Source organism: Empedobacter sp. UBA2044, assembly GCF_002333005.1.
GTDB classification, from domain to species: Bacteria; Bacteroidota; Bacteroidia; order Flavobacteriales; family Weeksellaceae; genus Empedobacter; species Empedobacter falsenii_B.
On the sequence record NZ_DDBA01000068.1, the window covers coordinates 1 to 41,745 of the forward strand.

A 41,745-nucleotide genomic window follows, 5' to 3' on the forward strand; every position below is an offset into this window, starting at 1 on the left:
CATATGAAAGAAAATAATTAAAATAGATAAGGAACTAATAAAAAAGTGACATGAAATAAAAGGAATACCTATGCCATACTAGCGCTCCACCTTTTAATTCCAATTTTTTTTTTGGATGAGCTTCCCCGAAGGGCATATGAATTCAATATTCGTAAAATAAAAAAGAGGATGACTTTTAATAAAGATCTAAATAAAAGATTAAAAAAATTACGCAAATAAATAACTGTATGATAATAATTTATAGTATTTTTATCTCAAATAATACTATAAAATTAATATTTGAACAGCGATGAATAAACTATTTATTGTAGCGATTGCAGCTACTTTGATTGTTTCTTGTAACAACAAAACAGAAGAAAAGAAAACGGATAATGTTATAGTAGATACTAATCAAAAACAAGAAAATACGGTTGCTAATAATGGATTTGACATCAGCAAAATTCCATTTTCAACAGCTGATATTGGAGATTTTCCTTTCATAAATCTTCCGCAAGGTTTAAAAGAAATGAACAAACCTTTGGTAAAACAATTTGACATATGTTTTTTTCCTATTAACGGTGTTATGACACCTTTTGAAGGAAAGTTGTATAAAACTTTTGTTTCACCTAAACAAGGAGAAGAATTTTCGCAAAATTTCTTTGAAAAAAGTATGGCTGATTATTTACAATCTATCGGGGCTGTTAAAGTGTTTGATGGTGAAATAACCAAAGAAGAATATGAGCGTTACAATAAACAAGATCCGAATAAAGGAGGCGAAGGTGATATGGGATACGCTGGACAAAATATGAAGTTTTGGGTATTACGTACAAAAGATAAAGGAAATGTATATATACAATACCTTTCTAACAATGCTGGTGCTTCGCTTAATGTACTACAAGAAACAGACTTTAAGCAAACTATCACCAAAGTAATGGCAGACGAAATTGCTGAGGATTTGACTAAGAATGGAAAATCTATTTTATATATTAATTTTGATGTTGATCAAGCAAAAATCACGCAAGAAGGTGATGAGATTGTAACTGAAATTGCAAATGCCTTAAAGAAAGATAACGCATTAAAAATATCAATTGAAGGGCATACTGATAATTCTGGCGACGCTAAGCATAACAAAAAACTATCTAATGATCGTGCAAATGCTGTAATGCAAAAACTAATTGCTTTAGGTATTGATAAAACACGTTTATCTGCTATAGGATACGGAGCTGAAAAACCATTGGTAGCAAATGATACAGAAGAAAATAAAGCTAAAAATAGACGTGTAGAGTTGGTTAAAGTAAAGTAAAATCTATATATGTTTTAATTTTATTAAACATGAAAAATATTGATACTAATCCGTAGTACATTATTAAAAAAAGTTGCTCCAAACATTATAGAAACTAAAGAACTAGATTCTGTACCAAAGAATGTTTAATTCTGATGATTCTTTAAAATCATTTAATCAAAAATGATACAAATTCATATCTACCAAAAAAAACCTTGAATAATTCAAGGTTTTTTTTATGTTTATACAATCAGTAAAACTGTTTCTTTTAATTTTTCTGCTTGTTTTGAATAAATAAAAATCTCAAAATCAGTTTGTATTTTTTCTTCAAAACTTTGTTTCATTTGTTGATAAGAAACTGCTTTTGGACTTTCTTTCAAGTATTGAACAAAATCAACCAACCATTCGCTAATCTCTTTGTCTACAACAATTTCAAGATAATCTTGTTTGGTATGAAATTGTAAAACAGCATTATCAAAAGTTTTTCCTTTTTTGGTTTTCGTTACAAATTCTATTTGTGGCTTACCTCCTAACCAAACCACTTTTTGCGTTGGTTTATACGTTACAAAAGTTTCATTATTCAAAACTGTTTCGATATAATTTGGTTGAATTGAGGTTCTCGGAACTTTAAAATCAAACCATTCATTCAGTGATAATTCAAAACCAACACCATGCATATAGTTAAACAATGATTTCTTTAATCCATACGAGAACTGATCATGAATTAAACCTGATTTTTCCTCGTGAATCATATCATTATTCGCAAAAGTTCCTAATTCAGTACTATGGTTAATTACTTCATATTTTTCTGGGTTCAACCCAACTGGGCTATGCGCTGTCATCGCAAATTGATGCCAAAATCCTGATTGAAGAATTCCTAATTCGAACATTTGACGCACCATTTCCAAACTATCAATCGTTTCTTGCTTTGTTTGTGTCGGAAAACCATACATCAAATATGCATGTACCATAATTCCAGCTTCGGTAAAATTTCGATTTACAACCGCAACTTGCTCCACTGTTACACCTTTATCAATCAATTTCAACAATCGATCCGAAGCGACTTCTAAACCTCCAGAAACCGCAATACAACCCGAAGCTTTCAACAATCGACACAAATCATATGTAAAACTTTTCTCGAATCTTATATTTGTCCACCATGTTACGGTCAATTTTCTTCGAAGAATTTCTAACGCAACTTCTCGCATTAATGCTGGTGGAGCAGCTTCGTCCACAAAATGGAAACCTGTATTTTGAGTTGTTTCAATCAACTCTTCCATTCGGTCAACAATTTGTTTTGCAGCAATTGGTTCATAAATTTTGATATAATCTAACGAAATATCGCAAAACGTACATTTCCCCCAATAACAACCATGCGCCATTGTCAGCTTATTCCAACGCCCATCACTCCACAAACGATGCATTGGATTAACCACTTCGATGACAGAAATATATTGATCTAATTTGATATCCGTATAATCTGGTGTTCCCACTTCGCTAAATTTATAATCGCGAACAGTTTGATTATTGATATAAGAAACTTGATTATTTTGAAGTGTAAAAGTTCTTTTTAACTCTGAAACTTCAACTTCATTGTTGATATATTTTAACAATTGCTCAGTTGGTGCTTCACCATCATCTAATGTAATAAAATCGAAGAACTCAAATACTCGTGAATCGCTTAAAGAGCGCAATTCTGTATTTGGAAAACCTCCACCCATGTCCACAACAATTTCAGGATAATTTGCTTTAATATATTGCGCACAACGGAAAGCCGAATATAAATTTCCTGGAAAAGGAACCGAAAAACCAATCATTTTTGGAATCGTTTTCTGAATTAATTTCTCTAATTCCGAAAGTGTAATTTTATCAATATAAGTTGGGTCTTTCTGTAATTCTTGATACAATTCATCAAAAGAATTTGCCGATCTTCCTAAACGTTCAGCATAACGAGAAAAACCAAAATTTTCATCAACAGCCTCAATGATTAAATCCGATAAATCTTCTAAATATAGCGTTGCCAAATGCTTCGCTTTATCTTGAAAAGACATCGAACCAAAAGCCCATTCCAAATCTTCAACTTCTGCAAAACGAGAAGCTTCTGGTAAATATCCATCTTGAATAATTGAATCAGCTAAGGTCGAATTTTTTCCTTGTAAAAATCGGATAACAGGATCAATAGTTGCGATATATTCGTCGCTTAACATCACCATTCTTTTACTATTATCACCTAATTCAATCTCTTGATTTTGAATAAATTCAAATAAATTAATTAAACCTTTTCTTGAAAATAATTGTAAGATAACATCTAAACCTAAATCAGCTTGAAAAGTTGAATATGAAAGTGTGTTTAGAAATCCTTTTAAATAAACTGTTCCAGGATATGGTGTATTTAATTGCGTAAAAGGTGGTGTGATTAATAAAAGATCCGTTTTCAATCGTTGAAATTTGTTGCAAAAATACGGATTGAAAAAAAATAATTTTAGATTTTCATCAATTATTTTTCAGTTTTATCAGTGCTTCTAAACGGCATCGTTTCAATTTTGAAACTTCCTTCAATCACAGCTTTTTCGAGATTAAGAATTCCTTTCAACGATTCATAATCTACTTTATCTGCATCGTCAGTTGGTTTATGATAATCGTCGTGACCGCCTGTATGGAAAAATAAAACTGGAATATCTTTCTCATAAAACGAAGTTTGATCCGAACCGCCTCTACCTTCATAACCTGTATAAAATTTAACAAAATCAGTCGGATTAATTTCATTAAAAATTATTTCGAAAGTTGGAGAAGTTCCATAACCTATAATTGAAACGCCAGATTCTTTGTTCAAACGACCAATCATATCCATGTTTAACATCCAATGCACTTTCGATAAATCATACGTTGGATGTTTCACAAAATAACGTGACCCTACCAAACCTAATTCCTCTGCACCAAAAGCAATGAATAGAAAATTAACAGGTTCTGTCACTTTATTTTTACTGTAAAATCTTGCCAATTCTAACAAACCAGCAACGCCAGAAACGTTATCATCAGCACCATTGTGAATCATTCCATAACTATCTTTCGCCAAAGAACTTCCTTGCTTTCCTTCTCCCAAATGGTCGTAATGTGCACCAATCACAATCGTTTTCTCCGCTTTATTATCTAAAAAAGCAATCACATTTTTTGCAGAACGAATACTGTCAACAACTTTTACTTTTTTTACCTTCGCCTCAAATCCTTGAAAATATCCATCTTCTCCTAAAGGTTGAAGTTTATATTTTTTGAATTCTTTTGCAATATATTTTGCAGCTTTCAAATTTTCTTCACTTCCAGTTCCTCTTCCTTTCATTTTGTCATCAGCCAAAAAATAAACGTGTTTTTTAAGATTTTTGACTTCAATTTCTTGCGCAAAAGACTTGGCTCCTACAACCAAAGATAAGATGATAACTATTTTTTTCATATTCAATTTCGACTAACTCTGTGTCTAACAAAAATAGAAAAATAATCAAGAATATAGATGAATAGGATAATTTTAGAAATTTAATTTTACTTATTATCACTGAAAATCAGGGTGAATAATTCAATAATTGTTAAATTTCAAAAACTTTTTTAAAAATTGATGCAACATTCAAAAACTTGCTGCGTCTATACAATAGAAACAACAATGAAACCTTGAAAATTTTGGAGAAAGAAAATTTTTCAATAAATGATAAACAACTATTAGATTGGTGCGAATCTGGTGTAGAGGCTGGCTATACTCAGCTCTATCATCGCTATTCGAAATCAGTTTACAATTCTGTTTATCGTTTGGTCACAGAAGTTTCTGATGCGGAAGATTTAACACAAGAAATTTTTATTTCACTTTTCTCTGATATTCAAAAGTTGAAAAACATCGAAAATTTAGGTGCTTGGTTCAGTAGGGTTGCGATTAATAAATCAATTTCACATTTACGAAAAAACAAAGTTTATTTTTCTGATGTTGATGGAGCAAATATTATTGATGACAGCGAAGAAAGCATGGAAGAAAAACAAATGTTGGATGGTAAAATTGAAGAATTGCAACAAGCAATTGAAGAATTACCAACGGATACAAGAACAATTGTGAATCTATTTCTGTTCGAAGACATGCCGCAAGAAGACATTGCTCAACTTTTGGGATTGAGCCACAACACGGTGAGAAGTAAATATCATCGTGCAAAAAAGAAAATTTACGAAACCTTACAACAAACCGTTTGCAATGAATGATTCTTTAAAAAAACATATCGAAAAAAACAGAGAAGCCTTTGAAAACAAAGAACCTTCTGCAGAATTATGGAAAAGAATTCAGGCTGAGATTCCTAAACAGGAAGAAAAAACTTTGGTAATTGAACAGCCTAAGAAATGGAGAATTCAAAATTGGAGTATTGCTGCTTCTGCGCTTGTTTTATTGAGTGTTGGTGGATATTTTTTATTAAAAAATGATCAAGTAAATTCACCAAAAACAATTGAAATTGTAAAAGAAAAGCAGGTTAAAAAAGTAGAAGAAATTCAACCAGAAATTGTTCATCCAACTGAAATTAAAACTGAACAAAATAAAAAAGAAATTCAGTTTGTAACAATTCAGAAAGAGAAAAAAGTTGAAAAAATTGTTCAACCAAAAGAAGAACTAATTGGTATAGATGAAGCACTTAAAAATGAAATTTTAAGTTCATTAAATGATCAAGAATCAACAAGTAATCGTATTGATGCAATTGCAAAAATAACTGATTTACCAAGTATTGATCACAATTTGAAAGAGAGTTTATACCACTTAGCTTTAAATGACAACAATACAATTGTGCGACTAAATGCACTCGAAGCGCTTGCTTCAAAATTACCTAAATCGGACGTTTCAAAAGAGTTAACAGACATTTTTATGAAACAAGATGATCCGATGGTACAAATGGAATTAATAGGAATGATTGCGCATATCAATAACGATCAAATCGGTTTGAAATTAACAAATAAATTACAAGAAATGGTGTTGGATCCTACAACAAAACCGTTTGTGAAAGACGAAGCGTACGCGGTTCTTTTTAGAAAATAATAATTAACAAAAAAATCAAAAAATGATAAGAAAAATATTTTTGGTAGCTGCATCTTTTATGATGATGTCTACGTACACTTTTGCACAAAATGAATCGAAAAGTGCGAATGAAGATAATTCGAAAACGTACAAATTAGCTGTAAGTAAAGGAAAAATGAACCTTGATCTTGGACGAGTAACAGTAGAAGGTTACAACGGAAACGAAATTGTTTTTTCTACAAAAACAAGATCGCGAGATAATGACGAAAGAGCAAAAGGATTGCGCTCGATCAACTCATTAGGACTTGAGGACAACACTGATTTAGGAATAAATGTTGTAGAAAAAAATGGTATAATCGAGGTAAAACAACTACAACAAATGACACCTCCAAATATCAAAATTTTAGTTCCAAAAGGTGTAACAATTTCATTTAATCATCAATCTCAATTTGGAAGTACCATTACATTCAAAAATATCGAAAACGAAGTTGAAGCAACTGCAAGTTACAACAATGTAGTGTTAGAAAATGTAACAGGACCTGCAACAATCAACACGATTTATGGTTCTATCGATGCTAAATTTAGTCAAAATGTAAAAGGTCCTTTGTCGCTTGTATCTATCTATGGTCACGTGGATGCTTCAATTCCGAAATCATCTAAAGCAAATGTAAAATTAACAACTTCGTTTGGTGATATTTTGATTGCACCTGAATTATCGTTAAAATTAGAAACAGTTGATAAATCATCTGAAATGATAAAAATTAACAATCAAGCAACAGGAACATTAAATGGCGGAGGAACAAGTTTCCTTTTCAGATCAGATTATAGTAAAATATATTTGAGAGCGTTATGAGAACAGTAATTTTATCTTTAGCAGTGGGCTTATTGGCAAATTTATCAATCGCTCAAACAAAAATTCAGAAGAATTTTTCAGTTGAAAAAGGTCAAGAATTAACATTAAAATTTGATTATCCACAAATCGTTAAAATCACAACATGGAAACAAAACGAAGTGAGTATCTCTGGAAATGTTAATATCAATAATGGTAAAAATGACTTGAATTTCAACTTAACTGAAAGCAAAAACAGTCAAGGAAAAACCATCGAAGGTAAAGTTGTAAAACTAGAAGATATTCCACATCAGGTGACAGCGACTTTTGGTAATGAGAAAAAACAATTTCAAACCAAAGAGGACTATCAAAAATATATTGATGCAAATGACATTAAATCCTCTTCGGTTTCTACAGGTGTACAAATGGATATTACATTGGAAATCAAAGTTCCTGAACATATGAAAACGACTATCGAATCAACGTATGGAACAATTGAAGTTATCAATTTTGATGCACCGATTATTGCACAATCAACATATGGAAGTGTAGATGCAACAATGAATGCAAAACAAATTGGAGAAATAAAAGTGGAAACTTTTTTTGGGAAGATGTACACGAATCTAGATTTTGGAATCAAAACTATAAAATCAGATAATTTTCATTCTGTAATTGCAGCAAACGTAGGTAAACAGCCATTGCAAGAATTTTCTTCGAAATATGGAAATGTCTATTTAAGAAAGTAAATAGTAGATAAATTATAACATTTTTTGAAAACACAATTGAGGATTCTCAGTTGTGTTTTTCTTTTAGAAAAGATTATTTTTGATAAAAATTAAGCCTTGAATCATTTATTTAAAGTTGCCCTAAATTGGATTAAGAAAGAGCCTCAAACAGATTCTTCAACCAGAATTTATACAAAAAGTCATCACATTTCGATTGAAGGAAAACCTGATTTAGAAGTTTCTGCTGCGAAAACTTTCAAAGGTGATCCAAACTTATACAATCCCGAAGATTTGCTTTTGAGTAGTTTGACCTCTTGTCACATGATGTCGTATTTATATTGTTGTACACAACATAAAATCGAAGTAATTTCTTACCAAGATCATTCGGAGGCCACATTGCAAGTGAATCCTGATGGAAGTGGAAAAATTATAAAAGTAGATTTATTTCCTGAAATCATTATTTCTAATTCATCACAAATCGAGTTGGCGCTTTCACTTCATAAAAAAGCAAACGAATTGTGTTTTATTGCGAATTCGTGCAATTTCCCTGTTTATCATCACCCAAAATGTAACGCAAAATAAAACCGAACTAAACTCGGTTTTAATAATTTATTTTATTTCTGTTATAATTTCTCTTTTAAGAATTGAGCTGTGTAGGACTCTTTTACTTTGACAATCTCTTCTGGCGTACCTTCGGCAACCAAATAACCGCCTTTCTTCCCTCCTTCTGGACCAAGATCAATCACCCAATCGGCAACTTTGATAATATCCATATTATGTTCGATTACAAAAACCGAATGTCCCAAATCAATCAAAGCACGTAATGCTTTAATCAACTTCTGAATATCATGGAAATGCAGACCTGTAGAAGGCTCATCAAAAATAAACAAGGTTTTATTTGTCGTTTCTCCTTTCGTCAAGAAAAAAGCCAGCTTCACACGTTGTGCCTCTCCACCAGAAAGCGTATTCGACGATTGCCCAAGTTTTACATAACCCAAACCAACATCTTGTAATGGTTTCAGCTTTTCGACAATTTTATTTTGTTGATGCGTTGCAAAAAAGTCAATTGCTTCATCAATTGTTAGATTTAAAATATCTGAAATCGATTTTCCTTCGAATTTAACTTCTAAGATTTCTTTCTTGAAACGTTCGCCATGGCAATCTTCACAAACCAGCTCTACATCAGCCATAAACTGCATTTCGATGGTAATTGTCCCTTCTCCTTTACATGCATCACAACGTCCGCCATCTACATTAAACGAAAAATGTTTTGGTTGAAATCCCATCACTTTACTTGCTTTCTGATTGGCAAATAAATTTCGGATATCATCGTAAGCTTTTACATACGTCACAGGATTAGAACGCGAAGATTTCCCGATTGGATTTTGATCGATTAACTCAATTCCTTCCAATTGTTTCAGATCTCCAACTAACTCATCAAAATCACCGATTTTATTTCCAAAAATCTCGAAATGACGCTGAACAGCTGGTGCTAAAATATCTTTCATTAAGGTAGATTTCCCTGAACCCGAAACACCTGTAATAACGGTTAATTGGTTCAGAGGAAATTTAACATCAATATTTTTTAGATTATTTTCTCTTGCTCCAATAATTTTCAAATAATTAGGAGATTTTAGACGTTTTTTAGGAACTTCAATTTCTAATTTTCCGTTCAAATATTTAGATGTTAATGTATCACCTTTTAATAATTCATCATAGGTTCCTTCAAAAACTACTTCACCTCCATTTGTTCCTGCTTCTGGACCAATATCGATGATATAATCAGCAGCTTTCATGATATCTTCATCATGCTCTACCACAATCACTGTATTGCCTAAATCGCGTAAACGATGTAAAATCGTAATAAATTTAGCTGTATCACGCGAATGTAAACCAATCGAAGGCTCGTCTAACACATACATCGAACCAACCAAACTACTTCCCAAAGAAGTTGCTAAATTGATACGTTGCGATTCTCCTCCAGACAACGTATTCGAAGCACGATTTAGCGTTAAATATTCTAAACCAACATCTAACAAAAACGTTAAACGCGACTTAATTTCGTATATAATTCGACCCGCAATTTGCTGATCATATTCGTTAAATGTAATACTTGTAAAGAAATCATTCAACTCATTCAAAGGTAAATCAACCAAATCATTAATCGATTTATCCGCAATTTTCACGTAATTCGTTTCCTTACGCAAACGCTTTCCTTTACAAGTTGGACAAGTTGTTTTACCACGATAACGAGACAACATTACACGATATTGAATTTTGTATGTATTCTCCTCAACCATTTTGAAAAAACCGTCTAATCCTTCCCAGTCGTTATCTCCGTGCCACAAATAGTCTTTTTGCTCTTCGGATAACTCAAAATATGGTTTATGAATTGGAAAATCTACTTTTTGAGAAAGTTTGATAAAATGATTTTTCCACTCGCCCATTTTCTCACCTTTCCAAGCTACAACTGCATCTTCGTAGATTGACAACGATTTATTTGGAACGACAAGATTCTCCTCAACTCCAATTACTTTCCCGTAACCTTCGCAAGTTGGACAAGCTCCATAAGGATTATTGAAACTAAAGAAATGAATAGTTGGTTCATTAAAAATCAAACCATCTGATTCAAATTTATTTGAGAAATATTTTACCGTATTATCTTCTACATTTACAATCGCTATTTCTCCTTTTCCTTCGAAAAAAGCCGTCTCGATAGAATCTGCCAAACGATGATAAAAAGATTCTTCGTCCTCTGTTGGCAAAGCGATACGATCAATGACAAGATGAATATCATTTTCGGGTTGAGGTTCAAAATTAAATGAAATTAAATCTTCAATTTTCACTTGATTTCCATCGACACTCAAACGTGTAAACCCTTGCTGTTGAAGAATATTCAAATGTTCTGCAAACGAACGCTCTTCTGGCACAACCAATTTTATTTGAAGAATAAATTTAGTTTCAGCCACAAAAGTTTTTAGATAATCAATTACATCTGTCACCGAATCTTTTTGAACTAATTCTCCCGTAATCGGTGAATATGTTTTCCCAATTCGTGCGTACAACAACTTTAGATAATCGTAAACTTCTGTCGTTGTTCCAACTGTAGAACGCGGATTCGTAGAATTTACTTTTTGTTGAATCGCTATTGCAGGCGCTATTCCTTTGATATAATCAACTTGAGGTTTATCCAATTTTCCTAAAAACTGACGTGCATAAGACGATAAACTTTCGACATAACGACGCTGACCTTCCGCATACAACGTATCAAAAGCCAAAGTAGATTTCCCAGAACCAGACATCCCAGTAATCACGACTAATTTATTTTTTGGAATCGCTAAATCAATGTTTTTTAAGTTGTGCAATTTTGCACCTTTAATCAGAATAAATTCTTTCGGATCAAGTTGATTGATATCTTTTTTCATCGTGGCGCAAAGTTAAGTTATTTTAGAAAGTTAAACTTAATCGCAACAAAAATTAGTCATAAAATATAACGTATAAAAAAGAACAGATTTAGTTAAAATATAAAAGCGCATCAACATGTTGACGCGCTTTTTTCAATAAAAAAATAAAAATTTATTCCTGAAATAATAAATAATTTTCTTCGTTTAACTCTTGATATCCAACATCGTACACATAAAAAATTGTGCCATTTTTTGATTCATCTACATTTGTAATGTACTTAAAATCAAAGTTTCTCAAACTCAATTCGTTTTTATTTACCGAACGAGCTCCTTCTTCTAATAAAGTTTTTAAGATACGATTATTTTTTCTTAATCTGTTGTTAATATTTCGTACAATTTCTACTTTATCACGATTAAGATTATTATTATAAGAATTTCGACAAAAATCGTTACAAAACTTTTTGTCTTTTCGACCAAATAAAGTTTGGTTACATTGAAGACACGTATTCATAAGATAGATTTTAGGTTATTTAAATACAAATATAAAAAAAAGTTAATCAATTTACAAATACTTAACATTATACCCTTTTCTACTTTAAAACGAAAGTATTAAATATTTAGTAAATGTTTATCATCTTATTTATTATTTTTGTTTAAATTTTATTGATTTTGAAAATTCTAAATAAATTACCCGACCCTTTTATTCTGTTTTTATTCGTTGCCATTGTTGTCGCATATTTTTTCCCAGATATTAGTTTGTGGTCTTACAAGGATTTCAATCTGAATACAATAATTGATATTGGAGTTATCTTAGTATTCTTTTTTTATGGATTAAAACTTAATTGGAAAGAAGTTTTTAAAGATTTAGCAAATTGGAAAATGCATGTCTTGATTCAATCCATCACATTTATATTTTTTCCATTATTAGTCTTGTGTTTCTATCCTTTCATAAAAAATTACCCAATTTATTTTACTCTGTATGTCGCAATATTTTATTTAGCCGCGTTACCAAGTACAGTTTCTTCGTCAGTTGTAATGGTTTCTATTGCGAAAGGAAATATACCAAGTGCTATCTTTAACGCAAGTATTTCTGGACTAATAGGTATTGTTGTTACACCGCTTTGGATGAGTTTGTTTTTATCAAAAAGTAATGGTGAATTTGATTTATTAGGAACTTTTTTGGATTTAGTTCTTAAAATTATTTTACCTGTTTTTATCGGAGCTCTTCTTCAACCTTATTTAGGGTTCTTTTACAATAAATATAAAAAGCAATTCGGTAATTTAGATAAACTAACCATTGTACTTATTGTTTACAACAGTTTTAGTCATACTTTTTTGGATGGATTATTTATAAAATTAGGCGTTCTTCCGTTGTTGGCAGTTTTCATAATTGTAGTTGCGTTATTCTTTTTCTTTTTCAAACTTTCAAAATGGATTGGTAAGAAAATGAATTTTAATCGAGAAGATGATATCACAATTCAATTTTGTTCGACTAAAAAATCATTGGTTCATGGCTCGGTAATTGCAGCAGTTATTTTTACGGGAGATATCGGTATTTATTTGATTCCGGTTATGCTTTACCACACTTTTCAGTTAATTTATATCAGTTATATCGCTAATCAATATGCTAAAGAAGTTGAATAAAACTTATCGAAGTATCCTTATTTTTCTATTTCAAATTATTTTATTTTCGATACTATTTTCAATCGAAAGCGTTGATGATTTCATCGTCAATCATCTTACATTTCCAATTTCAGGATTTATTGCAAAAATTACGAATTCAGTTCATTTTCCTGTTGGAGAATTGTTTTATTTAATCATTGGAATAATCGGTTTTGTATTGATTTTTAAATTGATTCGAAGTTTTTTCAAATCGAAAGAAAAAGTTTCGCATTCAATTTATTGCATTATGATTTTTGTAAACTGTATCTATTTTATTTACACGTTTGCTTGGAGCGTGATGTACAAAAAACAAACATTAACTATTGACAAAGAAAAAATCGTTATTCAACCTAAAATTCTGAAAGAAATCTATTGCTACGAACTTGATAAAGCAATATCAGCAAGAAATTTAATCGAACACAATGATTCAACAACAACGATAAAATTCAAATCTAATTTAAAAGATTATAATCAAGAATTTTTTGCTTTACAACACCAAGTAAATAATGTAAAATGGTTAAAAAATTATCGATTATTAAAAGATACACAATACAAATTATCTTGGATTTCGGAAATGCAAAATTATATGGGTATTTTGGGATACTATAACCCTTTTACGGCAGAAGCAAATCTGAACAGATACAATACAAATTTGAAACAACCTGCAACACTTTTCCACGAATATGGACACCAAATGGGATTTGCATCAGAAAGTGAAGCTAATTTTTTAGCTTATTATTTAGGTACAAAATCTAGAAATCCTGAAATTAATTATTCGTTTTATTACAAAAGTATTTACACACTGTTAGGCGCTATTTACAAATCTGATCCGTATTTTGTGAAAATGGAATTGGATAATATGCATTCTAAAATAAAGCAAGACAGAAAAGCCGAATTAAAACATTATTTGAAATATGAAGGCGCTACGAGCGATACTTTTTCTGAATTAAATAATCAGTTTTTGAAGGCAAATAATCAAGAAGGAACGATAAGTTATAGCAAATATGTCGAATTGATTTACTTGTTGTATCAAACAAAAAAAGCAACGAATTAATCGTTGCTTTTCTATTATTGTTAAAGTTCTAAATCATTTAAAATTAATTTTTCCACCAGCTAATTTTTTCTGATTACGTTGCGTTGGATTACCATAAATATCAATCACTCCTCCTGCTCTAGTTTTTGCATCTACAGATTTCTCCGCTCTCGCTTCTATTACTCCTCCTGCATTTGTTGTTAAACTTGCTGTATCAGAATTTAATGTTTTCGAATAATATTTCCCTCCAGAATTTGCAATTACAGTCTGAAATTCAGTATCACCAGTTAAAATTACTTCAGCACCAGAATTTATTTTGACTTCTAATTTTGATGTTTCGATTGGTAATTTGATAGATGAACCTTCGTTAGATGTCAAATACAATGCTTGTGATTTTACAACATCATCAGAATAAATGCGAGAACCTTGACTTGCCTGAATTCCGTATAATGATTTGTAATAAACCTTAACCGTTGCTTCTCCTCCTTGCATCAATTTGGTTCCTGTCATTTTCAATTTCAGTTCACCTTTGTTATTTTCAACTTGAACATCGCTCGCATTAACTCCATCTACTTTCACTAGGTTTTCGTTTGATGAAATTAATTCAACTGGAATTTTATCATAAACTTTTAAGATATTAAAATCTCCAACATTTATCTCTTCTTGCGCAAATGCAAAAGTTGAACAAAATATAGCGGCTGCTGATAATACGATATTTTTCATAAAAAAAGTTTTCTAATTTGATTTGAAATTATGCAAAATTTAAACCAAAAAAGAAAACTTAAGTTATTTTTAAGATATATTGTAAGAATTATTTCGCTCCTTCAGCTGTTAATTCTGCAATACGTACAATAATTTCTGTTGCTTTTTCCATAGATTCTACCGGAACATATTCGTAAGGTCCGTGGAAATTATGACCTCCAGCAAAGATATTAGGACAAGGTAATCCCATAAAAGATAAACGAGCACCATCTGTACCTCCACGAATTGGTTTGATGTTTGGCGTAACTCCACAATCTTTCAAAGCTTGTTCAGCAATTTCAACAGATTGGAATTTCTCTTTTACTTTCTCAATCATATTAAAATATTGATCAGAAACTTCTGCTGTAATTACTTCATGATCAAAACGCTCTTGAATATCAGCAGCAATTTGTAAAAATAAAGCTTTACGCGCTTCATATTGCTCCATATCGTGGTCACGGATAATGTAAACCATTTTTGCTTCAGATACATTTCCTGTAATTTTAGCTAAATGAAAGAATCCTTCGCGACCATCAGTTAATTCAGGAACTTCGTCGTTTGGTAATTGCGCAGCAAACTCCATTGCAATATTAGATGCATTAATCATCTTATCTTTTGCATAACCTGGGTGAACAGATTTACCTTTGATTGTAACAATTCCAGATGCAGCATTAAAGTTTTCGTACTCTAATTCTCCAATTTCAGAACCATCCATTGTGTAACCCCATTCAGCACCAAATTTCTCTACATTAAAGAAATCTGCACCGCGACCAACCTCTTCGTCAGGTGTAAATCCAATAGCAATACGTCCATGTTTAATTTCTGGATGAGCAATCAAATATTCTGCAGCTGTTACAATTTCAGCAACACCAGCTTTATCATCAGCACCTAATAATGTTGTACCATCAGTTGTAATGATTGTTTGACCTTTATATTGAGATAATTCAGGGAACTCGTTTGGTGATAAAATCATTGATTCGTTCAATTTGATATCTCCACCATCGTAATTTTCCCAAATTTGAGGTTGTACATTTTCTCCAGAAAAATCTGGCGATGTATCCATATGAGAAACAAAACCAATAGTAGGCACTTCGTGATCAACTGTAGAAGGAACATATCCAAAAACATACCCGTTTTCATCTATTGAAACATCTTCTAAACCGATTTGTTTTAACTCTTCAACCAAATAATTTGCTAAATCCCATTGACGGTCTGTACTTGGAAATTTATCTAAAAAAGCTTCACTTTCAGTGTAAGTTTTAACATATTTCAAAAAGCGTGTTACCAACTTTTCTCTCCATTCTGTTTGCATTGCGTTTTAATTTTTGTCAAAATTACTAAATTATCTACCTTTAAGGCGCAAATAAACCAAAAAAATGAGTGAGCTAACTTTTAAAATTATTGAATGTCCTCGTGATGCAATGCAAGGACGCAAAGATTTTATTCCGACTGATAAGAAAATCGATTACTTAAATCGTTTATTGACTGTTGGTTTTGAAGCGATAGATTGTGGAAGTTTTGTTTCGCCAAAAGCGATTCCACAGATGGCGGACACAAAAGAAGTTTTAGATAATATTGATAAAACCAATTCAAAATCGAAATTATCTGTTGTTGTTGCCAATAAAAGTGGCGCAATGAAAGCTGCAGAACACGAAAAAGTGGATATTATTGGATTTCCTTTTTCTATTTCAGAGAATTTTCAACAATTCAACACGAATAAAAGTCGTGAAGAAGCGTTTGAAATGGTGAAAGAAATCAACCAAATCTCAAATGATAATGGTAAACATATGTTAATTTATCTTTCGATGGCGTTTGGAAACCCTTATGGAGAAACTTGGAATGAAGAAATCGTAAAAGAATGGTCTAAAAAAATGGCGGATATCGGAATTTCTTCAATCAATCTATCAGATACAATTGGTGTTGCAGACGAAAAAACAATTGTTGATTTGTTCCAAAATTTGATTCCTCATTATCCAGAAATTGAATTTGGCGCACATTTTCATACCGTTTATACCGAATGGCATTCCAAAGTACAAGCCGCTTATGATAATGGTTGTCGTCGTTTTGATGGCGCTATAAAAGGTTTGGGCGGATGTCCAATGTCAAAAAGTGATATGGTCGGAAATATGCCAACCGAGAAATTAATTAGTTTCGCAAATGAGCACAAAGAAAAACATGGTTTGAATCTTTTTGATTTCGAATCTGCTTGGAATGTTTCTTTGCGTACATTTGGCTTAGTTTAATCTTAACAATAAACTAAAAAATCAATTCTTTTGTTAAAGGAAATTAAAATATGTTGGACTTTAACAAAAAAAGTTAAATTTGCTCATCGGTAAGTTTTTTTATCGAGCTTAGAATATTAAAATGAAATTAAAGTATATGAAATTTAAATCGAGTATGATGTTGCTAATTGCAGCATTATTTACGGTAAATACTTTTGCACAAACAGCAAAACCAACACCAAAACGTCTTGCTAAAGTAGATGGTATAGCTGCTGTTGTCGGAGATCAGATTGTTTTAGAGTCTGATGTAGATCGAGATTATTTAATGTCAAAACAACAAGGGATGCAAGTCGAAGACAAATGTGATTTCCTAAATGACATTATGTTAGACAAAATGTTGGTTGATCGTGCAAAACAAGATACTTTAATCAAAGTGACACAAGATGAGGTAACTCGTCAATTAAACAACCAAATCGAAGGTTGGATTGCTCAAGCTGGAGGAGAAAAACAAATTTTAGACTATTTCGGATTCCGTACAATGGCGGAAATGAAAAACGAAACTAAATATATCGTAGAAGATAATATTTATGCACGTAACAAAAGAGAAATGGTTGTAAAAGGTGCTGATGCTACGCCAGAAGAAGTTCGTTTGTTTTTCGAAAAACACCAAGGTGAGTTACCAGACGTAAAAGACGAAGTTTCGATTAGCCATATTGTAACTTATCCTGAAGTTTCGCAAGAAAATCAACAAAAGATTATTGATCAATTAAAAGAAATCAAAAAAGAAATTGAAGAAGGTGCTTCTTTTGCAACGAAAGCAATTTTATATTCAGAAGATCCAGGTTCTGCAAGTAACGGAGGTGAATACAAAAAAGTTTCTCGTGGTAAAATGGTAAAAGAGTTTGATGCGGTGGCGTTTAACTTACAAGAAGGTGAAATTTCTGATCCATTCAAAACTGATTTTGGATATCATATTATTAAGTTAGAAAAACGTCGTGGACAAGAATTAGATTTGCGCCATATCTTGATTACGTTGAAACCAACAGAAGACGAAATAAAAAAGGCTTATAATAAATTAGATTCAATTCGAGTTTTAATTAACGACGGAAAAATGACATTTAAAGATGCTGCATTAAGATTTTCTGATGATAAATACACAAAATTTAACTCAGGAAATATCATGAACCAAAATTCTGGTGACGATCGTTTCGAGAAAATGGCTTTGCCTCTACCAATGTTTACAGCAATTGCAACATTAAATGAAGGAGATATTTCTCAAGTTTTCGAAGATGATTTTGATAACAGAAAAGCTTTAAGAATCTTAAAAATCAATAAATTTTATCCAGAGCATAAAATCAATTATCAAGATGATTACTATAGAATTCAGAAATTTGCGGTTCAAGATAAAGAACGTACATTGTTGATGGATTGGGTAAAACGTCAAGTTGGTGATGCTTACATTAAAATTGGAAAAGAATACCAAAGTTGTAATTTCCCGATCGATTGGGAAAAGAAAAACCAAAAATAATAAAACAAAAAACCTCGAGAAATTCTCGAGGTTTTTTTTATGTCTTAAAAATAAATAATCTTATTTCGCAATCGGAACTTGAGAAGGCCAAATTAACTTACTTGGATCAAATCCTACTTTCTTTGCCGAATCAAAAAATCTGTCTTTTACCTTATCCGAAATCTCTTTCTTACGCGATAGAATCCATAACTTTTTATAATCTTCACTTGCAACTAATACATTATTGTAATCTTTATCAAAATCAATTACATATAATTTTTTTGCTAAAATTGGTAAAAACGTTGTCGAGAACAACCCAACATTTTCGATATCTTGTGCTGCAATTCCTTCAATCTTTTCCCACCCTTTTTTCTTCGCATTGTAGCCGCGCACAATCACTTCCAATTGCCCATTTTCTTCGTTCAAATTAAAACGATGCGTCACATTTGTTTGTCCTTTTTGTGCTTTATTTTCCAAACGTGCAATCTCGTACCAACGCCCTAAAAATCCACCTAAATCAAAATTTTGAGCAGGTTTATATTTTACATTTTTCTTATTGTGATTAACGATATATGCTGTTGTCCCTAACGCCAATGCTGCAAGGGCTAATTTCTTAAAATTCATTTTACTAAAACTTAGGTTGCAAATGTATCAATAATATTAAAGTTGAAAAAATATGATTTCAAATTTTGAATTAATTAAACTTTCATTTAACTTTATTAAAATTAATTTTAATATTATTTAACCAAATGAAAAAACTTCCTGTTATATGTCCCAGCTGTGCCGAAGAATTAGCGGTCGAAAAATTAATTTGCAACCATTGCGAAACACAAGTTGTAGGAAACTATGAACTTCCTTTATTTCTGAAACTTACAAATGAAGAACAAGCATTTATTATGCAATTCTTTGTCAACTCAGGAAGTTTAAAAGACATGGCAAAAGAATTTGAAGTCAGCTATCCAACCATGCGAAATAAAGTAGATGATTTGATTAATAAAATAAAAACAATGTCCGATGAATAAAGAATTTTCAGTATCGATGTCGCTATTTTTTAAGGTTACAACTGCTATTTTAATTGTATTATTAATCTTAATTGGAGGAATATTGTTTAAAGAAACAGAAGTATATGTTGCGGTGATTTATGCAATCATTATTTATCCGTTGTTTGCGTATTATTTTTTAATCTCTTTAAATAAAATTAAAGTTGATTTGAATAATATTTATCTTATTTCAAAAGTCAAAACGAGTATTATTCCGATAAATGAAGTGAAAATTATTACAAGAAAATCTCAAAATAATTTGATGATTATAGGTGCACGAGGCATTTATGGTTTGATAGGAAGATCTATGGACAATTATCGATGCAATATAAAAAATCGTACAAAACTTGTTGCTATTGAATTAGAAAATGTAAAATATTTGGTGAGCTGCGATCAGCCAGATGAATTTGTTAACACAATAAATACACTAAAAAATGATAAAGAAACTCCTTAATCCATTTGCATATTTCGATGAAAAAATACTGTTCATTATTGGACTATTTTCGCATTTCCTTTTCACTTATATCGCCAATATTACTGAATCTTTTTTCCCTGATTTTTTAAGCATTAAGAAAAATGGAATTTCTTATTCTTATCTCGATTTGTTGTATCAAAATACGAGAAATTTAGTAATTGCAATCCTCATATTTTACATTTTAGGAAAAATCATCAATAACAGAACACGAATTATAGACATTGTAAACGTTGTTTTAATCTCAAGAATCGCTTATTACATTGTATTCATAACGGATTTTATTCCAATTGTCAACAAAAGTATGGACAAGGTTTTGAAAGGAGTTACAACAAATAATCTCGAAGTTTTGCACGAAGCTCCAACAATGATTGTACTTGTAATTGTAGCTTTTATCGCGATATTTTTCTTGTGTATAATGCTCTATTTTTTATACATAGGTTTCAAAACTGTTACAAACATGAAAAATACAAAACAAGTTTTTGCTTTCATTGCTACCTTGTTATTTATCATTGTTTTAACCACAATATTATCATTATTAATACCACAAAAAATATGAAAAAAGTTTTATTTTTCTTTATACTTATTTGTTCTACAGTTTTTGGTCAATCAAAAAATGATTTCACAGAATCAGATATTCAACTTAACGAAAATCAAGTTAAATTATTTGGAACATTATGTTTACCTCAAAATGCAAAATCTAAAATACCAATTGTTTTATTAATTTCTGGTTCTGGACCAACAGATAGAAATGGAAACAATAATATGATGATTAATAACTCTTTGAAATATTTAGCTCATAGTTTAGCTGAAAAAGGAATTGCATCTATTCGCTATGACAAAAGAGGAATCGGAGAAAGTTCTATTGCTAATTTGGACGAGTCTAAACTTACATTTGATGATTACGTTGAGGACGCAAGGAATTGGATAACTTTCATAAAAAAAGATAAAAGATTTGGTTCTATTTCAATAGCTGGACACAGCGAAGGTTCATTAATTGGAATGCTTGCATCTTCAAAAAATGTCGACAAATTCATCTCGATTTCTGGTGCAGGAGAATCTATTGACCAAATACTTAAAAAACAATTAAATCTACTTCCTGAACAATTAAAAACCGAATCGTATGCTATTATAGATTCTTTGAAAAATGGAAATACTGTAAATAATATTAATCCTAATTTATCTTCATTATTTCGTAAAAGTGTACAACCTTATTTAATTTCTTGGATTAAATATAATCCTGTAAATGAAATCAATAAATTAACTATTCCTTTTTTAGTGATTCAAGGTGATATGGATATTCAAGTTGATACGGAGAACGCTAAAAACCTATCTCCTAAATCTGCTGTTATTATCAAAGGGATGAATCACGTTTTAAAAAATGTTACTTCAAAAGATGATTTATCTTCTTACAACAACCCAGAACTTCCAATAAATATAGAATTAGTAGAAGTCATTTCTAATTTTATCCTCAAAAACTAACTATAAAAGACAAAGCAAATTGCTTTGTCTTTTTATTTAAGAATTAACAAGCTGTTCCTCCTTCAAAATTTATCACTGTAGTTTTTTTTATCAGATTTTCGAGTGATTGTCATTGTTCCATTAGCTAAAACTGAATCAGATTCTACATTTTGTTTAATTATTATTTCTTGATCTACATCAATTTAAAACAATAATTGTATTTCTAAATTTACAATTCTTATTTGTGATTCGTAACAAAGGAGTTTAAAGATTATACAGATTTTTCATAGTATAAAGTTGGTTAGGTTATTTAACAAAGAGCAGAAGAAATTTTGCTCTTTGTTTGTTTTATATTTATAATCATTAAATAATTTATCATGTACTTATATTTTTATTAGTCAACAATTATTCGATTATTTACTTTTTTATTTCCAATTATTGATTGATTAATAAAATTGAAAACTTCGTCTAAATATTGCTTTCTTAATCCAGACCATTCATGTTTTCCTGAATTAGAGAAAATAGCAAAAGATGCCTGACTATATTTTCTATTCAAATCTTCTAAAGTAGCAGAACCATTTAAAGGAAAAAACCCTTGTTGATTATCCAAACAACTTCTGTGTGGCGCATTGTAAGCTGGTACAACATCATCGCTTAAACCATGTACATAAACTGTTGGCAAAACACTCGATTTTGTAACATAACGATTGTCTACAATCGCTCCTGCATAACTTACTAATCCATCAATTTTAACTTGATTGAATTGATTTCCGTACCATAAATCTCTCAAATAATAAGCATTTAGAATAGTCTCCGCTCCTGCACTACTTCCTCCTAAAATTAATTTATTAATCGAGAATTTAAGTTCTTTTGAATTATTTTGAATAAAATTTAGCGCAGTTAAAACATCAAAAGAGGCTTCTTTAAAAATCATCAACTTTTCTTGTTTTGGCAAATCACACCCAAAACCAGCCGAAGAATTTGCCAATAATCTATACGAGATAGAAACAGCTACGAAACCTCTTTCTTGAGCATCTTTCATTCGTTCAATTTCTTCTTTATCCGCTCTTGTTCCTCCTGAAAATCCGCCTCCGTGTACCCAAGCAAATACATTATAGGTTTGATTCTCTTTATAGTTTTTCGGATAATAAATATCAAACGCTAAATTATTTTTTTTATCATATACTATCGTTTTCTGCGCATATGTATAACTTATCATTAAAAATAAGGCAACTAAATATTTCATTTTCTTCTATTTTAAATAAAAATTGCTTGACTTTAACTTCTTACGTTGTCAATTTGTCAAGCAATTTACTATAAATAATTTTCCCTTTAATTATTCTATTTTTTTACGAAATAATGATTGTGCTAATCGAATGTTCTTGCGAATTCACCTCAACAGCTTCTCCTTCTATCCATAAATTATATTGATAAGGTTTATCTGTTTGATTCATCACAACCACCACAACTTTTCCGTCTTTGTTTATAAAAGAAGTCGTCATTAAATCTGAACGATTAGACGATGCTGCAATTCTTTGCGCACCTGGACGAATAAATTTTGAGAATTGACCAATGTAGTAAAACGAATTTGTATACGTAACTTGTCCATTTCTAGTATCACCATGAATTGGTGCAAAACAGAAATTTCCTACGTGATTTGGTCCTCCTTTTTCATCCAACAAAACATTCCAATCTGTCCAAGCAACTGTTCCGGAGTTAAAATCGTTGATCATATTGTAACCATATTTTTCACCCAATGCCCAATTTCCCATTTGATTGTAATCAAATTGTTCTTTACAACCTTCTGTAAAAATTAGATTAACATTCGGGAAAGCTTCGTGAGTTAACGCTACATTATTGAATAAATTCACGCTTCCGTTCCATGTTTCGTACCAGTGAAAACCAACTCCCCAAACATATTTAGCAGCTTCAGGATCATTCAAAATAGTTGAAGCACGCTGGTAAATTAAATCACGGTTATGATCCCACACAATAATTTTTTTGTCTTTTAATCCTTTTTGGTGAAAAGTCGGACCTAAATTATTTTTCAAGAAATCACGTTCTTCTTCAGCTGTATAAATACACGATTCCCATGTTTGCGTTGCCATTGGTTCGTTCTGAATAGAAACTCCCCAAATTGGTAAACCAATTTTCTCATAATTCTCGATAAATTTCACAAAATAGTTAGCCCAAGTTTGGTAATATTCAGGTTTCAAAGAACCTCCTTTTAACATACTGTTATTCGTTTTCATCCAAGCTGGCGGACTCCAAGGACTTGCATATAAACGATAAGCATCTTTCATTTCTGCTTTTGCCATTTTAATCATCGGAATTTTATAATTCAAATCATGTGCAATGTCAAAAGTTTTTAACTCATTATCATTATCTTTTACATACGTGTAACTATCGCTCGAAAAATCACTCGAATTTATTGTTGTTCTAATCAACGAATAACCAATTCCTTCTTTTTCGCTATAATAAGCTTTGATAATTTCTTGTTGCGCTTTCTTTGGCAATTTTGCTAAAACTTCTGCTGAAGCATCTGTGATAGCTCCTCCAATTCCTTCAAATTTTTGGAATTTACGTTTTGGATCAATAAAAATTGCAATATCTGTTTCTTTTGGTTGTGGAAACTTTTTTACAGCTAACTTATCTGTCCATTTTGCGATACGTTGATTCGTATTTTTAGCAGTTGTATATATTTCGATTTTCTTGTTCGAAAGTTTAAAATCTTGCGCATTTACGGCAAAATAATTTAACAATAAAGCTGCAATAAGAGGATATTTCAAATGTGATTTTGTCATAATTATTATTGAATTAAAAATTTGGCTAAAATTGGTAAATGATCTGATGGATATTTGAAATCGTAGAAATCATCAATCGTATTGAAACTTTTACACGTTACTTTTGAATTCTTTTTGTAAAAAATGTAATCTAAAATTTCTGTTCCTTTTACATTGAATTTAAAATCTTCCCATGTAAAATCTGGTCCATAAACCATTTGCGCATTTAGACGAGTATCTAAATATTTGTTTTGAATATATTTAACAGATTCATCGTTTTGATTCATATTAAAATCTCCCATAAAAAATGCTGGAACGTTTTTCTTTTCAGTTAACTTTTGAATTAAATTATCAATCATTTCTAACGATTTTTGACGCGCAATTTTTCCATCATTATCAAAATGTGTATTGATTATCCAAAATGTATTTTCGTTTTTTTATCTTGAAATAATCCGTAAGTGATAATTCTATAATAAGAAGCATCCCAACCTTTCGACATTTTTTCTGGCGTTTCTGATAACCAAAAAGTATGTTGTTCTAAAACTTTATATTGATCTTTTTTGTAGAAAATAGCAGAATATTCAGCATTTTTATCATCATTTCGAGGAGATCCAATAAAATCTAAACTCGAATTATTTTGTTTGATAAAATCTAACTGAGGAACTTGCGCTTCTTGTACACCAACAAAATCAGCATCATAATACTTGATTAAATCAACCAATTTTTGTTTGCGAATATTCCAGTGATTTGCGCCATCATCAACAGACGCTAATCTAATATTGTAAGACATAATTGATAAATTTTGTTGTGCAAAACCTATCATTGTCATGATTAAAACTAAACTTAAACTAATATATTTTTTCATGTGTGTGATGTTAAAAAATTCCAAGTAAGCACAACAATACTTACTTGGATGAGAAATAAATTAAATTTCTAACTAAAACTATAAATGAGGAATTTAATCAACTAAAGTAAAACTTGTTTTAAGCGTTGCGTCTGAATTTCCTCCAACAAAAATGTCGAAATCTCCAGCTTCAGCAACATAATTCATATTGATATCGTGGAATTTTAAATCTTCTGGAGTTAATGTAAACGTAATTGTTTTTGTTTCTCCTTTCTTAATCATCACTTTATCAAAACCTTTCAATTCTCGAACTGGACGCGTCACACTTCCTACTAAATCGCGAACATATAATTGTACTACTTCTTCTCCATCGTAGTTTCCTGTATTTTTAACATTTACAGTGACTTTTATTTCATCTTTTCCATTCTTCATCGTTGATTTATTCACTTTTAAGTTACTATAATCAAACGTTGTATAACTTAAACCATAACCAAATGGATATAAAGGCGAATTCGGAGAATCTGTATAACGAGATTTATATTTTTGCTCTGCATCACTTTCTCCTAAATAAGGTCTACCTGTATTTTTTTGATTGTAATGAATTGGAATTTGACCTACAGAACGAGGAAATGTCATCGGTGTTTTGGCCGAAGGATTGTATTTTCCATACAACACATCTGTAATCGCTAAACCTCCCATTGTTCCTGGATACCATGCGTATAAAATTGCATCCATATTATCATTTTCCCACGAAATTGTCATTGGACGACCAGCCATTAAAACTAAAACAATTGGCTTACCAAGTTTCTTTAATTCTTTTAATAATTCTTTCTGATTTCCTGGTAAATCTATATTTGTTTGAGAAGCAGCTTCACCTGTTTGATTCTCGTTTTCTCCCATAACCGCAACAATTACATCCGAGTTTTTCGCTAAATTAATTGCTTCTTGAAAACCATCAGTTTTAGACGAATTAAGTTCTGTTCCTTGTGCGTAAGTAATTTTTGCATTTTTACCTAAAACATCGTTCAAACCTTCCCAAACAGACCACGCTTTTCCGTATCGATCTCCACGTGCAGCCCAGTTTCCGATGATGTTTTTTTCATCTTTAACTAAAGGTCCAATTACCGCAACTTTTTGAGATTCTTTTAATGGTAAAATTTGTTTCTCATTCTTTAATAAAACCATTGATTTACGCGCAACATCACGAGCTTCATTTAAAAACTCTTGTTTCATTACCGTTTCTTTCTCTCGTTTTGCATTTGAATAACGATATGGATCTTCAAAAAGTCCTAAGTCATATTTTGCTTCCAAAATTCTATGAACCGCAGTATCAATCACATCTTGCTTTACTTTTCCTTCTTTTACCAATTTTGATAAATGATTAAGAAAAGCACCACTCATCATATCCATTTCAATTCCTGCTTCAACCGATTTTAGAGTTGCTTCTTCCAAATCTTTTGCAATTCCATGAGGAACTAATTCCTGAATCGCCGTATAATCTGTTACAACAAACCCTTTATAATTCCACTCTTTACGCAAAATTTGATCGTACAAATATTTACTTGCTGTAGAAGGAACTCCTCCAATTTCGTTGAAAGACGTCATGAAAGATCCAGCACCTGCATCAACAGTCGCTTTGAAAGGCGGCAAAATATAATCTCTTAAGAAACGATCAGAAATTTCTACCGAACCATAATCGCGACCAGCCTGCGCTAAAGCATATCCTGCAAAGTGTTTTGTACACGCTAAAACGGTATTTAAATCATATAAACTTTTACCTTGAAAACCATTAACACGCGCTATTGCAATTTTACTTCCTAAGAAAGTATCTTCACCTGCACCTTCAGAAACACGTCCCCAACGAGGATCAAAACCGATATCAACCATCGGAGCAAAAGTCCAATGAACTCCGCCAGCAGCTGTTTCTTCAGCAGCAATTCGAGCCGATTTTTCAATTGCTTTTAAATCCCAAGAAGAAGCTTCACCAAGTGGAATTGGAAAAATAGTTTCATAACCATGAATTACATCGTATCCAAAAATTAATGGAATTCCAAGACGTGTTTCTTCAACAGCAATTTTTTGTAATTTTTTGGTAATATCTGTTGTCGTAGCGTTAAATACAGACCCCATCATACCTTGTTTCGTGTATTTTATATAATTTTTATCAATTGCAGAGCCTGTAACATCACCTCCATCATAGGTATATTGTACCATCTGACCCACTTTGTCATCAATCGTCATTTGACTCATCACATAATCAATAAACTCTGATTTCGATTTCGATTTATCAAACTTTATTTTTTGCGCATAAGTATTGAATGCTAATCCTAAGAAAGCAATTGAATAAATTAGTTTTTTCATTTTTTTGATTTTAATTCGAGGCTGTTGTTTTGAATTTCAATTTGTCTAAACCTCTTTGTACATCTTCATTTTGCATAAACAATTTCCACAATAATCCAGAGCGATAATTCTCTATCATTGGTGTAATTGTTCCTTGATCTATCGCCAAATATTTCGTAATCACTCGATCATTTTTTACATCAACCGCATCATACGGACCTGCTACTCCAATCAAGCTTTTGTTTTGTTTTTCGTAAATAAACTTCAAGAAATCCATAGATTCTTTCGGTGCATATGGGAAAGACGATAACGCAGCTGTAGGCGTAATTACATTATTGTCATTTAATGGAGAGTGTGCTGTATAACCTTCTGTTCCATCTCGATTGAAGGTATAACTTGCCGTTAATCCCCACATATTTTTTTTGTACTTCTTGAAACTTTCCGTTTTTTGTTGATTGTAGATGTAATGAATCTTTGCTTGATTTTTCACTACTTTTCCATAATCAATACCAATTCCATCTATTAAATTGTTCGGATTAAGTCCAATAAATGAATATTGTGCCCAAAATAAAGGTCCAACATTTTTATTAGCTCCGTTATGCTTTACAATCAATGGAACTCCGTATGCAGAATCATTTGATTTTATATCACCATTTCTCGTCCAACCATTGTAATAAACTTCTGAATTGATAGAATGTTTTGGAGAAGCCGCAGCAATAACATACGTAATCATGGTTTCATCAAATCCTTTTAAAGGAAAATTGATTTTCCATTCGTAATTTGGAGACCAATGCCAGTACAACACATTTTCTCCTCGTGTATAAAAATTGAAATCGATTTCTTTCCAAAGTTGATCAGCTAATTGCGAAATCTCTATTTCTTTCTCATTTTTAGAATCTTTGAAATACTCTTTCAAACAAATTAAACCCTGAGCAAGAAATGCAGTTTCTACCAAATCACCTCCGTTATCGTATGTACTAAAAGCTTTTACTTTTCCTGTTTCGCCATTTAACCAATGTGGCCAAGCTCCATGAAAACGATTTGCATTTTGTAAAAATTTCAATCCTGTTAAAATTCGTTCAGTTGCTTCTTTTCTTGGAATAAATTCGCGATCAATACCAACAATTAAACTCATTAATCCAAATCCTGTTCCTCCTGTTGTAATGATATTTGAATCATTTTCTGGATAAAAACCATCAGGATGAAAACGTTCACGAGCTAATTTTGAATGAGGTTCAGCGTAATCCCAAAAATATTGAATCGTCTGTTTTTGAACTTTATCTAACAGCTTATTTTCTTGTTTTGTTTGAGCAAAAGCACTTGCGCCACATAAAAAAGCGCAAGTAACTATTGTTTTATTTAATTTAATCATTACCAACCTGGGTTTTGAGTCATTGTTGGAGTTTGAATAATTTGTCCATTTGGAATTGGGAACAATTCATGTTTTCCAGTAACGAAAGTTTTACCATTTTTCGCCATCATCTCTTTTGCTTGACCAGTACGAACTAAATCAAACCAACGATCATGCTCAAATGCTAACTCCAAACGTCTTTCATTCCAAATTTTTAATCGTAATTGATCTTTAGACATACTTGCTATTGGAGCTAATTTTACACGTGTTCTAACACGATTAAGAGGTGTTAAAGCATCTTGCCCAATTTCATTTGCTGCTTCAGCTTGAATTAATAAAACTTCAGAAAAACGAATTACACGAATGTTTTTGTCTCCATCCGCAGAACCAAGATTCGCACTTGAATACGCTTTTTCGTTATACATCGGGTTTTCTACAGAAGTTGGAACTAAACGACCGTCATATAAAGTTTCACCTCTAAAAATGATTGTTGCATCACGACGAATAGCATCTCCTTCAGCATTAAAAGCATCTAATAAATTTTGAGAAGGAACATTGAATCCCCATCCCCAACCTCCAGTACCACGAGCTCCTTGAGTTTCTGAATATTGTTGAACGCCATGCGCAACAGCATCTCCACGAGCTTGGATTTCAAATAAAGACTCTTTACCATTCTCAGTTTCTTTTCTCCAAGTTGTTGCGTAATCACTTTCTAAATCATAAATACCAGAATTAACAACGGTTGTAGCCATATCGTACGCTTGTTGATTTTTTCCTTGGTATAAATATACCTTTGCCAATAAAGCTTGAGCAGCTCCTTTTGTTGCACGTCCTAAATCTTTTGCAGCATATTCATTTTTAGTAGGAAGTTTTGATATTGCATCTAATAAATCTGCTTCAATGTATGCATAAACTTCTGCTTTTGGTTTACGTACTGAATAAGACGCCGGAACATCTAACTCCTGTATCACAGTATCTCCAAACATACGAACCAAATAGAAATAAGAAACAGCTCTCAAAAATTTTGCTTCCCCAATTAATCTATTTTTTTCTGCATCTGTGATTGATGATTCTGTCGTATATTTTATAGAATATGACGCTCTACCAATTGTTTTATAAAAACGTTTCCACATAGCTTCGATAGAACCAGTTGTAGAACTATGTAATAATTCGTCTAAATCTCTTTTATCTCCACCATTATCTGTAGAGGAACTTCCTTTATCTGCATTATCAGAAATCATTTCAGTAACTCCTAACCAAGAGAATGCATAATCCCAATCTGTAAACATTCCGTAAATACCATTCACATATTTTTCTGGAGATTGAGAAGCTTGATCATCAATAGCTATATTTTCTTGAGAATCTACATTCAAAAAATCACTTGTACATGAACTTAATGTTCCGATTGAAAGAATAGAAGCTAATGTTACTATTTTAAATATATTTTTTTTCATTTTTTTAAAATTTTCTAGATTAGAATTCTACGTTTAATCCAACTAAAAATGTTCTAACATTTGGATATGCAGAGAAATCCATACCTGTCGTTCCATAAGGACTTCCATCATAACGTTTTCCTTTTACATTATCTAAAGTTAATTCCGGTGTAAATCCTGAATACTTCGTAATCATGAATACATTTTGTGCACTAACATATAATCTTAGGTTTCTGATAAAATCAATTTTATCTCTAAAATTATATCCTATTGTCATGTTACTTAATTTGAAATAATTACCTTTTTCTAAATAGTAAGAAGAAGCAACTTGATCACGCTCCGCTCCTGGATGAGAATTTGTACTACCAGCTCCTGTCCAACGATCGTTAAACATATCAACTGTTATATTTTCCCCTCCTAAACGTGTATTTTTGATACCATTGTAAATCTTGTTACCTCCAGCTCCGTAACCGCTAATCGTTAAATCGAAATTTTTATATTCTAAACTAACATTGATTCCGTAGTTATATTTTGGAATATATGATCCCATGAATTTTTTATCACGATCATCAATAACTCCATCTCCATTTTGGTCTTTGTAGCGTAAATGTCCTGGACGAGCACTTGATAAATGAGCATTGCTATTTATTTCATCTTGTGTTTGCCAAACACCTTCTACTTCATATAACCAGAAAGAACCAAGTGGTTGACCAGCTTCTAAACGTTTTGCAATTTGTCCATTTCCTAAAGAACCTCCTGTCATTCCAGAATATCCTTCTTTCACAGACTTCACTTCATTTTCATTGTAGTTAAAGTTACCACCTATCGAATATCTAAATCCTCCAGCTGTTTCATTACGATAATTCAAAGCAATTTCAAAACCTTGATTTACTACTTTTGCAGCATGGTCATAAAAATCTTTTTCATAAGGAGACGATCCTATTTGTTTAATATTTAAGATGGCATTTTTCGTGGTCTTGTTGTAGTAATCTAAACTTCCTGATAATTTACCTTTCAATAACTCGAAATCTAGACCAGCACTCCATTCATCTACAATTTCCCATGAAATATCATAAGCTGGAGATCCGATATAAGCTCCATAAATTAAATCTTGACCTGGTCCAAAAACATAATTCGCATTATCACTACCTGTTGAAGTAGAAATTGTTGTATAATTGTATGGCACATCTGCATTACCTAAGCGTCCCCAACCTCCGCGAAGTTTTAAGAAAGAAATTACATTACTATCTTTTAAGAACTCTTCGTTAGAAATATTCCAAGCAGCAGAAACTGATGGGAAAGTTCCCCAATATTTTTCGTTTTGTTTAAATTGACTTGAGCCATCTCTACGAATAATTCCAGAAACGTAGTATTTATTTGCGTAATTATATTGTAAACGCGCAAAATAAGAAGCATAAGCAATTGGAGTGTAATTATTTTGATCCATTGCAGCCTTGTATTGTCCAGAAGCATGATGAGCTGACCAATATTGTTCTTTATCAGGAACATCATATACTGTGATATCTGAATATTGACCAATACCCATTTTTTCAGCAGAAACTCCCGCAACAACATTGAACGAATGATCTCCAAATTTGCGATCAAATGTTACAAAATTTTCCCATGACCATCTAAATGTTTCTACATTATTTAGATTTAGAGAGTTATTCATATAAGTTGAACTTGCTGGATTTTTCGCTTTTAAATCTTCAAATTCAGCAGCAGTTCTAATTGGATTACCTGCAATCCATCTTTCTTTAATTGGATTAAATTCTCTGTATTTGTACCAATATTTTGTTCCTCCAGCACGAGAAGTTACAGTTAAACCTTTTGCTAATTTTAGTTCAGCTTCAATATTTCCTTGAAGCGTAGTAGAATTAGCTTTTTGATTATCATAGAATAAAGTAGACATTGGATTACCATGAGAGTTCAAATTACTTGTCACCTCTCCTGGTTTTGCAACGTATGTTACTTCTCCTGTAGTTGTATTAAAAATAGGTAAACCCCATCTTCCGTTATCATATTTTACAGGAACTAATGGTGACTGACGGTAAGCTGTATCAAATGCTCCATATGGTTTAGGAACTTCTCTAGAAAATGTAGCGCTAACGTTTTGTTTAATCTTTAAAACTCCATCAAACAATTTGTAATCGTTGTTACTACGAACAGTTGTTCTTTTGAAGTTATTTCCTTCTAAAATTCCTTTCTCTTCGAAATTATTAATACTGAACATGTAATTAATATTTTCTCCAGCACCAGCCAACGAAACATTATTACTAACTAACTGTCCTGTGGTTAACATTTCATCAAACCAATTCGTGTTATATTGTTGATTTGTAGAAATCAAAGAACCTCCTGTTGCTTTTCTTTGCTCGTTAAAATAAGTTATGTACTGATTAGCATCAGCCATATCTACCATATTCATAGTATTTCTTACTCCAATATATGAATCATAGTTAACTCTTATCTTTCCTGTTTTACCACGTTTAGTTGTTACAACAACAACACCGTTTGCACCACGAACTCCATAAATAGCTGAAGATCCTGCATCTTTTAAAACATCAATTTTTTCAATGTCATTTGGATTAATATTATTAATATTTGGAACAATTAACCCATCCACAACATACAAAGGAGCTTTACCTCCCAAAGCTGTACCCATTCCACGAACCAAAACAGTTGGTGTACCTCCTGGAGTATCCGTATTAATAATATTAACACCAGCTAATTTACCCTGCAAAGACTGCATGGCAGTTGTACTTGCAATTTGCGTAATGTCTTTAGCATTAGCTGATGAAACAGCTGATGTAAGATCTGATTTCTTAACAGTACCATATCCAACCACAACGGCTTGATCTAGTATAATAGAATCACTTTCAAAAGGATCTCCTATCTGTATAGAATCGTTAGTAACTTGGGCATTTACACAGAAAGACCCGAGAATAAATAATGGAAGAAAATATTTTTTCATTCTATTTCAATAAATGGTTATTTCAAAAATAGAATGTTTTAACACTTGATTAACAAGTAATAATTTTAGTTAGAATAATTTTCTAAAAAAATAAAATATATAATACTAAATACCAAATAATTATAAATCATTACATTTACAACATGATGTAGTTATGATGTAATTTATTTTCCGATATTTAAAAATTAATCATATACTTATTTAGGTTTATTTCAGAAGGAATTTGCATTTTTTTGCGTAATCTATATCGTTGTAGTTCTACTGATCGATAATTAAGGTGCATTAAAGGAGCAATCTCTTTGGTTGATAAATTCATTCGAAGGAATACACACAGTTTTAAGTCTTTCGCAGTTAAATTAGAATACTTGTCAGCTAATCTCTTAATAAAATCTTGGTGAATTTCCTGAATATTTAATTCGAAATTTTGCCATTCATTTCTGTTGTAACTATATTCCGAAAACGTTTTCTCAAATTTCTTTTTTAACTTTTTATTGATTTCATTCATTTCCAATTGAGAAAACAATTGATTAATTTCTAGGATCATAGCACGTTGATTAGCTAATTTCAAAGCTTGTCCTGCCAATTCTGTAGATTTTGTTTGTAAAGAAGTTTCTAAATGTTGTTTTTCTTTATGATGATTCAATTCTTTCAACTCTTGTTGATGTTTCATTTCCATCAAATTCAATTCATATTCAAATTGCTTTTGTTTAATTCTGAAACTTTGTTTCAACTTCATTCTGTTATACTTATAAATAGCCAAAATCGATCCAACAATTAATAAAATATAAAATAATATCATCAAATTTGATAAATACCAAATCTTTTTAACCCGAAAATCAAAATGATTCAACTCAACAAAATTTCCATCTTTTAAAGCATAAATTGACAATTGATATGAACCACTTTCTAATTGTTTATAATTAATTATTGGCTGATTAAGTGGTTGAATTTTAGAGTTATTTAATTGATAATATAATTGATAATTCGCAAAATCATCATTCAAAATTGAAACATAAAAATCTATATAATTATTTGAATACTCTATATTAGGTTCATTATTCAAAACCGTTTGATTGATTTTTGCTTTAATTTTAATCTTTGGTAATTCACGACGTATAGATTTTAAATCATATTTCAATAATCCGTTTTCGAGGTTAATATATAAAAACTGATCGTTGATTTTAGCCGTTAAATCGTCATCAACCAATTTTCCATCATACAATTTTTTTGGAATTAAATAATGAATCAATTTATTCTGTTCCACTTTAGAATAATACAGAATATTATCCGCTTCAACTAAATAACGATTCTCCTTTAAATAACGAATTCGATTAATATTCTTTAATTTTGAATCTAAATTCTCATCAGAAAATAAATTTTTATTTATATCATAACGGACTAAATGTTGATCGTCAATCAGTACAAAAACCTTGTTATCTTCGAGAATAGTTTGCGGATTAACTAATTTTTTATGTTGGTAAAATATCTCCTTACCTGTTCTATTTTTAAGATCAAATAAATATAAACCACCATTTTTTCCAGTTCCTAAAATTTTATTTTCGACAATAACAAAATCAATAATAGGAATAGTTAAACTAGAAACTTTAGTAGATTCTTTATGAGAACCTTGTATATATTCATTGATTCCCGTAAAAGATGATTGATATAATTTATTTCCATTTTTGATCAATTTAAAACCTCCATTTGTAGAAGAAATCTTATTCAATAGTCCTGAATAAATGTAAGTTCCCCAACTATCCGAAACATAAATTGTATTATCAATATTTGTTATATTCCAAATTAAACCTTTTTCGAGAACTGAATTTGTTTGGTTTGAAGTATTTGAATAATTATAAAATCCATGATTTGTTCCCAGCAAAATATTATCCTTATAAAAGTCGAACGAAAAAACATTTCCTAAATGACCATTGTAATCATATAAAAGTTGAGTTTTGTTTTTCAATTCTATTTTCGAAATACCTTTGTCCGTTCCAAGCCAAGCATTTCCTTTAGAATCTATTCTTATATTTTGGATTGTATTACTGATTAACCCAGAGTTTTGATTGTAATTTTTGTAAGAATTAGTTTTTAAATCATATACATAAATCCCATTATTTGATGTTCCAATGATTAATTTATCTTCTAATCGAATCATTTTTAACACTAAATAATTCTTTAGCATTTTATTGAATTCCACATTGAACTCTTGTAAACCAGCTGTTTTGTTGTACTTGAAAATTCCTTCTGTTAATGTACCAACTAAATAATCATTATCATATTTTTCTATTCCATGAATTACAATTGATTTACCTTTTTCAATTTCAAATAACGGCTCAAAATGTCCATTATTAAATTCGAAAATACCTTTAGAAATAGTCGCTACTAACATTTTACCTTTCACCAGATAAACGTAAGAAGAAAGCGCAGGTAATTTGTATCGTTTAACTGTTTTACCATCAAATTGAAAAAGATAATTGAACGATTGAAAATAAATAGAACGATTATGATAAAATATTTTCCAGATTTCTTCTTGTTCTAATCCTTCAAAACTTTTGAATTTATCTGAAATTGAAATGTAAACTTTCTTTCCTTCAATCGTTTTCCAATATCCAAAATTATTTAATGCACCTGAATACAATACATTATTCATTGTAAAAACAGAACGTATAATTGTTAAGCTATTTGGCGAATATTTTTCCCAAAAATTACCGTCATATTCTAAGATATTTCTATTGTTCGCAAAATATACTTTTCCTTGCTTGTTATTTTCTGTAATATCCCAAATAGGCGATTCGCCCAAATATTCGCTTTTAGAATAATTCGAAATAATTGGCGCAAACGATTGAGATTTGCTATAAGTGGAAACAAGTAAAAATAGAATAAATAAGCTTCTCATTGTGCAATAAAAAAGACCGTAAAAAAAACGGTCTTTAAAAATAGATTATATTTTTGAATTATCTTATTTAAATTCTACATCAAAAACTTCTGCAAAATGTTTTTTTGTAAACGCTTTCACTTCGTTCATATCTACCTGATGTCCAAGTTCTCTTTCCAATGAAGCAACAGCTTTATCTTGAATTCCACATGGAACGATGTATTCAAAATAACGCAAATCTGTATTCACATTTAGTGCAAAACCATGCATTGTTACCCAACGCGAAGCCTTAACACCCATTGCACAAATTTTTCGAGCAAAAGGTCGACCAACATCCAACCAAACGCCAGTTTCTCCTTGCGAACGCTCACCTTTTAGTCCATATTCGGCAATAGTTTTGATAATAACTTCCTCCAAATTGCGCATATACAAATGAATATCTGGCTTGAAATTATCCAAATCCATAATAGGATAACCAACTAATTGTTGCGGTCCATGATAGGTAATATCTCCACCACGATTCGTTTTCACAAAAGTTGCATTTATTTCATTTAATTTATCACTCGAAGCTAACATATTTTCTAAATGTCCACTTTTCCCAAGCGTGTAAACATGCGGATGTTCTATAAAAAGTAAATGATTTTTAGTGTTTTTAAAATCTGAACTTCCCTCCTTTTCTTGCGCTCTGTTATATTGTTTTACGGCTATATTTTCTGCTAAAAGACTTTCTTGATAATCCCAAATTTCTTGGTAATCTCTGTTAATTCCTAAATCTTGGAATTCGACAATTTGTTTCATTTCACAATGTGTTTCGAATGTCAAATTTACGAAAGAATCAGTTAATAATTAATTTTAGCTTAGCTATTCTTTAAATCGTTTCATCTAACAAAATTGCATATATAAATTGTTTAAAGTAATTTCGAATTCATAAATAATTTATTTTTTATGAAAACAATTCTATTAATCACACTAATGATTAGTTCTCTTGTTATAAACGCTCAAGAATATTCTTTTGCCAAAGATTTTGTTGCTGGAAAAGTTACATTAAATGATCTATCTGAATTAAATGGAGAGCTTAAATGGACTCCAAGTCATGATAGTGACTTAAAATTTAGAAAAACGAAAGATGATAAAGTGATAAAATACAATCCGAATGAAATTATTGGTTTTACAATTGATAAAATGAGTTTTGTCTCTTTAAAAAATCTTGTTGTTTACTCTGATAATTATGCTTTGATAGGACAAACTACGAAAATTAAAGAATCTTTTGCGCAAGTCGTTTCTAAAGGAAAATTTAATATTTACTTAATTACTATAGCAGGGTATAATCCAATTAGTAGAACTAGAGAAGATTATCTCAACTTTATTTTTCAGGATGCAAATAATCTAAACAATAAACTTATTGCTTATCCTTATTTAATCAGAATGAAAGACAAAAAATATGAAAAAGCGAAAGCGGATTTGTATATTTTATTTAAAGACTATCCTGAAGTAATAGAAAAAATCAAAAGTTTTAGTAAAGAAAATAGTTTTTTAGAAATAATAGAAATGATTGGTAAAATTTAATAAATAAAAACATTCAGTCACTTTTAATCACCTATATTGTTGGTTCAATTGATCTTAATAAAATCGAAGTTTATGAATAAATTATTCTTTAAAACCTCACTAATAATAATGGTTTTGAGCATACATTAACGATTGAATAAAAATCTTTATCTTTGGAATTCTAAGAAATCGGTAAACAAAATAATCAAATAAAAATGAAGAAATTATTCGTTAAAGGATCTATTTTAATGGCTTTGTTTGCAAACTTTAGTGTTTTTGCACAACAAGGTGGTGGAATGTGGATTCCAACAGAATTGAATGAAAAGGAAATGAAAGACATGGGATTGAAAATCTCATCAAAAGACATTTTCAGTACTGGAGATAAAAGTATCAACAATGCAGTTGCTCACTTTGGTGGCGGTTGTACATCCGAAGTTATTTCTCCAAATGGTTTATTATTAACTAATCATCACTGTGGTTATGGAGAAATCCAAGCACATTCGTCTTTAGAAAATGATTATTTAACAGATGGTTTTTGGGCAAAAGAGTTGAAAGACGAATTACCAAACGAAGGTTTAACAGCTACTTTTATTGTAGATATTAAAGATGTAACTACTGCAATTTTAGCTGGCGTTAACGATAATATGTCGGAGGAAGATCGTAACAAAATCATCAAGAAAAATATTGAAGATTTTAATGCAAAAACTAAGACAGAATCTTACCGTTCAGTATTTATCAAACCTTTTTACAAAGGAAATAAATATTACCAATTTACGACAGAAACATACAAAGATGTTCGTTTAGTTGGTGCGCCACCTTCTGCAATTGGAAAATATGGAAATGATACAGACAACTGGGTTTGGCCACGTCATACAGGAGATTTCTCGATGTTTAGAATTTATGCAGATAAAAACAACAAACCTGCAGATTATTCACCAAACAATGTTCCGTACAAACCAAAACATTTCTTACCTATTAATATTTCGGGAATTAACGAGAATGATTTCACGTTTGTATATGGTTTCCCAGGTACGACGGACGAATATTTACCAGCTTCTTCTATCCAGCAAATAAAAGATGTAATTGATCCTGCGCGTATCAATGTGCGTACAATTGCGTTATCTCATATCGATAAAAAAATGCGTGAAGACGATGCAACTCGTATCGCTTATGCATCTAAACAAGCGCGTATTTCGAATGCACATAAAAAATGGATTGGTGAAGTTTTAGGATTAAACCGTTCGAAAGCTGTAGAAAAACGTCAACAATACGAGCAAGAATTTATGAATCGTATTGCAAAAAATCCTAAATTAAAAGGTGAATATTCGAATATTATTTCAGATTTAAATCAAGTTAATAAAGCAAATCAAGATTATAATTTAGCGTACACAATGTATTCTGAAACATTTTTCTCAAATTCAGAAACATTCAGAATGGCGTTAACATTGAACAATATTTTGAATTCGGTTGGACAAAAAAATTACGCAGAAACAAAAGCTAAAGCGTTGAATACAGTTGCGTCTATGCACAAGGATTATAATCCAGAATTGGATAAAACAATTTCTTCTGATTTAGCAGATAATTATTTCAAAGTTGTTCCTCAAAATTTATTACCAACTACAACAGCTGCAAATATCAAAACAGCTTTAGGAAATTCGGTAATCAACGGAACGAAAAAAATTAATGGTCAATCTGTTTTAGGAAATATCAAAACTTTGGCTGAAAATGATGCTGAGTTTATCAAAGCCTTAAAAGAAGATGCTTTAATTGCTCAAATTCGTTTAATTTTAGATGCAAATCAAACGAAAGTAACGCCTACATATTTAGCGAATCAAGATAAAATCAACAAGTTGATGCGTACATATATGAAAGCGCAAATGGATGTATTTACAGACAAGAAAATCTTCCCAGATGCAAATTCAACTTTACGTGTAACTTACGGAAAAGTTGATGGTTACCAACCTCGCGATGCGGTTTATTACGAACCTGTAACGCACATGGAAGGTGTAATGGAAAAATATATTCCAGGTGATTATGAGTATGATTTACCAAAACAAATGTTAAGTTTATATGACAAAAAAGATTACGGAAAATACGCGGATAAAAATGGTAAATTGCCTGTAAACTTTATTGCAACAAACCATACAACTGGTGGTAATTCTGGTTCTCCAGCATTGAATGCAAAAGGAGAATTAATCGGATTGAATTTTGACCGTGTTTGGGAAGGAACAATGTCAGATTTAAATTATGATCCAGAGATTTGTCGTAATATTATGGTGGACTCTCGTTACATTTTGTGGGTAGTTGACAAGTATGCTAATGCGCAACGTTTGATTGATGAAATGACCATCGTTGACGAAAACAAAAATGCAAAGAAAAAATAATATTTTTCACTATATTCTGAAAACCACGTTTTTATAACGTGGTTTTTTTATTGAAATATACGTAAGATTCAAATAAAATCTTAAGAAATAAAACTATATTTATACAACTTATCTAAAAAATTGTCAAAATAAAACACTCATAATTATGGAAGTCATAAGAAAATGGCCTTTTTATTTAAAACTAACTTGCACTTTATTGTCAATCATTTGTTTAACATTTATTTCAATAATAGGTAAAGGAATTTTAGTTCCATTAATATTAGGCTTCTTAATTTCAATATTATTAGCACCTGTTTGTGCATTTTTTGAAAGATATTTACTCATTCCGCGTGCTATTTCGAGTATCATTACCACCTTGCTTTTCGCTGCATTTATCTTAGGAATTTTCTATTTGATTGCTATACAAATGGCGGAAATAGCAAATGAATGGCCTACATTTCAGAAACAAATCATAGAAGCTTTTATGAATTTACAAGATTGGATTCATCATACATTTGGTATTAATTCGCATGCGCAAATGGAATATTTGACAAAGAATGTCAAAACCACTATCGAAACGAGTACAATTGTAATCGAAAAAGTAATTTCTATTGTTTCATCGATGGCTGTTACAGTCTTGTTCACTTTTTTATACATTGTTTTCTTGTTGATTTATCGTCGTCATTTAGTAAAATTCTTATATTACGCATTCAATTCAAATACACACGACCAGGTTTATAACGTCATTACATCTATTCAAAAAATGGTCAAACAATATTTGATTGGCTTATTTTTACAAATGTTAGTCGTATCAATTTTATCTTTTATTGCATTTTCTATCCTTGGACTTAAATACAAATTTGTTTTAGCTATTTTAACTGGTGTTCTAAATGTTGTTCCCTATGTAGGAATTGTTATTTCATTAATTATAACGCTAATAATCACATTTGCCACAATGTCAGCTTCAAAATTGTTCTTTGTTTTAATTGCATTTATTGCAATTCATGCAATTGATGGAAATGTAGTGATGCCAAAAATTGTAGGTTCTAAAGTAAAAATTAATTCTTTGATTGTGATTATTGGATTAGTAATTGGAGAAATGACGTGGGGAATTATGGGCATGCTATTATCGATTCCAATACTTGCGTTGATGAAAATTGTTTTTGATAATGTGACTGAATTAAAACCTTGGGGTTATCTTTTGGGTGATGAAGATTCTACAGAAATTGATGATGATTTAAATACATTTTTAGCCAAAAAGAAAGCTAAAAAATCAAAGAAAAAAACAAAGATGTTGGACGAGAATTTGGAATAGTCTGATTTCTATTTTACATAATTATCGCTATTTATGAAATATAATTTATTGTTCATTTTTAGTTTATTGATTTTCAGTATTTCTTGCGAAAAGAAGTTAGAAAAAGAAGTAAATAAAAAATATATGTATAATACGATGTCAATTGATGATAGAAATTTATCTATAAGAATTTATGATTACTCTGATTCAATAGAATTTATAACATGGAAGAATATCAATGATTACACAACAAAATCATTCAAAATTTCTAAGAACGATAAAAAAGCATTGGAAGAGAATATTTATAAAATAGTTACAACTCCATATGAAAATGAAATATTTTGCACAGACTATGTGGGGAAAATAAATATTAGTATGTCCAATCATAATAGCACTTATTCTATTAATCTAAATTCTGTTTGTGATTGGAAAACATTTAATGAAGAAACTAAGAATATTTCTAAAATAATAGATCGTTATAAATAAAATTTTATTTTATCAAATAGGATGAGAAACTGAAATAAATTCAGTTTGACAATACAAAAAAAGTCTATAAC

35 protein-coding genes are annotated in these 41,745 nt (G+C 30.9%); 18 read left to right on the plus strand and 17 right to left on the minus strand.

Translation table 11 applies throughout. From position 1 onward, the window contains the following. Nucleotides 1-289: 289 nt before the first annotated feature. Nucleotides 290-1,282, plus strand: coding sequence for an OmpA family protein (locus B4E59_RS12600; RefSeq protein WP_291053300.1), 993 nt, complete (start codon nucleotides 290-292; stop codon nucleotides 1,280-1,282). 221 nt (nucleotides 1,283-1,503) lie between these two features. Here the strand turns inward: B4E59_RS12600 and B4E59_RS12605 are convergent, their stop codons facing one another. Beyond that, the gene (locus B4E59_RS12605; RefSeq protein ID WP_291053303.1) at nucleotides 1,504-3,699 is read right to left on the minus strand and encodes a B12-binding domain-containing radical SAM protein; all 2,196 of its coding nucleotides are present in this window, start codon (nucleotides 3,697-3,699) and stop codon (nucleotides 1,504-1,506) included. Between the two features lie 59 nt (nucleotides 3,700-3,758). Next, complete coding sequence (locus tag B4E59_RS12610) at nucleotides 3,759-4,709, minus strand: M20/M25/M40 family metallo-hydrolase (protein ID WP_291053306.1); 951 nt, start codon at nucleotides 4,707-4,709, stop codon at nucleotides 3,759-3,761. Nucleotides 4,710-4,885: 176 nt separating this feature from the next. Between B4E59_RS12610 and B4E59_RS12615 the strand changes: the two genes are divergently transcribed. From B4E59_RS12615 to B4E59_RS12635, 5 genes are all read left to right on the plus strand, one after another. Beyond that, nucleotides 4,886-5,494 carry an RNA polymerase sigma factor gene (locus B4E59_RS12615; RefSeq protein ID WP_291053309.1) on the plus strand — a complete coding sequence of 203 codons (609 nt, stop codon included), beginning with the start codon at nucleotides 4,886-4,888 and terminating at the stop codon, nucleotides 5,492-5,494. After that, nucleotides 5,487-6,314 carry a hypothetical protein gene (locus tag B4E59_RS12620; protein WP_291053312.1) on the plus strand — a complete coding sequence of 276 codons (828 nt, stop codon included), beginning with the start codon at nucleotides 5,487-5,489 and terminating at the stop codon, nucleotides 6,312-6,314. Before B4E59_RS12615 ends, B4E59_RS12620 begins: the two co-directional genes overlap by 8 nt. Before the next feature lie 22 nt (nucleotides 6,315-6,336). Further along, a complete protein-coding gene (locus tag B4E59_RS12625; RefSeq protein ID WP_038330640.1) occupies nucleotides 6,337-7,146 on the plus strand; it encodes a DUF4097 family beta strand repeat-containing protein in 810 nt (269 codons plus the stop codon). Then, nucleotides 7,143-7,868, plus strand: a complete 726-nt coding sequence (locus tag B4E59_RS12630; protein ID WP_291053315.1) for a hypothetical protein — start codon at nucleotides 7,143-7,145, stop codon at nucleotides 7,866-7,868. The genes B4E59_RS12625 and B4E59_RS12630 overlap by 4 nt, the downstream gene beginning before the upstream one ends. A gap of 96 nt (nucleotides 7,869-7,964) precedes the next feature. Then, nucleotides 7,965-8,429, plus strand: coding sequence for an OsmC family protein (locus tag B4E59_RS12635; RefSeq protein WP_291046614.1), 465 nt, complete (start codon nucleotides 7,965-7,967; stop codon nucleotides 8,427-8,429). A 41-nt stretch (nucleotides 8,430-8,470) separates the two neighbouring features. Here B4E59_RS12635 and uvrA read toward each other — a convergent pair whose 3' ends face one another. Together uvrA and B4E59_RS12645 are read right to left on the minus strand one after the other, a co-directional pair. Continuing rightward, nucleotides 8,471-11,272: an excinuclease ABC subunit UvrA gene (gene uvrA / locus B4E59_RS12640; RefSeq protein WP_291053318.1), complete on the minus strand. Its 2,802-nt coding sequence runs from the start codon at nucleotides 11,270-11,272 to the stop codon at nucleotides 8,471-8,473. A 151-nt stretch (nucleotides 11,273-11,423) separates the two neighbouring features. Beyond that, entirely contained in the window at nucleotides 11,424-11,762 is a 339-nt protein-coding gene (locus tag B4E59_RS12645; protein WP_038331633.1) for a hypothetical protein, read from the minus strand. Between the two features lie 158 nt (nucleotides 11,763-11,920). Between B4E59_RS12645 and B4E59_RS12650 the strand changes: the two genes are divergently transcribed. Together B4E59_RS12650 and B4E59_RS12655 are read left to right on the plus strand one after the other, a co-directional pair. Then, nucleotides 11,921-12,895, plus strand: coding sequence for a bile acid:sodium symporter family protein (locus B4E59_RS12650; protein WP_291046605.1), 975 nt, complete (start codon nucleotides 11,921-11,923; stop codon nucleotides 12,893-12,895). Next, nucleotides 12,876-13,967, plus strand: a complete 1,092-nt coding sequence (locus B4E59_RS12655) for a DUF3810 family protein (protein ID WP_291053322.1) — start codon at nucleotides 12,876-12,878, stop codon at nucleotides 13,965-13,967. Before B4E59_RS12650 ends, B4E59_RS12655 begins: the two co-directional genes overlap by 20 nt. 33 nt (nucleotides 13,968-14,000) lie before the next feature. Here the strand turns inward: B4E59_RS12655 and B4E59_RS12660 are convergent, their stop codons facing one another. Together B4E59_RS12660 and pepT are read right to left on the minus strand one after the other, a co-directional pair. Next, nucleotides 14,001-14,669 (minus strand): head GIN domain-containing protein, encoded by a 669-nt coding sequence (locus B4E59_RS12660; RefSeq protein ID WP_291053324.1) that lies wholly within the window; start codon nucleotides 14,667-14,669, stop codon nucleotides 14,001-14,003. 88 nt (nucleotides 14,670-14,757) lie between these two features. Continuing rightward, nucleotides 14,758-15,999: a peptidase T gene (pepT, locus tag B4E59_RS12665; RefSeq protein ID WP_115000674.1), complete on the minus strand. Its 1,242-nt coding sequence runs from the start codon at nucleotides 15,997-15,999 to the stop codon at nucleotides 14,758-14,760. Between the two features lie 64 nt (nucleotides 16,000-16,063). Between pepT and B4E59_RS12670 the strand changes: the two genes are divergently transcribed. After that, a complete protein-coding gene (locus B4E59_RS12670; RefSeq protein ID WP_125350348.1) occupies nucleotides 16,064-16,930 on the plus strand; it encodes a hydroxymethylglutaryl-CoA lyase-like TIM-barrel protein in 867 nt (288 codons plus the stop codon). Between the two features lie 136 nt (nucleotides 16,931-17,066). Continuing rightward, nucleotides 17,067-18,437 (plus strand): peptidylprolyl isomerase, encoded by a 1,371-nt coding sequence (locus B4E59_RS12675; RefSeq protein ID WP_291053327.1) that lies wholly within the window; start codon nucleotides 17,067-17,069, stop codon nucleotides 18,435-18,437. A gap of 60 nt (nucleotides 18,438-18,497) precedes the next feature. Here the strand turns inward: B4E59_RS12675 and B4E59_RS12680 are convergent, their stop codons facing one another. After that, entirely contained in the window at nucleotides 18,498-19,040 is a 543-nt protein-coding gene (locus B4E59_RS12680) for a lipocalin family protein (RefSeq protein WP_219034590.1), read from the minus strand. 125 nt (nucleotides 19,041-19,165) lie between these two features. Between B4E59_RS12680 and B4E59_RS12685 the strand changes: the two genes are divergently transcribed. The 4 genes from B4E59_RS12685 to B4E59_RS12700 are packed head-to-tail and all read left to right on the plus strand — an operon-like array spanning nucleotide 19,166 to nucleotide 21,410. Next, complete coding sequence (locus B4E59_RS12685) at nucleotides 19,166-19,438, plus strand: DUF2089 family protein (RefSeq protein ID WP_038331614.1); 273 nt, start codon at nucleotides 19,166-19,168, stop codon at nucleotides 19,436-19,438. Beyond that, nucleotides 19,431-19,910 (plus strand): PH domain-containing protein, encoded by a 480-nt coding sequence (locus B4E59_RS12690; protein ID WP_291053330.1) that lies wholly within the window; start codon nucleotides 19,431-19,433, stop codon nucleotides 19,908-19,910. The genes B4E59_RS12685 and B4E59_RS12690 overlap by 8 nt, the downstream gene beginning before the upstream one ends. Continuing rightward, nucleotides 19,891-20,487, plus strand: a complete 597-nt coding sequence (locus tag B4E59_RS12695) for a hypothetical protein (protein WP_291053334.1) — start codon at nucleotides 19,891-19,893, stop codon at nucleotides 20,485-20,487. The genes B4E59_RS12690 and B4E59_RS12695 overlap by 20 nt, the downstream gene beginning before the upstream one ends. Further along, nucleotides 20,484-21,410: an alpha/beta hydrolase gene (locus B4E59_RS12700; protein ID WP_291053337.1), complete on the plus strand. Its 927-nt coding sequence runs from the start codon at nucleotides 20,484-20,486 to the stop codon at nucleotides 21,408-21,410. Before B4E59_RS12695 ends, B4E59_RS12700 begins: the two co-directional genes overlap by 4 nt. Before the next feature lie 373 nt (nucleotides 21,411-21,783). Here the strand turns inward: B4E59_RS12700 and B4E59_RS12705 are convergent, their stop codons facing one another. The 10 genes from B4E59_RS12705 to lipB form a co-directional block, all read right to left on the minus strand. Then, nucleotides 21,784-22,635, minus strand: coding sequence for a carboxylesterase family protein (locus B4E59_RS12705; RefSeq protein ID WP_219034585.1), 852 nt, complete (start codon nucleotides 22,633-22,635; stop codon nucleotides 21,784-21,786). 103 nt (nucleotides 22,636-22,738) lie between these two features. Beyond that, nucleotides 22,739-24,193, minus strand: a complete 1,455-nt coding sequence (locus B4E59_RS12710) for a glycoside hydrolase family 30 protein (protein WP_291053340.1) — start codon at nucleotides 24,191-24,193, stop codon at nucleotides 22,739-22,741. 5 nt (nucleotides 24,194-24,198) lie between these two features. After that, nucleotides 24,199-24,588, minus strand: coding sequence for an endonuclease/exonuclease/phosphatase family protein (locus tag B4E59_RS12715; RefSeq protein WP_349676128.1), 390 nt, complete (start codon nucleotides 24,586-24,588; stop codon nucleotides 24,199-24,201). After that, nucleotides 24,585-25,037 (minus strand): endonuclease/exonuclease/phosphatase family protein, encoded by a 453-nt coding sequence (locus tag B4E59_RS12720; protein ID WP_219034582.1) that lies wholly within the window; start codon nucleotides 25,035-25,037, stop codon nucleotides 24,585-24,587. The genes B4E59_RS12715 and B4E59_RS12720 overlap by 4 nt, the downstream gene beginning before the upstream one ends. Before the next feature lie 93 nt (nucleotides 25,038-25,130). After that, nucleotides 25,131-27,377: a glycoside hydrolase family 3 N-terminal domain-containing protein gene (locus B4E59_RS12725; RefSeq protein ID WP_291046564.1), complete on the minus strand. Its 2,247-nt coding sequence runs from the start codon at nucleotides 27,375-27,377 to the stop codon at nucleotides 25,131-25,133. A gap of 10 nt (nucleotides 27,378-27,387) precedes the next feature. Continuing rightward, the gene (locus B4E59_RS12730; RefSeq protein ID WP_221855170.1) at nucleotides 27,388-28,728 is read right to left on the minus strand and encodes a glucoamylase family protein; all 1,341 of its coding nucleotides are present in this window, start codon (nucleotides 28,726-28,728) and stop codon (nucleotides 27,388-27,390) included. Next, entirely contained in the window at nucleotides 28,728-30,161 is a 1,434-nt protein-coding gene (locus B4E59_RS12735) for a RagB/SusD family nutrient uptake outer membrane protein (protein ID WP_286495499.1), read from the minus strand. The genes B4E59_RS12730 and B4E59_RS12735 overlap by 1 nt, the downstream gene beginning before the upstream one ends. Nucleotides 30,162-30,180: 19 nt before the next feature. After that, nucleotides 30,181-33,111 carry a SusC/RagA family TonB-linked outer membrane protein gene (locus B4E59_RS12740; protein WP_291046557.1) on the minus strand — a complete coding sequence of 977 codons (2,931 nt, stop codon included), beginning with the start codon at nucleotides 33,109-33,111 and terminating at the stop codon, nucleotides 30,181-30,183. Between the two features lie 178 nt (nucleotides 33,112-33,289). Beyond that, nucleotides 33,290-36,007, minus strand: a complete 2,718-nt coding sequence (locus B4E59_RS12745) for a helix-turn-helix and ligand-binding sensor domain-containing protein (protein WP_291046554.1) — start codon at nucleotides 36,005-36,007, stop codon at nucleotides 33,290-33,292. Between the two features lie 63 nt (nucleotides 36,008-36,070). Beyond that, on the minus strand, nucleotides 36,071-36,784 hold the full coding sequence (lipB, locus tag B4E59_RS12750) for a lipoyl(octanoyl) transferase LipB (RefSeq protein ID WP_291053343.1): 714 nt from the start codon (nucleotides 36,782-36,784) through the stop codon (nucleotides 36,071-36,073). A gap of 147 nt (nucleotides 36,785-36,931) precedes the next feature. Between lipB and B4E59_RS12755 the strand changes: the two genes are divergently transcribed. The 4 genes from B4E59_RS12755 to B4E59_RS12770 all read left to right on the plus strand — a co-directional run bounded on the left by B4E59_RS12755 (nucleotide 36,932) and on the right by B4E59_RS12770 (nucleotide 41,674). After that, entirely contained in the window at nucleotides 36,932-37,552 is a 621-nt protein-coding gene (locus tag B4E59_RS12755) for a hypothetical protein (RefSeq protein WP_125350692.1), read from the plus strand. Between the two features lie 194 nt (nucleotides 37,553-37,746). Continuing rightward, entirely contained in the window at nucleotides 37,747-39,915 is a 2,169-nt protein-coding gene (locus tag B4E59_RS12760; protein WP_291053345.1) for a S46 family peptidase, read from the plus strand. 145 nt (nucleotides 39,916-40,060) lie between these two features. Continuing rightward, nucleotides 40,061-41,209, plus strand: a complete 1,149-nt coding sequence (locus tag B4E59_RS12765; protein WP_291053348.1) for an AI-2E family transporter — start codon at nucleotides 40,061-40,063, stop codon at nucleotides 41,207-41,209. Between the two features lie 33 nt (nucleotides 41,210-41,242). Then, complete coding sequence (locus B4E59_RS12770; protein WP_219034573.1) at nucleotides 41,243-41,674, plus strand: hypothetical protein; 432 nt, start codon at nucleotides 41,243-41,245, stop codon at nucleotides 41,672-41,674. Nucleotides 41,675-41,745 lie beyond the last annotated feature (71 nt).

What these genes read in the sequence shown, in the direction of transcription:
- B4E59_RS12600 (WP_291053300.1), top strand. Translation starts at nt 290, where the DNA reads ATGAATAAACTATTTATTGTAGCGATTGCAGCTACTTTGATTGTTTCT.
- B4E59_RS12610 (WP_291053306.1), bottom strand. Translation starts at nt 4,709, where the DNA reads ATGAAAAAAATAGTTATCATCTTATCTTTGGTTGTAGGAGCCAAGTCT.
- B4E59_RS12620 (WP_291053312.1), top strand. Translation starts at nt 5,487, where the DNA reads ATGAATGATTCTTTAAAAAAACATATCGAAAAAAACAGAGAAGCCTTT.
- B4E59_RS12625 (WP_038330640.1), top strand. Translation starts at nt 6,337, where the DNA reads ATGATAAGAAAAATATTTTTGGTAGCTGCATCTTTTATGATGATGTCT.
- B4E59_RS12630 (WP_291053315.1), top strand. Translation starts at nt 7,143, where the DNA reads ATGAGAACAGTAATTTTATCTTTAGCAGTGGGCTTATTGGCAAATTTA.
- uvrA (WP_291053318.1), bottom strand. Translation starts at nt 11,272, where the DNA reads ATGAAAAAAGATATCAATCAACTTGATCCGAAAGAATTTATTCTGATT.
- B4E59_RS12645 (WP_038331633.1), bottom strand. Translation starts at nt 11,762, where the DNA reads ATGAATACGTGTCTTCAATGTAACCAAACTTTATTTGGTCGAAAAGAC.
- B4E59_RS12655 (WP_291053322.1), top strand. Translation starts at nt 12,876, where the DNA reads ATGCTAAAGAAGTTGAATAAAACTTATCGAAGTATCCTTATTTTTCTA.
- B4E59_RS12660 (WP_291053324.1), bottom strand. Translation starts at nt 14,669, where the DNA reads ATGAAAAATATCGTATTATCAGCAGCCGCTATATTTTGTTCAACTTTT.
- pepT (WP_115000674.1), bottom strand. Translation starts at nt 15,999, where the DNA reads ATGCAAACAGAATGGAGAGAAAAGTTGGTAACACGCTTTTTGAAATAT.
- B4E59_RS12670 (WP_125350348.1), top strand. Translation starts at nt 16,064, where the DNA reads ATGAGTGAGCTAACTTTTAAAATTATTGAATGTCCTCGTGATGCAATG.
- B4E59_RS12675 (WP_291053327.1), top strand. Translation starts at nt 17,067, where the DNA reads ATGAAATTTAAATCGAGTATGATGTTGCTAATTGCAGCATTATTTACG.
- B4E59_RS12680 (WP_219034590.1), bottom strand. Translation starts at nt 19,040, where the DNA reads ATGAATTTTAAGAAATTAGCCCTTGCAGCATTGGCGTTAGGGACAACA.
- B4E59_RS12685 (WP_038331614.1), top strand. Translation starts at nt 19,166, where the DNA reads ATGAAAAAACTTCCTGTTATATGTCCCAGCTGTGCCGAAGAATTAGCG.
- B4E59_RS12690 (WP_291053330.1), top strand. Translation starts at nt 19,431, where the DNA reads ATGAATAAAGAATTTTCAGTATCGATGTCGCTATTTTTTAAGGTTACA.
- B4E59_RS12695 (WP_291053334.1), top strand. Translation starts at nt 19,891, where the DNA reads ATGATAAAGAAACTCCTTAATCCATTTGCATATTTCGATGAAAAAATA.
- B4E59_RS12700 (WP_291053337.1), top strand. Translation starts at nt 20,484, where the DNA reads ATGAAAAAAGTTTTATTTTTCTTTATACTTATTTGTTCTACAGTTTTT.
- B4E59_RS12705 (WP_219034585.1), bottom strand. Translation starts at nt 22,635, where the DNA reads ATGAAATATTTAGTTGCCTTATTTTTAATGATAAGTTATACATATGCG.
- B4E59_RS12710 (WP_291053340.1), bottom strand. Translation starts at nt 24,193, where the DNA reads ATGACAAAATCACATTTGAAATATCCTCTTATTGCAGCTTTATTGTTA.
- B4E59_RS12720 (WP_219034582.1), bottom strand. Translation starts at nt 25,037, where the DNA reads ATGAAAAAATATATTAGTTTAAGTTTAGTTTTAATCATGACAATGATA.
- B4E59_RS12725 (WP_291046564.1), bottom strand. Translation starts at nt 27,377, where the DNA reads ATGAAAAAACTAATTTATTCAATTGCTTTCTTAGGATTAGCATTCAAT.
- B4E59_RS12730 (WP_221855170.1), bottom strand. Translation starts at nt 28,728, where the DNA reads ATGATTAAATTAAATAAAACAATAGTTACTTGCGCTTTTTTATGTGGC.
- B4E59_RS12735 (WP_286495499.1), bottom strand. Translation starts at nt 30,161, where the DNA reads ATGAAAAAAAATATATTTAAAATAGTAACATTAGCTTCTATTCTTTCA.
- B4E59_RS12740 (WP_291046557.1), bottom strand. Translation starts at nt 33,111, where the DNA reads ATGAAAAAATATTTTCTTCCATTATTTATTCTCGGGTCTTTCTGTGTA.
- B4E59_RS12745 (WP_291046554.1), bottom strand. Translation starts at nt 36,007, where the DNA reads ATGAGAAGCTTATTTATTCTATTTTTACTTGTTTCCACTTATAGCAAA.
- lipB (WP_291053343.1), bottom strand. Translation starts at nt 36,784, where the DNA reads ATGAAACAAATTGTCGAATTCCAAGATTTAGGAATTAACAGAGATTAC.
- B4E59_RS12755 (WP_125350692.1), top strand. Translation starts at nt 36,932, where the DNA reads ATGAAAACAATTCTATTAATCACACTAATGATTAGTTCTCTTGTTATA.
- B4E59_RS12760 (WP_291053345.1), top strand. Translation starts at nt 37,747, where the DNA reads ATGAAGAAATTATTCGTTAAAGGATCTATTTTAATGGCTTTGTTTGCA.
- B4E59_RS12765 (WP_291053348.1), top strand. Translation starts at nt 40,061, where the DNA reads ATGGAAGTCATAAGAAAATGGCCTTTTTATTTAAAACTAACTTGCACT.
- B4E59_RS12770 (WP_219034573.1), top strand. Translation starts at nt 41,243, where the DNA reads ATGAAATATAATTTATTGTTCATTTTTAGTTTATTGATTTTCAGTATT.